We start from the raw sequence: 57,671 nt of genomic DNA, 5'->3' as shown, positions 1-57,671 counted from the left end.
TATTCGACTCCCACGACGTCTTCGTATAGTAATTCATTCAGGAAGCATCAGGAGATGCAAATGCAGCAATAATAAATGTTGACAAAAAAAAGACCGCCTTGCAGCGGTCTTTTTTTTATATGAATTCAACTACAATCAGTTTCTTTCTCTTCTATCTTTTGACCAGCTGCGGCCGGAGCCAGAACCAGAAGATGATTTACGGAATGAGTTTGAGCGACCACCGCCTCCTCCTGATTTTCTGGAAGCACTTTGACGCTGACCACCGCCTTGTTTTGGTGGAGGTAGGCTTACTGTACTGGTTGAATGATAAGGCTGATCAGTGATTACAGGAATTGTTTTTGCAATCAGCTTATGAATGTCACGGAGATATTCTTTCTCTTCTGAATCACAGAAAGAGAATGCTATGCCACTGGCTCCGGCACGGCCGGTACGACCAATTCTGTGAACATATGTTTCCGGAATATTCGGCAGCTCATAGTTGATAACGTGCGACAATGCATCGATATCAATACCACGCGCAGCGATATCCGTTGCCACAAGAACCCTTGTCTGTTTGGTTTTGAAGTTACTCAAGGCTCTTTGACGAGCGTTCTGTGATTTATTTCCGTGAATCGCCTCAGCGGTAACGCCTGCGCGGTTAAGATCTTTTACAACCTTGTCTGCGCCATGCTTGGTACGCGTGAAGACCAACGCAGTCTCAATGCTTTTGTCTTTTAGAAGATGAAGAAGCAATGATCTCTTGTCAGATTTTTCAACATAGTAAAGCTGTTGCTGAATGGTATTTGCTGTAGAAGAAACCGGAGTTACTTCAACACGAACCGGATTGGTAAGAATTGTATTCGCCAGCTTGGAGATCTCAGGCGGCATAGTTGCTGAGAAAAATAAAGTCTGTCTTTTTACCGGCAGCTTTGCAATGATCTTCTTTACATCATGGATAAAACCCATGTCCAGCATGCGATCTGCTTCATCAAGAACGAAGATCTTGAGATTCTGCAGATGGACAAAGCGCTGATCCATCAGGTCGAGCAAACGGCCTGGTGTGGCAATCAGTATATCCACCCCGTTGCGTAAAGCATCGGTCTGAGGTTTTTGTGACACACCACCAAAGATGACAGCATGTTTCAATTTTAGAAACTTTCCATACGTAGCGAAGCTATCGCCGATCTGAATGGCAAGCTCGCGGGTAGGAGTAAGAATAAGAGTTTTAATTCCGGCAGGACCTTTCACAAACAACTCATCCTGGTGGAGTAGTTGTAGAATCGGTGCAGCAAATGCTAATGTTTTTCCAGTTCCTGTTTGCGCACAACCTAATAGGTCTTTGCGTTCTAACAATACTGGAATGGCTTGTTCTTGAATTGGAGTGGGCTGTGTATAGCCTTCTGCTTTCAGGGCCCTTGTAATAGGCTCAATTAAATTTAATTTTTCGAATGACATGATTAATGTTTAGTACTAGCGAGGCTCGCTAAAAAATTTATACAACGCCTCTTGGGTCAACGCATTGGTCCTGGATGCATCAGGAACCGCTTTTTTACGGGAATTTGGAGGAACGCGGTGCAAAGATACTTAAATTAATCTGATGTAAGGTTGATTTGACCTGCTGAGGGTCTGAACCATCAATGGTTCTCCTTACTCCTAAAGATGGCTATCAATAAAAAGAGAACTCCAGATTATGAAGTTCTCTTTCAAAGATGATAGAAACTAAGACTACTTCCCGTCCTTCTTTGCTCTCTTTTCAGCCCTTTTTTCCTTTAAGGTTTTGGTTGCAGGTTTTTTAGTTTCCTTCTTTTTGTCTTGACCTTTTGACATGATGATTAGGATTTAGTTATGCTCAAAATTAAGAAGATTTTTAATAAATGTTAATGCTCGTTATGAAACACATTATTATTAAGCGTTATCATCAGGAACCCCAGGGCTCCGTATGCCACCAATAGCAGGAGGCCATTCACAAAGGTCATTCCGTATCCGATCATGGAAACGTCAATAAACGGATAAGGATAGGTACCCGTAATCAGGCCCTTCAGCAGGATTAGGATGAAATATCCCAGGGGATATAAAAGTATCACCAACACATTAGTCAAGGACTGATGCTCTTTTTGAGCCATGATAATCCAGTACAGGCAATAGACTATTGGAACAATTGTATGAAGTAACAGGTCAACCACGAATTGTAGTCCGGTAGGTGTCCACATCTGCGCCAGCACAATATGATAAGTAGCGCCTACGATAAAGATGTAAACAAAGAGGGCAACCTGAACAATAGGCCGCGCAAAGAACTTACCCATCGGAGAGTCTTTAAAATACAGGAAAGAGGCGAAGCACAGCGCTACAAGAATATTGGTGAGGATCGTCATGTAACTAAAGAACCGGATAGTTTCCCCGAAGTAGGATAATTCTTTTTCGGCCGCTGTTGCCATCATAAGACAAAACTGGATAACCACTGCCAACCCTCCACAAACTAATCCTGTAAATTGAAAAATTTGCTTTACCGTAAAACGATTCATCGAACTCTCTGTTAATTATTTTTTTAAAAATACAATTTTTATTGAGGGAGAGAAAAATTGCTAAGGGGAGTTACCTTCAAAATAGAATTCATGGAAATGCCACCGTATACATGCGGGAATAATTCTCCTGTTCCACCTACTTCGTATAAAAGTTTGACGTCCAGTTTTGATTCATCGATCTCCAGGATCAGCAGATCTGTTTGTCCTGAATAATAACGCTGAAGAACACCTTTGAGCTGATCTGCTTTAGAGCAATGAATAAAACCCTCTCTTTCAAATTCCAGCGGCGCATAATGACTTCTATTCTTTTGCCCTTCCCAGTAGTTTTTTGGTGTAATGTGATAGATCATATTCTCAATCTCAATTCCTAACTCTCATACATTTTGGTAACCTCCCCTTTGTAGTTCTCCTCCAGCAAACGTCTCACCGGCTTCAAGGTCGTGGTCAGTTCTCCTTTTTCAATACTCCAGTCTTCATGGCACAGGGTGAAATTCCGGATGCGCTCTACATTAGGGAGATTGTTATTGAGTGCATCAATCTCTTCCTGGAATCGCGCACGTACCTTTATATTATGAACCATAAACTGAGGTGAAGTCCAGTGAATACTCTCCTGATTACACCACGCCTCCAGTATGGGCATATTGGGTACGATCAGCGCCGTAACAAAGGGTCGCTGAAAGCCGATGATAAGACACCGTTCAATGAATAGCGATCTGGTAAAATGATTCTGAAGAGGAGCGGGGGCAATATACTTCCCTGAAGATGTTTTAAAGATCTCTTTCTTCCGATCGGTGATCTTTAGAAAATGTCCATGAACAAACTTCCCGATATCACCCGTGCGAAACCATCCGTCTTCTGTAAAAGCTTCTTTGGTGATCTCTGGTCTTTTAAAATATCCTTGCGTTACATTCGGACCTTTGACAAGTATCTCACCCTGATGATCTTCATCGGGTTCATCAATTCTTATATCGATTCCCGGAATCGGCAGGCCAACAGTTCCGAACCTATTTAAACCAGGATCAAACCTGTTCATTGTAATGAGAGGTGCGGTCTCTGTCATTCCATAACCTTCAATAACTTTTATTCCTGTTGCCGAGAACAATCTTCCTATCTCAGGACGAAGTGATGCTGCACCCACCACCATATACCGGATCTTTCTTCCGAGCTTTTTGCGCCATTTGTTAAGCACTAATATTCTTGCAAGAAACAACTTGACTGCAAATATTGGCCGAACTCTTGCCGATGAGCCGTATTCCTTACCCACTTCAAGCGCCCAGGTAACAATCTTTCGTTTGATAAAACTCTTATCAAGCATCTGCTCTTCAAGAAAGTCGTACATTTTTTCCAGCACACGCGGCACACTCGTGCAGAAATTAGGTTGAACAGTTCTGAAGTCGTGAACAAAGCTATCCTTGTTTTGACTGAAGTATAGCGATACACCAAAAGCCATGTAGGTGTAGCATGTCATCCGTTCAAAAATGTGACTGAATGGTAAAAAGCTGATCACACGATCTCCGGGCTCAATGGGAAGTAATGTCAGAACGGATTTTATATTATGAATAATGTTGCGATGTGTGAGCATAACTCCTTTCGGGATGCCGCTGCTGCCGGAGGTATACAGGATTGTGAATACATCACTCTCCGAAATACTTGATTTAAGTGCTTCGAGGATGGATGATGATCCGGAAGAAACTTCTTTAAGTCTGAGTGGTTCGAAATAACCCAATTCCTTTGAGTCGATATGAAAGATCTTTATTTTCTGTTCAGCGGAGGTAGTGATCAATGAGATCTTTTGAGCGAGTTCTGGATCGGCAGTAATGCACAGTCTTGCCTCTGTTTCATTCAGGATCATTTCAATCTCCTCAGATCGTGAAGTGGGATGGACAGGTACTGAGATCAATCCCGCCTGCTGACATGCATAGTCGAGGATCATCCATTCCGGCCGTCCGAGAATTGGAACAAAAATTATCTTTTCACCTTTGGTGTATCCATTTTCGATAAGCCAGCCTGAAACTGCGTCAATGTTCTTTCCGATCTCCTGAATGGAATATGATCTCCATGAATTCGATTCAAATGTGTTCAGGGATTTCTGATTAGGATACTTCTGACTTTGATATCGGATAATATCAAAGACGCGGGTAAAGTCTATGGAAGGTCTCTTAATGATTTCCATCGGGGCGATCAGGCTGTTTTTCAACAGCGGGCTTTACATACAATATATTATAGAGTATTTCGAAGAATTCAGGAAACTCAGGCAGGTTATTATGACGTCCGCCTTCAATTTTATGTAGCGTAATTTTCTCAGGAAAAAGCGCTTTTAGCTTTTCGCTTTGGGAGAATGAGATAAGCCTGTCATGTGTGCCATGGATGATATGAACAGGACACTCTGTTGTTTTGAGATATTGATCAGTTCTTATGTCATACTTTAATATCCACTTTAATGGAGTAAAAAAGAGATATCGGTTTACATTGTAATAAAAGCTGAAATAAGGTGAATCAAGAATGAGCTTGCCTACTTTATTCCAGGAAGCAATACGTGCAGCAATGCCGCTGCCCCAGGATCTTCCGTATAGAATAATCTTGTCCTCCGGATAGGATTGAGCCAGCCATTTATAAATATACTGTGCGTCGTTAAAAAGTTTTGACTGACTTCTCTTTCCGCGACTTTTCCCAAAGCCACGATAGTCCATCATAAAGAAATCATAGCCATTGCTGACGAAGTCTTTTGCAAATTTTCCCCAGCCCTTTATGCTTTTGGAATTTCCTTTAAGGTAATAGACTACTCCAAGCGAGTTCGGGACTTTAAAAAAGATGGCGTTGATCTTGCCTCCGTCTTCCATTTCAAAATCCAGCTCTTCGAAAGGAAAAGGATACTTGTATTGAAAAGAAGAGGTAAGTTTTTCTGGCCGAAAGAAAGCGAGATGCTGAAAGAAAAAGAATGAAATGCAGATCAGTGCATAAACTACCGATATGGTGATAATGAAACTGATCATTGTATATAATCTTATTTTAAATTCTCCCTTATTACTTCATGGTACTCCTTAAAGTCACGAAGATTCTTATGACCACCGTCCTTAATGATCACGAATTGATCCTGTTCATTCAATAAAGGCTTTAATTCAAGAGCAGAAGACAGCGGCACCACCCAGTCGTTGGTTCCGTGAATGATTACTTTTTTACACTTGATCAGGGATAGAAATTCCTTGTTGGAAAACTTATAGTTTAATGGAAACAGCCCCAATACTGTTTTCAGCGGAGGATGAACGGCGCCCTTCAGTTCATCAAATGGAGTTTCAAGAATGAGTAACTCAGGATTGGCGGTAGTTGCAAGGTGAGAGGCAACAGCAGATCCCAATGATCTTCCATAAATGATAAGCCTGCTATAGACAAGGTTTTGCCTTGACCAATCCAGTATAGTCTGTGCGTCTTTATATAAGTTGATCTCATCGGGTGTTCCTGTGCTTTTGCCATAGCCACGATAATCCATCATCAGAACGTCGTAGTCGAGAGAAGTAAGATCAACAGCATAATTTCCCCAACGTTGAAGATTGTCGGCATTGCCATGAAAATAAAGAATGAGTCCGCGGGAGGTATTCTTTGATTTAAAAATGATCACATTCAGGGATTGACCATCTTCTGTTTTTATAAAATGTTCCTCAAAAGGTTCAGCAAACTTAAAAGCGTAATCGGAGGCAAGTGATTTCTTTTGAAAGATGAGCGAATCCTGAAACATGTAAATGCTTATTATAATAATGAGAAAAGCTCCTGAAAGTATTCCCAGTACGCTGCCGATGACCTTTGCTGTTTTGATAGTTTTCAGGATTGGTAAAAATAGGATTTTTTTAGTCTGTTTTTTTCGAACTTGTAGCCTGCTTAAAATTCGGAAATGCGGTTTCTCATAGTTTTAATAATCTTCGGAAGTGTAATTCTCCCGACACTGGCACAGGAACTGAAAGTTCGTACCCGCCAGGTTGATTATACCCAATATGATCAGGCGTTAACATCTATTGGCTATGCTGCTGACAAACTAAAGGCCGCTCAAAGATTGTTGGATATTTCCAACTCATTATTTACACCTGTTGATGAAGAGTATTTTAATGCCCGGAAAATGTCTGCCATCTATTTTGAGATGGCCTTTGATCATGCCCGTGCCATCGAACTGACAGAGCAGGCGATCGATGCTTATGAAAAAAATTATCCGTTTTATACAAGGGGATATCAGACGGTTACCAATGAGTATGCACTCTATTCGTACCTGGATCTTTCACGTTATCTCAGGGCTCTCAATCTTTTTGAAAAAGCAATCAAATATCTTGAGAACAAAAGACCTCTGTTAGAAACGAATCCTTCTAACTACGTGCGACAACAATTCTATAGTGAATACTCCCAGGCATTGCTGGGAGCAGAGCGATATGAAGAAGCAATTGCTGTGGCGTTGAAATTAAAAGAGCTCACGGAGTCAGGAGCATTGGCACTCAGTGGACCGTCACCTGATGAAATCTATAAGATCAATCCGAAGGATCTGCCCGAAGTCCAGGAATACATGAAGAAGGCCAAAGAAGATTATATCAAGGCCATGAAGAAAAGTCAGGAGTCTCTTCTGGGAGGACAACGCATCACGTATAACATGGTGCTTGGAAATGCTTATTACCAGCAGTTCAAGTTTACAGAGAGTATTCCTTATCTCAAGGCGACTGCAGATCAGATGAAAGCGATGATGGAAAGCTCAAGGAAAATAATGAGTGAGTCAAAGGCGCAGATGGCGACGTATCAGCTTCCAGATTCCGTAAGGGCGCTGATGGACCAGTCTGCTATTTACCTTGACCGCATTTCAGAGATCGGAGGATCATCGACATTGATCGTGATCGCAGCAACGAAAGCAAATCAGATAGCTCTGGCCAAACAGTATGCCGACGGATATATCAGCAGGGCAGTGTTGAATCAGTTGAATAGCAAGTTTACTGAATCAGAAAAAGAGTATAAAGCTGCTTTTGATGCGATGAAGTCCATGGCGAATTACAAGTTTGCCGGATCGGCTTCTCAAATGCGCAAAGGATTTCTGTCGTTCTATCTGAATATGGAAATTCAGTCAGGCAAGCTTACAGAAGCATATGATGAAAGCAAAACCACTTTGCTGGAAGAAGAAGCGCAACTCAAGAAGAACTTTCAATACTTTACTGAAAGTGAAAAGAAAGAATTCTTCAAAGCTTACAACCAAAAGCTGGAGAGGTTCTATTCTCTGCTTCTTTTGATGACTGAGAAAAATGATAATCGTTCTGCAGAGCTCCTTGATAAAATATTGCAGACAAAAGGTATCATTCTTGATGTAACGCGTGAGCAGGAGAAACTTTTAAAGAAGATAAAGGACAAGCCTACGCTGGAGCAGATTGCCATGATCCGGAAGCTCCGGGATAAGGTTGCTGCATTTTATCAGTTAAGCCTGAAGTCATCCAATCCAGCCATGGCCGACTCGATCAACCGGATATCAATAAGAATTAATGACCTGGAAAGAAAAGTGAATGAGAAGCTTGGAACAGTTACGGATATATTAAAACCTGTAAGCTGGAAGCAGATTCAATCAAAGCTGAAATCAGACGGCATCTATCTTGAGATACTTCGGCTAAAGCGTGATGATTTTGCTTTTGATAAACCTGTAACTCAGTATTGGGGCTTTGTCGTTAAACCGGGTGCTGCAAGTCCTGTCCTGTTCAAGATCAGTGATGGAGAGGCATTCGAAGGTAAGAGTCTTAAAAATTACCAGAACAGAATCCGGAACCAACTGGAAGATGTCGAAAGCTATAAAACATATTGGGCCTCCTTGTCGGAAAAGCTGGAAGGAAGCACAAAGATCATTCTGAGCGGAGATGGAGTTTATCATATGATCAACCCACTGACCCTCAAGAACCCTCAATCGGATAAGTATCTTTTGAATGAGATTTCTCTGGCAAGGGTTTCAACAGGAAGAGATGTATTAAGTATTGTTCCACTGACCGCTGCCAATCAACAAATTGCATTGATCGGAAATCCGGAATTTGCTATGAGCAGAAAAGGATTGACAAATAAGTATCAGGGCAATGAATTTGTAGCTGTTGAAAATGATGGAGTTGTTGTTCGCAGTGGTTTGTCTGAGCTTCCCGGAACGCAGAAGGAAGTTGAGTCGATTCAATCCATGGCTTCTGATAAAGGAATAAAGAGCAATGTGCTTTCCGGAGCACAGGCAACCGAAGCTGGTGTCAAGAATCTAAAGAACCAACAGATACTGCACCTCGCAACGCATGGAGAGTTTGATCAGTTCAGTCGGGCGGACAGTTACCTTAAAGCAAAACTAATCCTTGCAGGTGCAGGTGACGATCAGCCTTTCACGATGACGGACTATTCAAAGTATGAAGACGGATTCCTGACTGCTTATGAAGTGACACAGCTTGAATTATCACAAACTAACCTTGTCGTATTGTCGGCATGCGAAACAGGAACCGGGGACATACAAAGTGGGGAAGGAGTTTGGGGACTTCAGCGTGCTTTCCAACTTGCCGGCGCAAAGACTGTGATGGGTTCTCTTTGGAAGATCAGTGATGAAGCAACCGTTACCTTCATGCAGGAATTCTATGCACGATATTTCAGCGGAGCAGGAATCAATGCTTCCTATAAAGCAGCGATGGAGGTGACAATGAAAGAATATCCGCATCCATATTTCTGGGGAGCATTTACTCTAACCGGAGTGAATTGAATGCGGGTTTTATCTGAGATTAATTCATTGTCATTCTGCGAACGTATCCAACACAGCACACTGTGTTATCTCATGAGCGCATAAGCGAATACTCCAACAACTGGTGTAAACAACAATAATTCCATCCAGGTGATTTGGCTAAGCTTAACAATGAACTGTTTCATGGGGGTGTTTTTAATAGTATGCAGCTGAACGGCCAATCCCCCAGTATGGTTTAGAAAAAGAAAAATAAATATATAAGCCAACCTTTTAGACGCTTTGTCGTAAGGACAAAATCCAATTTGAAAAGTTGAAACGTAAGGGTTAAAGTGAGTTTTATTTTTCAACACCTGCTTCGGCGAGGATCACCAGCAATCCAAACTTTATTCCTTCAGCGCCCTTCTCATTGATCCACCATTCTGCAAGAGAATGTTCATTGTCACTTTTGCCTCCGGCACCAATTGTGATGGCAGGAATTCCTTTCGAGATAGGAATGTTGGCATTGGTTGAAACAACTCCAAGACTCGGTGTCAGGCCAAAGGATTTTGCAGCAGCCACACTACGCTGTACGATTGCTGAAGCTTCTGGTGTGGAACCTGAAGGACGAAATCCAATCCGTTCAATAAGAAGAGTTAATGGAGGACCTTTTACAATAGTCTTATTGTATTCCTCCAGTCCACGGTTCATGGTAGACTTGAAAATCGAATCAATCTTTTTTAGCTGAACGGGACTTTCAGAACGCATGTCAACTTCCGCCCAGGATTCGAAAGGAATTGAATTAACAGAAGTTCCGCCACCGGTTCGTCCTACGTTAAAGCTAGTTGGTTTACCTGTAGCTGTGAATTTTGAAGCCGCATCAGAAAAGTAATTTACACCTTTCGCCATAGCATGATGTGGATTACCAATGCCAAACGCTGCCCAGGAGTGACCCCCGGGTCCTTTGTATGTAACGCGATAACGCACTGCACCTAAGCCACCATTAACAATGTAGGCCGGATCTGTTCCATCAATAGAGATCCATGAATCTGCTTTGATCTTACTTTTTTCAAAAAAGTATTTTATGCCTCGCAAATCTCCAAGTCCTTCTTCTCCAACACTTGCGAGAAAGAGAACATCATTAATAGTTTCGACATTTGCTTTTTCCATGGCGCGAAAGATGGTAAGCATGGCAATGAGGCCACGTGTATCGTCTGAAATGCCAGGTGCAAAAAGTGTGTCGCCTTTGATCTTAACTTTTACGTTGGTTCCTTCCGGGAATACAGTATCAAGATGAGCATCTACAACAACTGTACGAGTGCTCTTTTTTCCTTTACGCAATGCGTACACATTTCCGAGTGAATCAATATATACTCTTGCGCCGGCGAATTCCAGTAATTCCAGATAGCGTTTAGCGCGTACACTTTCTTTAAAGGGAGGGGCAGGAATTTCAGTTAACTCAATATGATCCTTGCGTGTAGTAGCCTCAAGATTATCGATAGCGATAAATGCATCCTTAACGGATTTTTTCTGCATCAGCTCTTTTATCTCTTTGGAGTAGGGATCATTCTTTTTTTGTCCGGAAGCAATGGAAAATGCCGCAAGAAGAATGACAGCCGGGAAGATGAATTTCATAATGAGAGCAGGTTGGACGATAAAGTTATTAAATTTCGGACGTTATTCGATTCAAAGATATGAGGAATAAGATTCTTTTGATGGTTATACTGATATGGATGTCTGTAGCATCCTTTTGTCAGACTGCCAGAGAGAAGTATAATTTCAATTTACTTTCCAATGACATCCTTCAGATTGTAAAAGAAACAAAAGCAGTCGGTGTAAGTGTTGCCCTTATTGATAACTATGAGGTTGTCTGGGCACGTGGATTTGGAATGAATGAAATTGGTACCACAGATAGCGTTAGAATCACAACACTTTTTCAGGCAGCATCAATCACAAAACCAGTAACCGCTATGGCGGTAGTGAAAAAATTTAATCAGGGGGCCATATTGCTCACAGATGATGTCGACAAACAATTAATTTCCTGGCATATCCCTGAAAACTATCTTACTAAAGAAGCACCCGTTACTGTAAAGCAACTTCTGAGTCACACCTCCGGGATCACCAATAAAGAGGTTCCGATGTATCATCCGAATGATAAACTTCCCACCCTTGTGCAGGCGTTGAAAGGTGAAAGTCCTGCTGAGAATGAACCTGTTGTTATGGCGTATTATCCAGGTAAAACCTTCTCTTATTCAGGCTGGGGCTATGGTATCCTTGAACTGTTGTTGATGGATACCGAGAAGAAAAATTTTCCCAAGGTGATTCAGGATGAGGTGTTCGATCCGCTTCAAATGTCCAACAGCACTTTTGCCTACCAGCTGCCCAATGAGAAATTCAAATCCATTGCCTATGGACATGAGCAGAATAAGGTTTTCGAACATAAGTATTATGTCATGGAGCCTTTAAGTCCCGGTGGTCTCTGGACCACGCCCACCGATCTTGCAAAGTTCATTATTGAGATACAGTTGTCTTTGATTGGAAAATCAAACAAGGTATTGACTCAAAACAGCACGAAGCTGATGCTGACGCCGGTGCTCAATGACTATGCATTGGGTTTTACAAAAGAGAGAAGAGGAAACAATGTATTGTTTTTCGGTCATGACGGCCAGAACTATGGATACATATGCAGCATGCTGGGCAGTGTTGAGAATGGTCGCGGAGTAGTGATCATGACCAACTCCGACAATGGCTGGAAGGCCATCAATAAGATCAAGAAGCTGGTGGGAAGAAAGTACTGGGGTTTTTGAAAGCCTAAGGACTTGATTACATAAGACTTGTCAGAAACTGCACTCCGCCCAGCATTGCAATCACGGTTACAAAATATAGAATCGTAAGCAGGATAGATCTTATCCACGTCAAGCGGAATACTTTCTTTGTGAAGAAGATATAATAGATGATAATGGGTACGAGCGAAAGAAAGCTGACCATTGATTTCTTTTCATTGAGAAGAGGTGCGGAGTAAATGATCTGAAGAATCATAAAGCTGCATACGCCCATCAGGAATAATTGCGACGTTTGATAAATAGCAATAACAAGATGTTCGGTTCCATTCTTCTCCTTTTTGAACAATAGAAAATTCCAGACCCAGACTGAAATGCTGAGGAACAGTGCAATCAGATAATCTGTTGATTCTCCATCAGTCGTATAATGGGGCACCAGCTTTAAATAGATAAGATCCAGTAAAAGAGAGATACCTATTACGGTAATGAGATACTTAACCGGATTTGTAAACCGGATGGTACTTCCTCCAAGATATTCTTTTATGATGTAAGCGGGGCGAACCGTCAGCTGCTTCATCGTGTAGAGAAACCCCCTGTCAAAATCCAGGATGCCAATAATTGAATCCTTGATGAACTTAAATGTGTATGGAACCTTCAGGACTTTCTGACCGCAGTGTGAGCAATATGGCCCATCAACTTTTGCATTACAATTACGACAGGCATGAAGTTCCATGTCATAAATCTAATAAAACGACCTGATGTTTATTCCTTTTCTGAAGCCTTCGATACTCTTCTGTACACGAACTCATGATAAATATGTCGTCTAGCGAAGCGATCAGGCGTGTCTGAATTCACCAGCTTATCAAAAGTGTTTTTGGGTAATCCGAAGTACTCGTAGGAACTGCCATCGGCAAAATTGATCTGCAGTGTCTGGGACTTATATTGAAAATCAATCAGGCGGGACGAGGTAATAACCTGGGTATATTGTTCTTTCTGTGATTCGCGTGTTTCCGGAGCGATGCTCACCAATAGATGGTAGGCTTCAATAAACGCTTTGCTTTTTTCTTCTGCTTCCAGTTTTGCCTGTGGATTGTCCTGGATCTTGTCAGGATGCCAGTCCTTCATAAAAGTGCGGTAAATAGTCTTCAGTTCTTTGAGATCTGCGTTCTTATCAACGCCCAACAGCTTTCTGGAATCAATTATTTTTTTCATATCGGCCGCAAAAATAAACTTTTTATATGAATTAAGACCTGTGGGATTCAGAGATTTCCTTCAGGTATGAGGGAAAAACTTTAATTTGGTATTCCTATCTAACCTCATGAGAATATTTTCCCTTCTATCGATTGCAGCTATGTTAATAGGGTCTCCTGTTGTTCTGCTTGCGCAATTCCACAATGGATTCCCTTACGGAAAAATTACCTATGCTGAACTCGATCTCACGGTTTATCCTAACGACACTTCCGCTAATGCTGTTGTTCTTAATGAATTCGGAGAAGCTTATATCGAGAATGGAGGAAACTACAATTTACTTTTCGAGCATCATTTTAAAATCAAGATCTTGAAAAAGGGCGGTCTGGATGAGGGTGACTTTAAGATCTACCTCGGCAAAAATAAAGACATAAAACAGACTGTCCGGTATGTTGAAGGTGTTACTTATAATTTTGAGAACGGGAAAATAAAGGAATCCAAGCTTCAGAAGACCTCTATGTTTGATGAGGTATTCAATGAATATGCAGACTTCAAGAAATTCACCATGCCTGACGTTAAGGTGGGAAGCGTTATTGAAGTACGATACATGGTGGAGTCTCCGTTTATTTTCAATTTCTGGCCCTGGAAATTTCAATCTGACTTACCGAAGAAGTATTCCGAGTTCTGGGCGCGAATCCCAGCGATATATGATTATAATATTTCCCTTCAGGGATTCCTGAAGCTGACAAAGAATGATGTGTCGCTTCAAAGGGAGTGCTTTCAGGCGGGCGCCTTCTATAAATCAGATTGCAGTTTCCATAAGTATGCTATCGAGAATGTTCCCGCTTTTATAAATGAGGATTTTATGACCTCCAGGGAAAATTTTATTTCGGCGATCAATTTTGAGCTCACTCAGGTACACGGCAGTAATGGTGTTACAAAAAAGTACACACAAACCTGGCCTGACGTTGATGCCTCCCTTCGCCTGCATGAGAATTTTGGAAACCAGATAAAAAAAGCGGCCAACATCTTTGAAGATAAGATTGCGGCTTTAACATCCATTGAAAAGGATCCCTTGAAAAAGGCAAAGCTCATCTATTCCTACATACAATCATTTTATGAATGGAATGAAAATTACAGCAAGTACACCGAGGATGGGGTTAAGGTAGCGTCTGAGAAAAGGATTGGAAATTCAAGTGAAATAAACTTATCCCTTGTTGCTGCTTTGCAGTCTGCTGGCCTGAATGCAGACCCCGTCATACTTGCAACCCGTCAGCAGAAACCTCCCAGTGAACTGTATCCTGTTGTTAGCGATTTCAACTATGTGATTGCCCATGTTGAGATCGGGAATCAGAAATTCCTTCTGGATGGCACCAGCAACCTGCTGCCGTTTGGTGTTATTCCTGAGCGATGCTTTAATGGTAGGGGAAGACTGGTGAGTAAAAATAAAGACGAGAGCCGCTGGGTAGATATTCTTCCCATTGAAAAGCAGAAGAAAAAAATAACCTTCCTGATGAAAATGGACAAAGACGGTGGCTTGAAAGGTGAAGCTTCCGTTATCTCTTATGGCTACGAAGCCTATGATAAGCGCAATGCCATATTGAATAAAGGAAAGGATGTCTATATAAAAGAGTTTCAGGACAAGATGAATGAAGCGATCATCTCTGACTACACCATTAAGAATCTGGATTCTATTGAAAGTCCGTTGACTGAAAAATATAAGATCGAAATAAATGCAGAGGTCGCCTCAGCTTCCACCATATTTCTTAACCCTTTCCTGCTGGACCGTTGGAAGACCAATTCACTTAAGTCACCCGACCGGTTGTATCCTGTCGACTTCGGTGCTCCGCTTGAAACGTCCTATTATTTTGTGCTCGATTATCCCGCAGAGTATATGCTGGATGAGTTTCCGAAGAATGCTGCTCTTGCCCTTCCGCAGAATGGAGGAAAATACATCTTCAGCCTGACGAATATGAATAACAAGATCACCATGATCAACAACCTTAACCTGACCAAAGGTGTTTACCTGTCTGATGAATACCCGGCACTCCGTGAGTTATTCAACATGGTAGTTCAGCTCCATCAGACTCAACTCGTTCTGAAGAAAAAGTAATCTCTTATTGATAGATCCTGACGTATTCCACTTCCATTCTCTTCGGCCAGATGTTCTCATCTACACCTTTCATTCCTCCCCAGTTGCCGCCTACGGCAAGATTCATGATCAAATGAAACCTCTGATCGAATGGCCAGCCTTTAAAATCTTCCTTTGGATCTCTGATGACGGTATGATATAATTTTTCATCCACAAAGAATTCCATTTTGTTCTCACTCCAGTTGATCGCATACACATGAAATTCATTCATGCTCCCCGGAACGGTGATCTTGCCTTCCTTCTGTGTTCCTTTGCCATGGTTATAAGTTTCGGTGTGAATGGTTCCATGCACCACTTCAGGATCAACACCAACATGTTCCATGATGTCGATCTCGCCACTTTGCGGCCAGCCACCATATTTCCAATCAGTGGATAACATCCAGATCGCCGGCCACGTCCCTCTTCCTTCCGGCAATTTTGCTTTTACTTCAATCCTCCCGTATAACCAATCTCCCTTAGACTTGCTGACAATACGTGAAGAGGTATAAGGCTTACCGCCTTTGGATTCTTTATGTGCTTCTATGATAAGCCTTCCATTTTCGACACGAACATTTTTCGTATCGTTGGTATAGTACTCAAGCTCGTTATTCCCCCAGCCACACACATTCGGACAGCCATCACCGAGATCGTAGTTCCATTTGCTTACATCGGGTGTCCCCGTTTTGTCAAACTCATCCGACCAGACCAGCTTTTTGAAGGGAGATGAATTCTGTGCGGACGCCATGATCTGTGAGATGACGAAAAGAATAGCAATAATGTATCGCATGGTGTGTCTTGTTATTGTGAATCAAATCTACTCAAAGCAATCGTTTTATTGATCAGGGCTTTTCTCCTGGATCTTCTGAAAATAAAATTCGCGAACTTGGTAACTATCGAAACTACTGCAGGTTAACCCCTCTGAAATCCGGATTTTGGAAGCAATTGCTGATAATGCATTAATGGAGAAGGTTCGCGACGGCGACCTGGACAGGCTGGGACTGTTGTTTGAACGCTATAAAAGGCCGTTGTATGGCTTCTTTTATGGTATGAACAGGGACCAGGAATTGAGCGAGGACCTCGTGCAGAATACCTTTTTGAGAATCCTGAAATACCGTCATCTCTTCCGCGGTGACGGCGACTTCAAAACATGGATGTTTCACATTGCGCGTAATGTGAGTCATGATCACTTCCGGAAGAACAAGATCAAGTTGAAGGAAAGTGTTGAGAAGTGGCAGGAACGTCTCGGTCATGATGAGAATCGCTCTACTGAAATGCAGAGTATGGAAGAACACGACATGCTCTCCCTCGCCATGGACAAACTGCCCTTTGAAAAGAGAGAAGTGCTGCTGCTGAGCAAGTACCAGGAAAAGAAGTATAAGGAGATCGGGGAGATACTTGGATGTTCAGAAGGAACTGTGAAAGTTAAAGTGTTCAGGGCCATGGAAGAGTTGCGGATCGTGTACAAGCAACTGGAGAAGATGATGTAGGTAAGTAGTGAATTATAAGTTTTGAATTATGGAAAAGAACAGAAGAGACGAGCTGGTAGCAAAGTACAACGAAGGACTTGCTGATCCCGCAGAAGTGAAGTTGATCGAGCAGTTGATTGAAGCAGGAGAGATCCAGCTTACGCAACTGACAGAGCTGGCATCATTGGATGAGCAGATGATCCATAGTGAAGACCCTACACCTTCTCTTAAAATGAACGACGATTTCTATTCCATGCTCTCGGCTGAGAAGAAGAAACTGAACAAGGGGTTTTCTTTTCACCTTCCGGAATGGAATATCCTTCTTCCACGAATTGCATTCGGTGCTGCCTTATTACTGGTTGGGTTTGCAATTGGTAATCTTATTCAGCCTTCAGCTGCACCCGGTAATGATGTTTCGGTACTTACAAAGCAGGTAGAGGATCTTAAAGAAATGATGATGCTCTCCCTTCTGGAAAAAGAATCGGCAAGCGAACGTCTCAGAGCCGTAAGTCTCACTGATGAAATGGACCAGGTGAGTGATAAGGTTACGATGGCTCTTTTTAAAACTCTGAACAGTGATGCCAATGTCAACGTAAGGTTGGCGGCGCTTGAAGCTCTTACTCCCTATGTCCGTCAGAGCGATGTGAGAAAAGGACTGATCATGTCGATCGCTCATCAGGATTCACCATTGGTACAGGTTACCCTCGCGGACCTGATGGTTGCTATTCAGGAAAAGAAATCTGTTGTTGAACTGCAAAAGCTGCTCGATAATGATTCCACACCAAAAGATATTAAGTCCAAGATCAAAAGAAGTATTGACGTTTTGATTTAAACAACGAAAACATGAAAGCAAGTTTATTGACAATATTACTTGGGTTGCTGACATTGAGTGTTTCAGCCCAGAGCTTTACCGAGAAGATCACCAAAGAGTTTTCTTTCGACAAGAAAGGACCGCAGAATGCATTGATGGTCTTTAACATCAATGGAAATGTAAAGGTGGAAGGATACAGTGGGGACAAGATCCTGGTGGAGGTTGAAAGAACCATTACCGGGAAAACAACCGAGCGGCTGGAGAGAGGCAAGCAGGAAATTCAACTTGGAGTTTCTCATCAGGCCGATACTATCATGCTCTATGTAAATAGTCCCTGCAATGAGTTCGGAAAGAATGTAAAGAACGACAGAAAGGGTTCAAGAAGCTGGTATAGCAACAGGAACAGGAATGGCTGGGGATATCTGTGGAGCGACAGAAGAGATGATGATGATTGCGGGTCAAGCAAGTACAATTACAAAATGGATTTCGTGATTAAAGTTCCGATGTCTGTGAATGTCATGGCGTCGACAATCAATCATGGTGACCTTGACCTTTCAAATATTAATGCGGCAATTACAGCCGACAACATCAACGGAAGCATCCGACTGAAAAATATTTCTGGCACCACACATGCTTCAACAATCAATGGTAGTGTAGATGTTGATTATTCCGGTAACCCTTCCGGAGATTCGAAGTATTACTCTTTGAATGGAGACATCAATGCGAATTTTAAAAAAGGACTTGCTGCACAGCTCACCTTCAAGAGTTTTAATGGTGATTTTTATTCATCTGTTAACGAGATCACACCGATGGCCGTGACCGTTGAGAAATACCAGAAGGGCGAAGGCATTGCATACAAAGTAAATGGCAATCGCTACAAAGTAAGGCAAGGCGGCCCGCTCCTGGACTTTGAAACCTTTAATGGAGATGTCTACCTGAGAGAAGTGAATTGAGTAAAGAGAAGTTGAATAAATATTTTGAAATCAGAAAATTGAATTAAGATGAAAAACTATAAGATTATTTTAATAGTGATGCTGATGGCCGTAGCCTCTCTGGTGCACGCGCAGAATGCAAATGAATTTACAATTCCATTGAGCGACCCTTCAAAACGCGGAATGCTCAAAGCGTATCTTAAATATGGTTCCATCACCGTAAAGGGAACCGCCAGAAAGGATGTGCTCGTAAAGTACAACACCGCCAAACCTGAAAGGGCCAATCGCGACAATGATGGTGATGATGAAGGCGACGACGAGGATGACGATGACAAGAAGCGTCGTGTCAAATCAATTGTCAAGGTGGATGTTAATGTCAAGGTTGACGGGCAGGGTAAGAAAAGCGGGGAAGATCCATCAAAAGATGGCTTGAAGAAGATCAGCGGCAGCGGACTGCAACTGGATGCCAGCGAAAATGGAAACCTCGTCAAGGTGGGATCTGATTCCTGGAATGCAAGGACCAATCTTGAGATCGAAGTTCCTTCCGGAATGGATGTTAAAATAAGTGCCTACAATGACGGAGATATTATCTTAAGTAATGTTCAGGGTGAAGTGGAGCTGACAAACTATAACGGTCCGATCACTGCACTCAATATTACCGGATCGGTGATCGCCACCACGTACAACGGCACGATCAAAGTCACCTTTGATAAGGTAGATGGTGAGAAACCTATGTCTTATTCAACATACAATGGTGATATTGATCTTACTTTTCCTGCAGCAACGAAAGCTATATTCAAAATGAAGACCGAACGCGGAGATATCTACACCGGCTTCGAAATGAATATCACCAGCAGCGGACCAGTCAAACAGCAGGACAAGTCAGGCGGCTACAAGATGAAGATCGATGAATGGAAGAGGGGAGATATTAACGGAGGAGGTCCTGAATTCACTCTCAAGAATTACAACGGAGATATTTACATCCGCAAGAAATAGTAAAAGGTTAGTCAGGCGAAAAGAAAGTCGGGTGAAAGCCTGGCTTTTTTTATTTAAAACGGCTCCTGAAAATTGTATCTTCAGAGCATGAAAAAATCGATCAGGATCATTCTGCTGCTCATCCTCGTGCTCGGCATCTTTGCTTTTAAAAGCGTGTATCAATCGGGAGCCTTTAAAACCATCGTGAATAGTTTTTCCGGAACGACCCGCCAGGTGGACGGCATTGTGGGAGCGGAAGATATCACCATTGATCAGTCCACAGGGATTGCATTCATCTCTTCCGATGATCGCTGGGCTACCAAGATCTACAAGAAGCCTGTCAAGGGCGCTATCTATAGCCTCAACCTGAATGACTCCACCAGCAAACCTGTTAATCTCACACTTGATCTGGATCAGCAGGATTTTCATCCACATGGGATTTCTCTTTACCAGACTCCTCAAGGCAAGAAGATCCTGTTCGTTGTCAATCACCGGAACGATGGAAATGTTATTGAAAGATTTGAATACAGGAATGATTCATTAATCCTTATTGAATCCATACCAGACGACCTCATCATCAGTCCAAATGATATTATCGGAGTAGGAGAGCGGTCATTCTATATTACCAATGATCACAATGAGAAATTAAGCACATGGAGATATGTTAAGGACCTGCTCGCGATCGGCAATGGAAATGTCTGCTACTTTGACGGAGAGAAAATGACGATCACTTCCATTGAAGGAATGAAGTATGCCAATGGCATTGCCGTAAGTCTTGATGGGAAGAAGCTCTACCTGACTTCCACTACCGGCAAGTGTCTCTATATTTATGACCGAGACATTCCTTCCGGGAAACTCGTGGAGGTCGCAAGGATGGACAATGGAACCGGAGTGGATAATATCGAGATGGATACAAAGGGAGATCTGTGGATTGGCTGTCATCCCCAGATGCTGAAGTTTATTACTCACTCCAAGAACGAGGATGCCTGCTCGCCTTCCGAGATCATTAAGCTTACTAATCTCGGGAATGATAAGTTCCGGCAGGAAACCATTTATATGAATAACGGAAAAGAGATTTCTGCTTCCTCTGTTGGAGCTGTGTATAAAGATCTGCTTGTGATCGGGCCGGTATTTCAACGTCATATTACCATTGGTAAAATGAAATGATTGGCTGTTTAATCTATTAATTTGATAGATTAATAATATCTTGCGCCCCGAATAGAAATATCCCCTTATGATCTTAGAGAAAGGCAGATTCTCAGCCCTGCTTCCGCTGCTCGTCTTCTTGCTGGTGTATCTCACAAGCTCTATTGTGCTCGGCGACTTTTATAAAATGCCGGTGCTGGTGGCGTTCCTGATTTCAGCAGTGGTAGGATTTGTTCAATATCCACGATTACCATTTGGTCCAAAGGTGGATGTCTTCTCGCAGGGAATGGGCGACGCGAACATCATGCTCATGTGCTTTATCTTTTTGCTGGCGGGTGCTTTCGCCCAGATCAGCAAAAGCATCGGCGCCGTTGACTCCACCGTAAATTTTGCACTGGCATATCTATCACCAAGTCTTATCGTAGCAGGACTCTTCATGATTGCCTGCTTTATATCACTTTCACTCGGAACTTCCGTTGGAACAGTAGTGGCACTTGCACCCATTGCCGTCGGGTTGAATGAATCCATACCCGGAGTGCTGGCTGTATCATTGGCAGCAGTAGTGGGTGGAGCAATGTTCGGAGATAATCTATCAATGATCTCCGATACTACCATTGCGGCAACGCGCACACAGGGAGTGGGGATGAAAGAAAAATTTAAGGTCAACTTCTTTATTGCCCTGCCGCCGGCGATCATCACATTTCTGATCTACACTTTTTCCGGAGTGGTTTCCAATGAAACGGTGATCGTTCATTCTACCGATTACTCCATCATCAAGATCGTTCCTTATATTTTTGTACTGGCAACGGCGCTGATGGGATTGAATGTGATCTGGGTTCTGATCAGCGGTATCTTATTAACAGCGGTTGTCGGATTCTCCACCGGTTCCATTGATGGGTGGCAGGCGATCTCAGCGACGAATGCGGGAATGGCATCCATGTTTGAGTTGAGTCTGACATGTATGATCATCGGTGGAATTGTCGGACTGATCCGCTACCAGGGAGGTATTGATTATATTCTCTATCATGTTTCACGGTTGATCAAAACAAAAAGAGGAGGAGAGCTTGGGATTGCAAGTCTTACAGGACTTGTAAACTTTGCCATCGCGAATAATACCATTACTATTCTTATTGCCGGTCCCCTGGCTAAAACCATTGCCGATAGAAATGGTATTGATGGACGGCGCAGTGCCAGTATTCTTGATACCATTTCATGTTTTGTTCAGGGCATCATTCCTTATGGAGCGCAGATGCTGGCAGCGGTAGCCATTGCAAAGCAGCAGGTTTCACCGATCGACATCCTTGGAAATCTCTACTATCCTTTCCTGTTGGGATTGGCCACCATCGTGTTTATTTTTATCGGAAAGAAGTGATTTCGAAACGCCTCTTTGTTGAAATAAGCATAGAAAAGTAAGATGATGACCGACATTGCGGGTATTTACAAAGAGAGAGTTAAGGGATATTCTGAAAGACTGACGGAGATCGACCGCAGGATCCGCCAGATCGCTCTTCAAAGATTAATGAGCATACTCTTTACAGGAGTGTGTCTCTACCTCGGGTTCAGGATGAACCCATTATCATTTTTCCCTGCGGTTGGATTCTTCAGCCTGTTCCTGTTTCTGGTAAAGAAGCACACACTCACCTTCCGGAAAAGGGTCATCCTTGCAGAGCTTCTTTCCCTTAATAAAAAGGAAGCTGCTTTTAAAGAGGGTGACAAATCAGTTTTCGATGCGGGAATAGATTTCGATACGTCGCATCATCTATATGCTTTGGATCTCGATATCTATGGTACGGGATCACTGTTTCAGTCAGTCAATCGTTCTGCCACTACTTCCGGCAGAGAGTTGTTAAGTCAGAATCTTCTCAATCCTTTAACGAACAAGGAAGAGATTATTAAAAGGGCGGACTCCATTCATGATCTTGCAAAAGAGATTGACTGGCGACAGGAGTTCACTGCTATCGGTAGTCAGCTGGTGGAAAAACCAAAAGATTATGTTGAGTTGAAAGAGTGGCTTGCCATTCCTGATTTTTTTATTGGTCGCGGCCATTGGAGACCCATTATGTGGATCATGCCTGCGATTTCAGCAGGAGGGATCCTCTATTGCATTTTCACCTCTCAGTTTATTGCCTTGCTGGTATTCGGACCGTTTGCCATCAATACATTCCTTCTTTCCCTTCTTCTCAAACCTTTGAAAGAATATTTCCTTCGCTTCGGAGGTAAGACGAAGCAGTTCAAAAAGTATGCAGATCTGTTTGCGCACATCCGTGAAGGGAAGTTCAAGACACCACAGAACAAAGCACTTCAGGAACAATGTACCGATGCGTCGGAAGCTTTCGCGAAACTGTTTAAGTTGTCTAATGCTGCCGATCAACGACTGGGAGCAGGCGGTCCGATCATGAATGGATTATTCCTGATGGACCTCTGGAATGTTCTTGGAATTGAACAATGGAAGGACCGTCATAAAGATTCTTTCCCGCAATGGATCGATTCGCTGGTGACGATCGATATGCTCAGCAGCTTTTCAAACTTCACATTCAATCATCCTGATTTTGTTAATGCAACGATCTCAGAAGGTAAGGAGTTTATCTCGGCGAAGGAGATGGGACATCCTTTGATGGACACACAGGTGTCGATAAAGAATGATTACGACATTGGGGTTCAAAGCAAGGTGCATGTGATCACGGGATCCAACATGGCGGGCAAGAGCACATTCATCCGTGCATTGGGAGTGAATCTTGTACTTGCGTGCAATGGAGTTCCGGTATGTGCAAAGGAATTTAAATGCTCTATTCTGGGATTGATCACCAGCATTCGTATCACTGACTCATTGGAAGAGAATGCATCCTACTTCAAGGCGGAACTCATTCGTCTGGAAAGAGTTCTCGATCAACTGAAGACCGGTAAGCCATACCTGGTGCTGCTGGATGAAATACTACGCGGTACCAATTCCGACGATAAGAGACTGGGAACACAGTCCTTTCTGTTGAAGCTGAAGCAGTATAATTGTCTTGTGTTGCTGGCTACTCACGACCTCAGTATTGGCAAGCTTGAAAAAGAGTTTCCGGGCGAGGTAGAGAACTACTGTTTTGAAAGTCAGTTTTCAGAGGATGGTCTTTCGTTTGATTATAAGTTGAGAAAAGGAGTTTCTTCGTCTACCAATGCGACATTCCTGATGAAGAGAATGGGATTGATTGATTAGTAGTTACTGATTTTTTGCCTTCAGGATTTCTTTTTGCGCCGAAACCACCACCATCCTCCGACGATAATCATGATCATGAACGGCCAAAGCATGGCAAGACCGATTATAAAAGTCAGGAGATTGTTCCATCCATAGCCAAGTGAATCAACGAATCTTGAGGCAAATCCGAAATCCGTACCAATTGTTTTGTAATAGGTAACGTTGAGTGTGCTGAAAGAGACCTGACTTTTTAAATAGTTGAGTCTTCCTTCTGCCGATTCAATTTCTGTTCTCACGGCACCGATCTGTGCTTCAATGGCAAGAATGTCAGCAACAGTTTTGGCTTCTTTCAGGATCTCGCGATACCTCGCTTCCAGTTCTTTTTTTGTTTTTACCCGCGCTTCTGTGTCAATAAATTCTTCGGTTACATCCTGACTTGAAATATTCCTTGACTCTACTTCTTCAGCGATCGCCTCTATCTTCTGAATAAGTTCTTCGAATCGTGCCGAGGGCACGCGAATGATCTGACTGTATTGAAGTCTGTCTCCATAATTATTCTGACTTTCTGTTGAGATATATCCGTTGAATTCTTTGACGATTTTTTCTATTTCAGCTTTGGTCTTTTTCGTGTCATCTGTTTTGAAACTCAGATCTCCGTTTTTAATGAGCTTGCGTTCCACTGAAACGTTAGGAGCGGAGGAGAGCGCTTCATTCATACTACTCTGTTGCTCGCCGGATGGCGCCAACTCAAGACGGGACTTGTCTTTACTGCAGGAAAAGATGAATAGAGTTGCAAAGAGCAGCAGATGGATCTTCATGTTTGAAATTTTGATTAATAATGCAACGATATTCGGTTCGTCACAAAACTGTTGAATTAAAGTTTGTACTCCAGCAACGTCAGGGCCAGGTTTCTGTTATGAACCGGCAATTCCTCAGTGTCCGGTGTGGTGTATGTTTCTATAAATGAGAAACCGAATCCTTTATAGTATTCAATGATATTGGGATTGGCTGCCCAGGTATCCATACGGATGCTCTTGAGAGATCTTTGCTGAGAGTGTTCGATAGCCCATTCCATAATTCTTCCAAAAAGCTTCTGACCTTTGAACTCGGGGTTTACCACAATCCTGTGGAGGTAAATAGAATCTCCGTGGTCCATCGTGCGCCAGATCACTTTGTCGGTATAGCAGACGCTGAAGATGATGGCAACTTTTGAGTCGACGAGAACTTTGTACTGATTTTTATTTTCGATGTCGCGAACGATGGCATTATGGTCGTAGTTCCTCCAGACGGGATAACCGTGTTTTTCCTGATAGCTGATGGACTGTTCAAACAACCCATAGATCATATCAAGATCGGCCGGATTGGTATGGACTACATTCACTTTCATTTTGTATCCTTGATTTTATACCACCATCCGTCAAACTCACAATCGTTGTCAAAGCCGGTCTTGCACATGAGGTCGGTCCATTGTGTGACTGCAGTGCTGTTTATTTGAATGAGTGTTGACCAACCGCTCACTTCCCAAAGCACCTGATCTTCGTCAGATTTGTTGTACGTGTCTACGGTATAGTTGAGTTTCCTTAAACCGGCAACGAGATTGTTTGCTTTGTCCTGGTCGTCGGTATAGAAGCGAAGCTCTGCCTTTAGTAATGAATCCTCTTTGATTCCGTTTTCATGCAGAAGGGCGAGGACCCTTCCATTCAGTTCTTTTTGTTTGATGATATTGTTTTGAAAGCTTTCATCGCTGACGTAACGACGAGTGTTGCTCCTGAAGATCAGTATCCCTGCGGTTATGATGAAGCCGATGGTGATGATGAGAATGATCTTGTTTTTCATTGGAGCTGAATATCTCTTCCCACGGTATTAAAATTCTGACTATGGGATTGAAGATAAAGGGATTCTGTGAATGCCACAAAGGGTCACCTTTGATGTCTTTACTACGAAAAGAAAAATCCTGAACAATTTGTAACATCAGAAGGGTTTGATCGTATTTTTTGGTGTCATTCTCAACTGTCATTTGATCTTCAAACCTGGATTTTAAGAGGTTGATGGTGCAATTGGCAGTAAGTCGGAATTTCGGGTGAATAGCACACTTTTTCACCTCCGACGCTAGGTTTTACCTAGGTTCGAGCTAGGTTCTGCCTAGGTTCAGGCTAGGTTCTACCTAGGTTCAGGCTAGGTTCTACCTAGGTTCAGGCTAGGTTCTAGCTAGGTTCTGCCTAGGTTCAAGCTATGTTTCCACTACCCATTTCATAGGCTACTATCGGTTTAGTATCGGATAATGTCCCAATGAGTGACCTATCCGGGCCTATTTAGGACTATGTATTGCGTCCGATTGAGATCGGAGAAAAGTAAAAGCAATTTTATCTGTGTTCATAATATTGTTGCGTACCTACGGCACGCTGGCCCAACTAAATCATACGATTTCTACAAAGATTAGGTCCCTCCGGGACCAGCATCTACTTAAATGTCACATTGAGTTATTTGATAACGATCCTGAAGCTCTCACCTCTTGCATCTCGCATTAGGGTTGGTTAACGGTCCCGGAGGGTAGTTCAGAGTTGCACCGGCGTGCCGTAGGTACGCAACATTCCTTACAATGAATTTCATTTCCATCGTCACCCTACCAAGAGCAGTTTTTTACGGCTTGGCTCTCCACTACTCATACCTCAAAGCATTCACCGGATTTTCACGCGCTGATCGTATCGTATGATAACTTATAGTCAGCAGCGCGATGATAATCGTGATCAACCCTCCGGACAAAAATAACCACGGACTCATCGTGATCCGGTAACTGAAACTCTCCAGCCATTTGAACAATAAATAGTACGTTACCGGGCAGATCATTACAAACGATATTAGTATCAGCTTTGTGAAACTTGAGGATAGCATCGAACTGATCTGAAAATTAGTTGCTCCGAGCACCTTACGGATTCCAATCTCTTTTATTTTTTTGTTCATGGTAATCGCCACCAGTCCAAACAAACCCATACACGAAATGAAGATCGCAAAGATCGCGGTGATGGATATCACAGAACTCATCTGCTGATCAGACTTGTATAGATTATCAACATGCTCGTCGAGGAAAGAATAGGTGAAAGGGTAGGTCGTGATGTTCTTATCCCATACCTCTTTAAGTGCAGGAATTATTTCTTTTGCATGAGCGCCATCAATTTTAATGGAGATCTCATCATATCCCCACTCAGGCTTACAGACGATGGCAAGCATTCCGATCTTCGAATACAATGAATTATAATTGAAATCTTTCGCCACTCCGATAATGGCACCCAGTGAATCATTTTCATACCACGATTGTCCGGCAGGGATGCCAACAGGCTGTTTCATGTTCAGCTCACGCGCCATCGTCTCATTGATGATGAACGCCTTTCCATTATCCGTAAGAAATTCGCGTGAAAAGTCCCTGCCATCATTCAACGTGATCCCATACACTTTCAAATAGTCGAAATCAACATTCAGATTGGACGGTACAAAATTATAGATCCCTGTGTCGGTCTTTACTTTAAAGCCCCATCCGTTCAGGTTGGTGCCAAGTCGTTGACTGGAGGCTGTCACCCCCGACACAGACTGGTTACGCAGCCATTCTGTTCTTAGGACTTCAAGCTTTTTGTTGACTTCCCCATTCATTCCCACCAGTATGATCTGATCTTTGGTGAAGCCGATGTCAGTATTCTTCATGAAGGAAAGCTGGCGTGTGACGACCAGTGTGCCGATGATCAATCCGATGGCCAATCCGAATTGCAGAACGACCAAAGAGTTCTGGAAGATGGATCTCCCCTGAGTTTTAATTCCACCCTTTAATACGGAAGTAACATTGAATGAAGTCATGTAGAATGAAGGATAGATTCCCGTTAACAAACCGAGGAGTATGGTTACTGCTACCAGCAATCCGGCCTGTATGGGATGAGCAAACAATGATGAAAGCAGAAGTTGTCGTCCGGTAAGTTGATTTACGAATGGAATCAGGAACAGGTCAAGGAGCATGGCTAATACCAACGCCAGCAGTGCCATTACCGTTGATTCAAAAATAAATTGCCCGAAGAGTTGCGTTTTCTTTGCTCCAATAGATTTTCGAATGCCAACTTCTTTCCAACGGTAGGACGCCCGAGCCGTGGTAAGGTTCATAAAATTCACGCAAGCGATCAATAATATGAAGATGCCTGTGATCCCAAAGACTTTCAGATAAGTACCATTAAACTTTCGATAGTTGTTGTAGTCGTGATCCATATCCGTGGATTGCAAATGAACATCTGATAGTGGCTGCAATTGTAATGTTGTTCCCTTGTCAGGATCTTTTATGCCCGTGTGCCGGATCCAGAAGTCGGAGAGCTTTGATTCAAGCTCTTTGTTGTCTGCACCATCGTGAAGCAGGAGGTAGGTGTTTAAGAAACTTCCTTCCCAGGTGGAGCTGAACATTTTATTTTTCCCAAAAGTTGAAATGGAAAGAAGAGCATCGAACCTCAGGTGAGAGTTTTCTGGAGTGTCTTTGAGGATCCCGGTAATTTTATATTCAGTGTCCTGAATGGTGATCGCTCGCCCGAGAGACTCATCGGTATTTTTGAAAAGTTTTAATGCTGTTGATTCCGTAAGGATCACAGAATTGGGTTCGGCGAGGGCAGTGGCGCGATTGCCGGATTGCAGATTGAAGTCAAAGATGTTGAGGAAAGTGCTGTCAACGGCGGCAACACTGTTAATCAAAAGGTGATCATCGCCATTTGTGAATGTCATTTTTCCCTGAGTCCAGTAGCGCGTGAAGCTTGCAACCTGTGGGAAGTCTTCGGCAATGGATGGGCCAGTCCATGCATTCGTCAATGCAATCTTTTGGGTGCCGTTTCCGGAATAATGAGGCACTCCATAGATGCGATAGACAGAAGATCTGTTTGAATGGAGAGAGTCAAAGCTGAGCTCATCGGAAATGAAGAGATAGATGACCAGGCATGAGGACAGTCCGATGGTAAGACTGAACATGTTGATAAAGGAGTAGAGCGGACTGAGCCTGATGTTTCTGAGGGAGAGTTTAAAGTAGTTGAGTAACATCATGATATTGATTAGTTGAAATGAAAACTTGTTTCGCATAATAATTTCCGGCCGCAAATAGCGGATGGCATTCAGGGTTAATCTTAACCTTGCTTTTCGTTGTCCAAACTTTCTATGGTCTTTATAGAAATTCTGCAGGAGGTCGCCTTCGATCTCTTCGATCAGGTGGTCAGGGCAGACGGCTCTTAAGAATTTTAATGGCCATTGAGGTATCTGGTCATTCATATCCCGGACATCTTTAGTTGTGGGATCAATCTCCATAATTCGAGTCTTCCGTCTTTCATTCTTCGGAGCATGACGAATCCTGCATTGGTTACGGTGTAGATTCGTTTTCGTCGACCACCTCGTTCATTGGTAGAGCCGCCGAAAGCGGATTTGATCAGACCTTTGTCTTCAAGGCGGTAGAGAGTAACATGCAGCGCACTGATGTTGATGTTTCGGTCTTGCCGTTTTTCAATTTCTTCGGCGATGGCGGCACCGTACGCCTCTTTTTGAAGCACACCCACCATAGTCAGTACCAGTTCTTCAAATTCTCCAAGGTATTCCTTGCCCATTTCCTTATGTTTTGTCAAGCAAATAAGGAATTAAATTAAATATTTACAATGCAGAGGGAGGGTCAGGATGGGGGATTTGGAGGGAGGGAATCACAGACATTGAGGCTTTTACTTAAGAATAAAATGCAGGATCATTGTATAGTACCAAGACTATATGCGTGGCGGATTAGTGGATAAGAAACTTTTGCTCCGAAAATGGATTTACACAGATGCAGCTAAAGCTGCGGAAGGATATGAACAGCGTTTGCTTTAGAGATCAACTCATGCTTTCAAAATGTAAGTGTTTATAATATTGTTGCGTACCTACGGTACCCCGCAATGGATATTATGTATGAGATTAATGCGCGCGTAAAAAATCTCGCCCACTTTGGGGCTTATGCAATTTTGCTTTGGAAACCCTGGCCTGCAGCCAGGGCTAAAAAATCTCGACCCTTCGGGCCTTGGGTTAAAGATCATCTATAGCCTTAGCTTTTATTATTCCACTGTTAATTTATCAGGGCGGCCCCAAATAATTTTGGAGGGAGATAAGCAGGCTATCTCTTACCCAACTTCTTCAGGACTTTTTTTCTATCCTGATCGGTAAATAATTTCGCGGGTGTAAGGATAAAGGCATCGTAACCACCTGATTCTTCTTTTTCTGCCGGAGTGAGTATTGTGAGTGAGTAGGGTTTCTTCTTGTTCGTCCCGAGTCTCGGTCTAACAAAAGTGTTGAAATACTCTTTCTTTGTCAGGATGTAATTCCCGCGTATTCCCCCCAGAAATGCAATTCTCTTTCCTTTAAAATCAAATTCAATTTTACTGTCGCTGAAGTCCGAGTTCAGGAAAGAATATTCTTGCCTGTTGAGTATCAGGTTGTCACCAACTCCCAGACTGTCGGGTTGCTGGGCCAAAAGACTTGATGTCAATAAGATCAAAGAAACTAATGGAATGATTTTCATCAATTAAACTTAATCAAAATTATTATTGCTTATAATTCTTTGAGATACTCTATCCATTATTCAAAACCTAAGTTACGACAATTGCAATTTTTCAGCTAAATGATCTCGTAAAGCATCAATTATTTTACGGGTAGGATATCGGTCAATTTGTATTCGTCTTTTGTCAGTAATTAAATAGAGTATGAAGTATTTCTGGTTGTCCTGTTCAATTAAAACGTCTTTTATCTCAGTGTGTTTGAATGATTGATGCTTCAATCTCAAGTTCCCAAGCCTGAAATATAAATCTAGAACTTCGGGATTCTGTGAAGATATCTCCCACTGCATTCGTTTTGCCAAGAATAAGATGAGACCTGTCAGTAGGATGCCGAGAACTGCGAAAGGTATGAGTAAATTTCTTTGGTTATAGATCAATGCTACTCCAGTAATTTGATAAACAACAATTATTCCACCGAAAATTAGTGCCTTGTTTTTTGCTTGCTTTAAACTATTTAGAGGAATGGTGTTTTTCATTGATCAGATAAATATCAAGATTAAATGATCTCCAGGTTGTAAGCGATGTTCCCTTTCAGGCCGAATAGAAAATAGTCCTGGGGTATAGGTCCGTTGGACAAACTCCAGATCAGATAACCTTTTTGTTCATCCTCTTTCACAATTCTTAATTGTCCGCCGGTTTTTTCTTTTAAATAGTTGGCATCCCACTCATAGAATTTCCTGACAAAGTTTTGGGGTGTGACTTCAGGATTGTTGTGAGAGAACTCATACCGATCCCATGGCTGAAGTGCAATGGCAATCCCAACGGAGTCTGGTCCATCGAAAAAGTATTGCCCGCTCACGTGATTTTCCTTTACCTTCTTCCATTGACCCTGGACTTTCACCGTGCCAAATGGTAAGATCATGACCGAAGTCTGGTCTTTCGTTTCATCATAGGAGTCAGAGTATAATATTGATATTGACCTGGTGGAAGAACATGATAGCAAAATTGCTCCAAGAAAAATTATCAGAAGATTTTTTACTGATCTCATGATTGATTGTTACTTAGGTAGAAGTCCGATCTGCTGCATGATGGCTAAGCTATCCATTAAGTTCCACGTTTCAATGATCAAACCATCTTCGTCGAAGTGGTGCAGGTCCCAGAATGTGGCTGTAATCTTTTTGTTGGTGGGCGGAACGCCTAACACCACCTGTGAATGGGTTGCTGTTGCAACGCTTCTGCCCATTACCCAATTGTCTTCCGCAACAGCGTGTTCAACGGTGATCTGAATGTCCGGCCAGGTTTGATGGAGACCTTCCAGAAACTTTTGGATCCCGGCCCGCCCTTTCTCACTTTGCTTTGATTTGACTTCGTGATGGAGAGCATAGAAGAGAATGCACTCATCCACTTTTTTATGGTTGAATGCTTCTTTGGCTTTCAGGTAGTTCTGCTTATTTCTGGCAGATGATTCAATTTTGGTGAGGTTTTTCATTTTGAGGGATGCTTATTTGTCTTCACTCTTGTGGTTCATATTTACTCAACCTTCTTCCATTCATAACGACCGCCCTGATTCACGACAAATTTTGTTACCTTACCCTTATCATCTTTTATAAACTCCAGCGTTGCGGCACTGAGACACTACCCTACAGCTTCGGCGCGAGCCACAGAAACCCGCTTGCCATCAGAAATATCAGGTAAAACCACAGCATGGATATCTCACGGTATTGATAGGTCTTTGCAGATGCCGTCAAAGTTGCTGTCGATGTTGCGAATTTATTTTTAGTGATCTGATCGTTCACTCTTAAAGAATTCCATTCGCCTTTTCCGGATACATAATAATTGAACCGCGTAGAGTCTTCTTTAATGAATAACTGATGCCAGCCTTTCTTTCCTGCCCACAACCTGCCGCTCCACACATCGTCCAGTAAGACATCTTCCGCTAAGGGAATGGATATTCCATCTGCATAGACGATCGGCCGTGTACCGGATGTGATGATCTCAAATTGAAGCGACTCATTCTCATAGTAAGGAAATGAATTCTTCATTCTCATCCTGAACATCTGATTTTTGATTCTCGAAGTCTGTTCAATCAATGGCGCCCATAGCGACGCATAGTCGTCTTCATTTCCTTCCAGTGTCATGCGATAGGTCTCTTTCAAAAGCTGAAACCCTACCTTGCCGGCACCCATATACTGATACCCTGACATCATTCTTTCATGATGATTTGTGATCGCATTAATCGATGCATCGTTGGCAACAGTCAACGGCTGTGCCGGTAAAGTATAATTTCTATCATCCAACTGCAGATGTACAGTATCAGTAGCGATCACTTTTGATTCAACAGAAAGGAATTGCTTCAGGCTGTTTCCTTTTTCCGGAAGGTCCAGTATGATCATTCCCAGTCCCGACTGAATAGCTTTTTTAAGAACACTCTTTTCCAGATCCGATAACTCCGACAGGACAGAGCTATCAATGAACACAAGATCTGTAGCGGCAGCAATCTCCGGTGTGACGCGACTGATCTTTCCCGGCATCGTGTTGGCGTATTCGTATTTGAAATTTGTCTTTGAAGTCTGGTACCGGATCGAGAGTGAATGACCTTTCGCTGACAGGTAATTTTTCAGATACCGGATCTCTGCACTTGGGAATTTCAAAAGCACAAGAATGTTGAGCTTCTCATCCGGCAGCACCTCCAATGGCAATGGATCGCTGGTCTTCGTATTGTTAGTTTGTGTGGTTAACTGATAAACGAAAAGCCCTGCCTGCTTCGGACGAATGTCAAGCGTAAAATTCTTTCTGCCCCCTTTCAACAGAACTGAATCTTCAGCTCCCGCCGGTCCGGTAATTTTTATCCTGATGTCTTGCTCTGTATTGACTGTTCCCCTGATGGTGTTTTTGCGATTCGCATGAATAGCTTCCGGCATGATCCATTGGATAATTCCTGTGGAGGGCTTCCCGGGGATGAATTGAAAGCTTTTGCTATCCAACATTTCAAGGGAGTCGGAGGATAAACCATTGCCAAGAATGAAGCGTATGTCCTTGTTGAAAATATCAGGTGATCCTTGCTGTATGGTTTCAATCGAAGGATAGACCTTCCTAAGACTGTCAAGTGTAGAAGACTGATAACCTTTTGTAAGTAATATGGATTGTGATCCTGTTCCTTCTTCTTTCAATGCCGGACGAAGAGTGATTCCCAGCAATGCAAAAATGACCAGCACGATTGCAATGATCCTTGCGATCAGGAGATTTTGCCTTCGTGAATATTCTTTCCAGATAAAGAATATCAGTGCAGCAGCAGAAACCAGTGCGATGCTCCAGAGAGGAAATACAGGATGAAAAGTGATAAAGAAATTATTCATTCTTTATGGTTTCTAAGCTTTTCAGAAATTTCTCATCCAGCATATGCATCGGATTTTGAATTCCTGCCGGGGATGCCGATGATGCAGGAATAGCTCTCCACAATGTTTTTCTTACTTGGAGAAGCGTCTTGCTCATGTTCTCCGCTTTCACCTTGTCATCCACCAAAGATTTCAATAATGTCAGCGTGCCAAGATAGGATGGTTGTTCAATCGCTTCCATGGCAAGCTCCTGACCCGCAGCCATAAACCTGTTCTTTTGTTCTTCCGACAGTATGGTTGCATTTCCCTGAAGCAGCTTTTCGGTCATGATCAATGCCTGGCGGATAGCGGGATATTTTATTTTCACGTCGCTGGCGTAACGATTGGTATTGGTCCTGACTTCCGTCAGATCTGCCGTCAGTCTTTTTTCTTCTTTCAATGGGGGAGGATCAAATCCGGAGCGATGCACATACACGCGTGAATCATTGCTGATCTCTTTCAGAAGATTAAGTGCCTTGTATTGATACGGAAGTGATTTAGCCGGATCAAATAGCCGGAGGTGAAGTTCGGCATCCCACATGATGGCCAGCGCTGCCTTTAATTTTGCCTTGACTGATTGAAAGAGGAAGGTAGCTTCTTCACTGTTGTCGTGCTGATGCATGAATGCTTTCATGGGATCTTCTTTCTTGGGCTCGACAAGATTGTGCTCGTTCTCGGTATCATGCTGATGACCGTATTGCTTCATGACATCTTTATCTTTTTCTTCTCCTTCATGCTCACTTTCTTCGACAGCTTCCGCCGCTGCTTCGGTTCCGATGCCGGAATCCGCTTCTTCACCCATGAATTGTCCATAACGAAGTCGCAGGGCTTTCTGATCATACCCAAGCTCGTTGCTGGTGGAATTGAATTCCTGCTTTGAAATTTTCTTACGGTCTTTTAATAGTTTCTCGGTATCAATGATGATCTGCCGTTGACTGCGGAAATATTCAGGCAGCAGGTCAACGCCCAGTCCGTCGTCCATCATGGCGATCTCCTGGGTAGTGTCTTGCAGGGCAATGAAGAATGTTTCAGTACGATGATGATTTGCTTCCGGAACTTTATTGTCGAATGCCTGAACATAGAAATACAGTTCATCACCCGGTTCGAGTCCGAGTTTTAAAAGATCCAGTGTAAGAGATGCCTGCACATTCTTTCCATTGATCCTTTGTGGATTTGTAAACAGCAGCTTTTCTTCCCTGAACTTAACAGACTCACCACTTCCTTTGCTCACCGTGGCGATGATGTGGCCATCGGTTAAGCCGTAGTCGTCACTGAGGGATGAATTGACACCTACTTTTAAATTATCCGTAAAGCGAAGTTTTGTGAATTGCTCAAGGTTGGTGATAGAAACTTTAGGAGGTTCATCTTTGATAACTTCTATTCTGAAATAATCGGAGCGGTGTGTCTTGTTTTTGTAACGCCATTGCAGCTGATAGAAGCCGGACTCGGTCATAGATCTGGAAATGCTGTATCGGTCTGATGTCTTTACGAGATCAGTTGAATCATTACCGGAGAAAATGATACTGGCGGCGGTAACGTCATTGGTGAAGATGGCCTGCCACGTCACCTTGCTTCCTTCCGGAAAGGAGATGTTGCTACCGTGTGCGACAAATGATTTTACCTGTGTGTAGGAAGGAGGAGTGATGCTGATGGATAACGATCTTAAATCAGCCGTGGTGGTATCATTTACTATGGATTCTTTCTCAGCTTCGATTGTTTTTTCTTTTACCAGAACTTTCTCACCGGGTGCTGCTGCAAACGAAGAGAGAAGAATATAGATGACCCCGCATGCGGCGAAAATCCCGAAGGCCTGCGCAATGTGATTCGGTAATTTTATTTCAGGATAAAGCTGATGGAACTGTTGCTGGGTCTGGACTTTCTGAAGACGCTGAAGCCCGGTCAATTCACTGTCATTACTCAAAAGCAGATCTGCGCTTTCTTTTAGCTGAGGATAGTTTTTATTCAGATAGCTGATGAAGAATCCGGTGTTGAGGCTGAACAGATGATAATGAACACCTCGTATTATTCCCACCACAATACCTGCCAGGATAGAGATCGCATAGAGATAGATTGACTCCTGTACCACCAATCCCGCTACCGCTTTTGTGAGCAATATAGTAGCCATCGTCAATAACAGGATCTCCACACTGCGTAGTAACACGTAGCGGGTCTTAAGCCTTCCCAAATTAAATCCTGGTTCTGAGCTCATTGATTTTTATGGTATGCCACCATCCGTTCTGTTAATAAGATCAACAACAAAAATACAATCAGGTAAGGATCTGCTTTTTCGGTTATGGGATTTGTGATTATAGCCGACAAAGGATTGGATGCTGATGCCCACACCACTGAATCAGGCATGACCCTTCTGTCGTTGGCGGCGACAATCCCTTCCAGTGAATCTCTTTCCGGAAGAAGAACAGAGGCGATCTCCAATGTCAGATTCTCTCTCAGGGCAGTCTCTTCATTCAAGCGTCTGGTAATGATCCATTGATCTGGTTGTGAATGAATGATGAGACGTTCTGAATTCTGCGGTGCCAGTATAATTGATTTTGAAGAAGCTTTAGAGTTATTGGACAGTAGGGAAATAGAGATATCGACTGGTGCTGATGTATCAACTGATCCTGATTCTTTAATGACCAGATCAACAGGATAGCTATTCTGAATTGTTTTCAGCACAGCCATCATGATCTTTCTATCGTACGTGTGCCCGGGGTCGCTTGCGAGCAAGACGGAAATAGTTTTAGCTGGCTTTGCTTCAATACCCTTATTGGAAATTTCATTGATGAACGATGTTCCATCACTTCCTGTGATTCCCTTACGGACAATGATGCTGTCATTGCTTTTCTTAATGGCCGCAAGAATATATTCTTTATCAGGAAGTCCGACACTGATCCACCGGATATGATCAGGAACAAATGATCGCGTGCCGCTAAAGCCGGAAACTTTATTCTGTGCAAAGACCAGTACTTCCGATGTCTGTGTGAGTAGAATATCATTAACAATTCTTCTGTAATTACTCAGGGGCTTCCATTCAGCGCTATCTTTCAATAAAGGAAAATCTTTTGCCAGCCAACGGCTTTCATAGCCCTGATCTTTAAGACTGTCAAGAATAGAGGTCACCTGCTTCTGGTTCTCTAATCCTTTTTCGATCAGCACCCACTTCTTGTTGTTGGTGGATTTCCAATGCGGACCACTTAACAATAAGCTGAAAAGAATAATGAGCAGACATCGCAAGGCGAGGAGCAGTAGTTCATTCAGTCTTAAGCTTTTGAATTGCTTTGTGCTGGTCTCCTGCACGTGACGGATACTTCCCAGTCTTATAACTTTTCCTTCTTTCCTGCTGAGCAAATGGATTGCAACTGGAATTGCGAGTCCGGCCAATGCCCAAAGGAATATCGGTTGAGAGAGTTGCATTACCGGATGAGGCTTTTACGAATGGTAAGGAAATTCCGCAGAGCAGTCTCTACGGGTTCATCCAGCATTTGAAGATTATAGGTGATCTGTTTTTCCAGCATCCATCCCCTGGAGATCTGAAGCCATTCTTTTACCCTTCCGGAATATTCCTTTTGCTGCTGAACGGTATCTGCTTTGGTACGGACTCCGGTCTCAAGATCCTCGAATGTAAATGAGCCATTAAAGTCAAACTCTGTTTCGTGTTTTCCCATCAGGTGGAAAACGATGACCTCATTGCGGGGTGTCTTGAGTCTGGAAATAAATTTCTGTAGATCTTCACTGTCATCATAAAGATCGGTCATGAAGATGATCATCTCTTTTCCGTGATGATCAAACAATTGTTCGACGCCGCCATTCCTGTTCCAGGTTCCTTCACTTTTAAGGTGAACCAGTTCATTTAAAAAACGAATGAACTGCTGTTGTTCGAAACGCGGCTGTACAACTTTTATATTCTTATCATTGACGGCATACAATCCGAATGTATCGCTTTGCTTACGTGCGAGATAGGCGAGGGCGGCCGTCATCACTTTGGCATATTGCAATTTAGTGATGCCATCTTCTCCATACGACATGGAGTGACTGGCATCGATCATAAACTTTACAGTGATATTGGTTTCAATCTCGGCCTGCTTGATGTAATATCGTTCTGACCGTCCAAACATTTTCCAGTCGAGCTGGCGCAGATCATCTCCGGGCTGATAGCTTCTGTATTGACTGAACTCCTGACCCGATCCGACCGACTGACTTTTATTACTTCCGCTCATGAATCCTTCCACAATAACACGCGCTACCAGCTCAAGACCGCTGACGGTGTTGAGGGTTTCGGGTTTGAGAAGTTGCCTGATGCGCGGATCCAAAGTGTCAGAGAGTTTTTCTAAGCGTGATCGTGGTGAGCAGATGCTTTGTTACGTCGTGCGGTGTGACACCTTCCGCTTCTGCTTTGAAGTTCATGAGAATGCGGTGGCGTAATACGGGATACGCAACGTGATGAATGTCCTCTTGCGTAACGGCAAAGTTTCCATGCAACAATGCCCTGGCCTTTGCGGTGAGGATCATTGCTTGTCCTGCGCGCGGACCGGCACCCCAGCGTACCCATTCGTTTACATACTTTGATTCACTTTGATCAGCGCGGGTAGCACGTACGATGCGACTTACGAGATCAATGAGGTCATTGTTGATATGCACATCGCGAACAAGCTTTTGAGCTTCCAGAATTTTGCTGCCTTCGATTATTTTTTTGATCTGACTGCCTTTGCGTCCGGTTGTATTTTCAAGGATCGATCTTTCTTCTTCTGCGGTGGGGTATCCTACTTTGATATAGAGAAGGAAACGATCCAGTTGTGCTTCCGGTAATGGGAATGTTCCGGATTGTTCAATAGGATTCTGAGTGGCAAGGATGAAGAAAGGTCTTTCCAGCGGATAGGTTGTTCCGGCATACGTAACCTCAAATTCCTGCATGGCTTCCAGCAATGCCGATTGTGTTTTGGGGGAAGTACGGTTGATCTCATCGGCAAGAATGATGTTGGCGAAGATGGGACCTTTGTTGAATTTGAAGATCCGTTTTCCGGTGGTATGATCTTCTTCCAGGATCTCTGTTCCGATAATGTCGGAAGGCATGAGATCAGGAGTGAACTGAATTCTGCGGAAGCGAAGGTCGATCGCTTCTGATAAAGAGCGTATCATTAAAGTCTTCGCGAGACCTGGAACGCCCTCCAGTAAGGCATGACCGCCAGCGAGGAAAGTGATGAGGAGTTGATCGATGATCTCTTCCTGACCAACAATGACTTTACTGATCTCTTTCTTCAGCTCTTTCAGTTTTTCGATGAGATCTTTTACGGATGCTTCCGTTGCTTGTAAATTTTCGTTCATATTATTTTATAGTTGCCAGCACGCTGTTTCTTTATCACCACGATTATGAAGTAAGAGCATACATGATAATGTTCACACTAAACCTTGTATTGTCTATTCTGTAAAATCTTTTGTTTCTGAAATCGTAATCCCATTCACATCCATAATCTTTATTGCTATACAAGACACCGATCTTGTCGTTGATCTCTACAGCCTTGAGGTAATTATGAACGATGTCATCTCCCCAGCCATTGAGTTCCTGTCCGGTGGTAGGAGGGCCGTCGAACTTGAAGAAGGATGAATAGATCGCATGGCTGTTGGGTATTTTGTTCAGCGACTTAGGTCCAAAGATCTGCGTCATCTGAGCTTCAAATGATTTGGCAAAGAGCCCGTCGATATCATGATTGCAATCATCCACAAATACAAACCCACCGTTGCGAACATACTTTTCAAAATTCTCCCGCTCCCGGGAGGTGAACTCCACCAGCTTGTGCCCGCTCAGGTAGCAGAACGGACATCGGAAGACCTCATCACTACTCAACGGCACAACGTTCTCCTGAGTTTCGATCTGAAGGGTAGTATATTCTATGAGGGAGTTCAGGACATTTGCAGGCATACGCTGATCCACATCCCAGTCGCCGGATTCGTATTGCAAGCGTGTAAAAAAGAACTTATTCGGGATCTCCATTCGGACTAAAGTTCCTATATAAAATTGACTCTGAAATTGAAATTTATATGGGTGGAAGCGTAATCGTTTGCTGATCCTTTTGCCTTGATCGGCGATCAGAAAATCAACGGCCGGTCAATAAAAAGGCAGCCCCTTTTACGGGACTGCCCATTTATAAAAATCAGATCAGACTATACTGCGTCCGAGAGACTCGTGAAAGTGAAGTCACGAATTTTCAAAGGAGGCAGCAGGTAATTCAGATTGGATTCAACGCTGACGGTACGCTCAACCTTTCCGAGTTCTTCCAGGTTGTTCAGCATGATCACCGGACTTTCGTTGAAACGGAAGTTCTTGATCGGATGCTTGATCTCACCGTTCTCAATGTAGAAAGTGCCATCGCGTGTAAGTCCTGTCAGCAAGAGTGATTGAGGATCGACGGAACGTATGTACCACAAACGTGTTACAAGAATTCCCTTCTTGGTTCCTTTGATCAGTTCCTGAACAGATTTGGTTCCGCCATCCATGATAATTGCATCAGGACCGGGTACTGACTTAACACCTTTCTTCTCCGCCCAATAGCGTGAGTAGGTAAGGTTCTTGACAACACCTTTTTCAATCCATGTGATTTTTTCCTGAGGACGACCATCACCATTCCAGGTGCTGGTAGGTAATTCAGGATTCAATGGATCAGAGTAGATATTTACTCTTTCATCCATCAGCTTTTCATTGAGGCGGGTTTTTCCGCCGGGTAAGCTCAGGAAGCTTCTGCCTTCATCGGCCTGTCTTGCATCCAATGCAAAGAAGATGTTCTCCAGCAAAACAGCGGCGGCGGCAGGTTCAAGGATAACGGTATACTTTCCCGGCTCAATCGCTTTTGCAGTGGCTGACTTGATCGCCTTATCAGTAGCAATCTCAGTCGCTGCTTTGGTGTCGAGCTTGGTGATATCGTTATAACCTCTTGTTGCATATCCGGAACCTTTTCCATCTTCCGTGCGGACGGTGATTGAAAAGTTGGTGAATGTATTTGTGTTGTAAGCAAACAATCCGTGCGAATTCGCCATTGCAGAAAATCCATTACTGTCTTCCAGAAATCCTGCGGCAACAGCCTTGTTGCTTTTTGCTACTTCCAGACTCTTCGCAACATTGTCGGCACGAAGCTTCGGTGTGATAGCAGCAGTAGCAGGAACATAAGTAACAGGCTCGGCATATTTCTGCGGACCCAGAAAGGGAACGTACTCCGGATTTTCAGGTGCAAGCTGAGCAAGCTCTTCCGAACGTCGCACGACTTTCTCCAATGATGCATCATCGAGCTCATTGATCGTTGCTGTTCCCAGCTTCTTTCCATACGCTGAGGATACAACAATGTTCAACTGATTGATCACGCCACTGGTTGAAACCGAATTTCTTGCATAGCGAACATTACCGCCGATGCTTCCGTTCAGATTAATCTCGCACTCATCGGCTTTTGAATAAGCCAGCATTTTTTTTAACAAAGCCTGAGCTTCGTCTTTTGTTAGTATTGCCATGGTTTATCCTATTTTTCTTGCTGTGTTGATAACATTCACTCCATTAAAGCGGGTGGTAGAAGAACCGTGTGACACGGAATTGCTTTGTGGTGGCTGTCCTTTACCATCACCAAATGCTCCCCACAGACGATAGTCGCTTTCGTCTGCCATACCGCCGCAAGAGTTCCAGAATTCCTGAGAGTTGCTTTGATAGGCAACATCTTTCAACATGCTTCCCAGCTTACCATTCTTGATCTCATAGAAAAGCTGACCTCCGAATTGGAAGTTATATCGTTGCTGATCAATTGAGAAAGATCCATCACCTATGATGTAAATGCCTTTTTCAACACCTTTGATAAGATCATCAACACTCTTCTTTTCTTTTCCTGGCTGCAATGAAATGTTCGGCATGCGCTGGAACTGAACGCTGCTCCAGTTGTCAGCATAGCAACAACCCTGAGATGCATCCAGCTTAAGAATATGTGCCTGATCGCGGATCGTCTGGTAGTTAACAAGAATACCATCCTTGATAATGTCCCACTGACCGCACTTGACACCTTCATCATCATATCCAACGGCACCCAGTGATCCTACCTGTGCTTTGTCAGCGACGATGTTCACCAGCTTATTGCCGAAGTTGAATTTTTTGGATTCCCATTTATCCAGTGTGAGAAAGCTTGTCCCTGCAAAGTTGGCTTCATAGCCCAGCACACGATCCAGTTCGGTAGGGTGACCTACAGATTCATGGATGGTTAATCCGAGGTGAGAAGGATCGAGTACAAGATCGTACTTGCCCGGTTCTACTGATTTTGCTGATAGTTTTTCCTTTGCCTGAATTCCACCGGCTCTGGCATCTTCAAACATATCATAGCGTCCTTTGTATCGGGTAGTGACCCCGGCTATTTTATCCTGTGGTCGTACATCGAGATACTCATAGCCCATTCCCATCGGAGCGCTGAGTGTATTTCGTGTTTCAAATTTTCCTGTGGTCTTGTCGATGGCAGTAATAAAGAATGCTGGCCAGATGCGGTGAATGTCCTGATCGATATATGATCCGTCGGAAGACGCGAAGTATTTCTGCTCATTGATAAGTCCGAGCAGGGATGTGATGTAATCGGCTCCGCCTTTCATGGCAACCGCATTCACACTTAAAAGAAGGTCAACCTTTTCCTTTATAGGAACTTCAAATGCATTTTTTTCGATTGGTGCTTTCCAGTTCACCTCGCCGTATCCTTTTTGAGGAGCGAGTCTTACGGGCTCCATCAACAGTCTTGAATTTTCTTTCGCAATGGCGACGGCCAGTTCAGCTGCTCTCGCGATGCTGTCATTGTCCATTTTGTCTGTTGCTGCAAATCCCCATCCACCGTTGGCGATGACGCGAATACCGGCACCATATGATTCGGTGTTCACGATGTTCTGAACTTTGTCTTCTCTGGTGACGATGAACTGATTCAGGTATCGACCAATCCTGATATCGGTATAGGTTGCGCCTTTTGCACGTGCGGCATTGAGGGCCACATCGGCAAGGCGCTTCTTTAAAGCGGGATCAATCGCTTCAAGTGCGCGTTCCGGCGAAATGGTCTGACCCATCCCGGGAATGCCTGAAAGCATAGCGGCAGCACCGGCTGCTCCCATGCCCGACAATTGAATAAAATCTCTGCGTTTCAAAATGATTGGGTTTTTTGGTGGTTATAACTCGTTAGACGTCTCCACTATCAAAAAGTTTTACCGTCGATATAATGATAGGCATTTTAATTTATAGAGTCCAACCAATTGTTCGAAAACGAACTCATAAAAAAAGCCCTGAAACCAGGGCTTTTTTCTACTGTAATGATCGACGATTCTCTATACAGCGTCTGACAAGCTGCTGAAAGTAAAGTCGCGGATTTTCATATTCGGGATATACAATCCTAACTGTCCTTCTGATGTAACGGCCCTTTCAGGCTTACCCAGTGTTTCAAGGTTGTTGAGCATGATGATCGGGCTCTCATTGAAACGGAAGTTTTTGATAGGATGCTTGATCTTTCCGTTCTCGATGTAGAAAGTGCCATCGCGAGTCAGTCCTGTAAAGAGCAATGTTTGAGGATCCACGGGACGTATGTACCAGAACCTGGTAACGAGTACGCCTTTCGCTGTATCCTTGATCATGTCTTCAAGAGATGCTGTACCGCCTTCCATAATTGCATTGGATGGGAAAGGGATCGGAGCAACATTTTTCTGTGATGCCCAATAGCGATCATAGAAAAGACTTGACACAACACCATTCTTAATGATGTCCATCTTCCTGCGTGCCTGTCCATCGCCCTGCCAAGGAGAAGAAGGAACTTCATCATTCCATGGGTCAGTATAAATATTAACGCGTTCGTCAACTAGTTTTTCTCCAACCTTGGTGCCGCCGCCTTTCTTTGACATAAAGCTTCTGCCTTCATCTGCCTGGCGTGCATTCATGTTCAGCATAAGGCGAACAAGATCTGCTGCTGCAGAAGATTCAAGGATCACGGTATATTTTCCCGGCTCCATAGCTTTTGCATTTCGTGACATCAAAGCCTTGTCAATGGCAATCTTTGAAGTCATCGCTGCGTTCAGCTTGCTTACGTCATTCAGACTGCGTGCTGCCCAACCGGAACCTGTTCCATCATTGGTACGCATGGTGACGGTGAAGTCAACACCCGTGTCTTTATTGTATGCAAACAACCCTTTGTTGTTCATGATCGCGTTGAATCCACGGCTGTCTTCAAGATATCCTGCAGACGTTACGTCTTTTGCTGCGGCAGGATTGATGCTATCGGCTGCTGCCTGTGCACGATACTCAGGAGTTATTTTAGCCGTTGCTTCTGACCATGTTTTTGATTCGCCACCGTAGGTCTGCTGTCCCAGTGCTTCCATGTACTCCGGATTTTCCGGAGCCAGTTGAGCAAGTTCTTCTGAACGTCTTACTGCTTTTTCCAGTGAGGCGTCATCAAACTCATTGATGGATGCTGATCCTAATTTCTTGCCGAAATTGGATTGAACACCCAATGAAAGATTGGAGTTTTCTCCGGCAGTGGATACGCTGTTTCGGGCATAGCGGATATTGCCTCGCTCAGAGCCGTTGAGACTTAATGAAACACCATCGGCTTTTGAAAAGCCGAGAGCTTTCTCAAGTATCTTTTTAGCTTCTTCTTTTGAAAGTATTGCCATTTTATTTCTTGATTTATTGATTGAGGATCTGTTGATTAAATGGTTCTTGCCGTATTGATCACATTCACGCCATTGAAGCGGGCAGTTGCTGATCCATGCGATACAGCATTGCTTTGACCAGGTTGTCCCTTGCCATCATTGAAGGCACCGGGAACGCGGTAGTCACGTGCATCGCAAACCTGCGCACATGAATTCCAGAACTCCTGTGAGTTTGCCTGATATGCTACATCTTTCAACATGCCTTCGATCTTTCCGTTTTTAATTTCATAGAAAAGAACTCCGCCAAACTGGAAGTTGTATCGTTGCTGATCAATAGAGAATGATGAATCTTTAACAATGTAAACACCCTTTTCAACACCGGCGATCATCTGCTCAGGAGTAACGAGCTCTTTGCCTGGTTGTAAGGAAACATTGGCCATGCGCTGGAACTGAACATCCGCCCAGCTTTGTGAGTAGCAGCAGCCATGAGATTCTTTTTGTCCGATGATGTTGACCTGATCGCGGATCGCCTGATAGTTAACCAGGATACCATCCTTGATAAGATCCCATGATTTGCATTTCACACCTTCGTCATCATATCCTACTGCACCGAGTGATCCAACCTGAGTCTTGTCAGCAACAAAGTTTACATTCTTGCTTCCGAAGTTGAATTTCTTGGTTTCCCATTTATCCAAAGTGAGGAAGCTGGTACCAGCGTAGTTTGCTTCATAACCGAGTACACGATCAAGTTCTGTAGGGTGACCAACAGATTCATGAATGGTGAGCCACAGATGTGAAGGCTCGAGCACCAGGTCATATTTTCCTGGCTCTACTGATTTTGCAGCGACCATCATCTTCGCTTGTTCGGCAGCATATCCGGCATCTTCAATCATATCGTATGATTTATTATAGCCGATTGCTCCGCCCGGAAGATTGATCTTGTCTTCTGCTTTTCCGTCAAGGTATTCATAACCCATTCCCATAGGAGCGGAGAAAGCAGGGCGACTCTTGAACTGGCCTGAAGCGCGATCGATCATCGTCACGTTAAAGCCAGGTTGTATTCTGTAGATATCCTGATCGATGTAAGATCCTTCAGAAGAAGCAAAGTACTTCTGCTCGTTGATCAGGAACATCTGACTGTTGATAAAGCTTGCGCCTTTTTCCATTGCTCTTGCATTGGCTGCCAGGAGAAGATCAACTTTATCTTTAACAGGAATTTCAAATCCGTTTTTAGCAATCGGTGTTTTCCAGCTTACCTCTCCATAAGAAGGAGTAGCGGCAAGCTTCACCGGAACTTTCTGGAACTTGGAGTTAGCCTTTGCGATGGCAACCGCACGCTCAGCAGTTTTTTTCATTCCGTCGGGCGTAACGTTGTTGCTGGCAGCAAAACCCCATGTGCCATTTGCAATCACCCTGATTCCCACACCGAACGATTCTGTGTTCACGATGTTCTGGACTTTCTTTTCACGGGTGATGACAAACTGATTCAGGTAACGACCGATGCGCACATCAGTGTAGGTAGCACCTAACGACTTGGTCGTATTCAACGCGATGTCCGCCAGCACTTTTTTCTGGGAGGTATCCATCAAAGGATCAAGCATGCGTGAAGGATCCACTGACTGGGAAAATCCATCCAGCGGAAGCATCATCGCACCGGCTCCCATGCCGGCTAATTGTATGAAATCTCTTCTTTTCATTTATGAATCGGGGTTAAATTGTTCTTCCTGTATTAATGACATTCACTCCATTAAATCTTGCTGTAGAGCTTCCATGAGATACGGCGCTCACCTGTGAAGGCTGACCTTTTCCATCAAAGAAAGATCCGAATAAACGATAATCATTCTGATCGCAAACCTTCACACAGTTGTTCCAGAATTCCTGGGTGTTGGATTGATACGCTACATCGTTGAGCATGCCTGCAATCTCACCATTTTTGATCTCATAGAAGGCAGTACCTCCGAACTGGAAGTTGTAACGCTGCTGATCAATTGAGTAAGAGCCTCTGCCAGCGATATAAATTCCTTTTTCAACATCCTTGATCATCTGCTGGCTGCTGTACGTTTCTTTGCCAGGAGCAAGAGAAACATTCGGCATGCGTTGGAACTGTACATCATTCCAGCTTTGTGCATAGCAGCATCCATGAGATTCTGTTTGTCCGATCATGTGTGCCTGATCACGCGTCGCCTGGAGATTTACCAGCACGCCGTCTTTAATAAGGTCCCATTTCTTTGTGGTAACGCCTTCATCATCGTAGCCTACTGCTCCTAATGATCCGGCCTGTGTTTTATCTGCAATGATGGTAACCTGCTTGCTTCCGTAATTGAAATTGCCTGACTTAAGTTTGTCAAGCGATACAAAGCTGGTTCCTGCATAGTTGGCCTCATATCCGAGGATACGATCCAGCTCAAGCGGGTGACCCACTGATTCGTGAATGGTAAGGCCAAGGTGATTAGGCTCCAGCACGAGGTCATATTTTCCTGGTTCAACGGACTTTGCAGTGATCATGCCTTTTGCCTGACGCGCTGCTGTTGTTGCATCTTCAATAATGTCGTAACTGTTTTTATATAAGAACATGCCATCGGGTCCGGCAAGCTTGTCTTCATTTTTAGGGATCAGGTATTCGTATCCCATTCCTACCGGAGCGCTCATGGCATCACGGGTTTTGAATTTTCCGGAAGCACGGTCGATGACAGATACGGTAAACGTTGGCCAGAGACGGTGAATGTCCTGATCGATATAAGATCCCTCAGAAGAGGCGAAATATTTTTGTTCGTTTACCTGAAAGAGATTGGAGTTTGCAAAGCTGGCACCGGCTTTTTGTGCTGCGGCATTTGCTGATAATAATAAAGCTGCTTTTTCAGAAACAGGAACTTCCAATGCGTTTTTCTGGATAGGAGTTTTCCAGGTTACTTCTCCAACACCTTTAAGTGCTGCAAGTTTTACAGGCTCTTTTTGAAACTTTGAATTTGCTTTTGCAATGGCAACAGCGCGTTCCGTGGCTTTTTTGATTCCATCAGCAGACACGTCGTTGGTGGAGGCAAAACCCCATGTGCCTTTTACGATTACCCTGATTCCGACACCGAAAGATTCAGTGCTGACGATGTTTTGAACCTTATTTTCACGGGTGCTGATAAACTGGTTTAAATACCGGCCGATTCTGACATCAGCGTATGTTCCGCCATTGCTGCGGGCAGTGTTCAGCGCCACGTCTGCCAGTTGCTTTTTTTGAGCGGTATCCAGTGGTGAGTCAAGAAGGGTCTCATGGGGCACTTCATTGCCTAGTAAATTCAGTGGGAGCATCAATCCGCCAATCCCTAAACCGGCAATCTGTACAAAATCTCTTCTTTTCAAGGGTGTGGTAAGTTATGTTAGAATGAAAGTATCAATACAAAATTTAAGATAGCAGTTAAACGGAATTTAATTTCCGACTTCTTAAATAATTATTTGAATGGTTGACTCACAAACTGTAATCGCATGTGTACGATTTTGGGACAGAATGGAGATGCTCTGATGATTTGAAAATCTGGAGGTCGAGGGCTAAAAAATAGCGCTTAACAGGGGAGGACTACTGGGCATTCGATTCGTTGATGGGGGCCACCAACGGGGGTGAATCAAATGGTTTAAGAGAGAATTATAAAAGGATAAAGCAAGGGATGGTTATTAATTCACGGAAGCAACACCCATTGGTTGATCGGTCTCAGCCATTGGTTTGTACTTAGGCTTGCGGGTACGAGCAGAGGCGATGGTTGAACGTTTCTGTGAACTGCCGCTTGTTCTTTTCTTGTATAGTAAATAGCAGGCTTTGTTTGAATTGCTTTTAGAAGAGATCCTGATAGTCTTGCTGCTCTTTGATTTGCGACCTGCTCTTTGAGCTTCTGCTGGTTGTGAAAGCATGATGCCGACGATGATCACAATAGCCATGATTGCAACTTGCGTGAATCTTGCGCGAATGCTTGTGTTAGGTAGTGTGTGTTTCATTTGCTTGTTGTTTAGTAGATCAAAGGTGCGCGGGCGCATGAAAAGAAAACTGCTAAAAACAAGTCAAACACTACACTGGTGGATTAACCATTTGAAAGCCGAATGTTGGGGGTGCACCCCTACGACTAGGGGATTACCCCGACACCAAAAAGCGTGATAAAAGGCTTTAAAACGTTGTTTTTTGTTGCGATTCCCGAAAAGGGGGAAGAAATGGCTCTGTTTATTTTCAGAGAATTCTGGACAACACAGTAAAACCTTACCTGATCAAATGGAAGACTTTTACAGCTCGTCGAATAATGTTTGACAAACACCGGATTAGAAAAGGTGTTTGTGAAGCCAAGGCAGAATTGGTTTATCAATTCCGAATCGCTTCCAGTCTCTTTAAAAGCGGAGGATGAGAGTAATGAAAGAACACATACCACGGATGTGGATATAGATTGCTCAGACTATCAACTGACAATTTCTTAAGAGCATTTGCCAACGCTGTTCCGCTAAATGTTTCCCGCGCGTAGGCGTCCGCTTCAAATTCGTTCTTTCGACTGTACATGCTCATGAGTAATCCGGTAATGCCGCTGATGGGGGCAAACAGAATTCCAAAAGTCAGCAAGTTGAGATGAATCGCCCATTGTTGTCCACCGAGCGCAAAGGACAAGTCTTCCATGAAAACCATCCTTGAAAGAATGAAAAGGATGAAGAATACCTGGACAATAGAGAATACATAGCTCCAGACAATGTGTTTTTTCTTGAAGTGGCCGACTTCATGGGCAAGGACTGCCACCAGCTCTTTGGTTGAGTGATTTTTTATCAGCGTGTCAAAGAGGACGATCTTCTTTTTCTTTCCGATTCCTGAAAAGAATGCATTCGCCTTGGCGGAACGTTTGGATCCGTCCATGACAAAAATGTTATCCAGGGGAAAGTCTATTTTTGAAGCGAATGAATTGATTGCATTTTTCAACTCTCCATCGGGAAGGGGGGTGAGTTTGTTGAACAGGGGAAGGATAAGAGACGTATAAAAGAGATTGATGAAAAGCAGGAATGCTGCCGCCAGCAGACCAAACCAGATCCAGAAATCTGAGCCGATCGAACCAATCAGATAGATCAGGACGGAAAGCAGCGCCCCACCCACGATTCCACCGAGAACGTAGCCTTTTAATTTATCTGTTATGAATGTTTTAACGGTTGTCTTGTTGAACCCAAATTTCTCTTCAATAACAAAAGTAGAATACCACTGAAAAGGCAAGGTGATGATCTCAGTAATGAAGATCAGAATTCCGAAGAAGACCAGGGCCAGGAGAATTTCATTACCGGGAAAGTAGGGTCGCAATAAGGCATCGAGTTTTCCGAAGCCTCCGAAGATCAGCATGGAGATAGAAACTGCGAAGCTGAAGCCGCTGGTGATGAATCCAAACTTTGTTTGTTCGCGATGATACTCAAGGGATCTAAGATATTTTTCGCGATCATAAAAATCAGCAATGTCATCAGGAATATCCTTGCGCTGCGCCCTCATATTCAGATAATCCAATATCTGATCGAAAATATAGCTAAAGGCTGAAATTCCTATAATGAGGACTGTAAATGGATTCATAGGGGAGGAGAGAGACGAAGCCTGGATTATTTCAGCTTAATAGTTGTTTCAGAGCCTGTTCAGTTTTAGTAAAGGCAAAGGAGTTCATCTGCTGATCCATCATTCTGACAATGTTATCGGTAGATAGATTTCCAATGCTTCCTTCATGAGTGTGCTTGACTTCTGTTGAATAAGTAAACTTACCCTGCTCAATTTCCTGCCCCACTTTTTTATAAGCATCACGGAAAGGAATTCCCTTCAGCACAAGCTTATTCACTTCCTCTACACTGAAAAGAAATTTATACTTTTCGTCTGCGAGAATGTTTTGCTTCACCTCAAGATTCGACAACATCAATTGAGTCATCTTAAGGCAATCTTTAAGTGTTTTAATCGCCGGGAACAATTTCTCTTTTAACAACTGGAGATCGCGATGATATCCGGAAGGTAAGTTGGAGGTAAGGAGAATCAGATCGTTTGGTAATGCCTGCAGAAGATTGCACTTCGCGCGGATCAATTCAAATACATCTGGATTTTTCTTGTGCGGCATGATGCTGGATCCTGTCGTCAGTTCTTCAGGGAAGCTAATGAATCCAAAATTCTGATTGAGATAGAGGCATGCATCCATTGAGAGCTTTGCAAGAGTGGCTGCGACATTGCCCATTGCGGAGGCAACAATGCGTTCGCTTTTTCCGCGTCCCATTTGTGCGTAGACTACATTGTAATTAAGATCATTGAATCCCAGCAGATTTGTCGTCATCTTTCTGTTGAGAGGAAATGAAGATCCATAACCTGCTCCTGACCCCAACGGATTTTTATTCACGATCTGGTATGCCGACTGTAGTGTGATCACATCGTCCACCAGACTTTCTGCGTAAGCGCCAAGCCAAAGCCCGAAAGAAGAAGGCATGGCCAGTTGCAGATGGGTATAGCCTGGAAGAAGCACATTCTTATGTTCTTCACTTTTGGCAATCAACAGGTCAAATAGATTTTTTATTTCTTCAACGAGCAATTGGATCTCGTGACGGAGGAACAATTTGGAGTCAACGAGCACCTGATCATTGCGGGATCTGCCACTGTGTATTTTCTTACCGACATCCCCCAGTTTTTTGGTAAGAAGAAGCTCAACCTGTGAGTGGATATCTTCAACGCCATCTTCTATGGTAAACTTTCCGCTTTCAATAGTCTTGTAGATGCTTTTTAATTCTGAAGAGAGTGTCTTCAACTCGTCCTTGGTCAGAAGTCCAATGGACTCCAGCATGGTGATATGGGCAAGAGATCCCAGCACATCGAAGCTTGCCAGATAAAGATCCAGCTCGCGGTCACTACCGGTTGTGAATTCAGTTACCTCTTTTAGAGAATCTTTATCTTTTTGCCACAATTTCATAAAGCAAAGTTAGAAGTATAATGCAGAAAGAAGTGAAGATTTATAGGGAAGAAATCAGGCTTTTGCGCTTTCCTCAATGAGCGAAATGTAGGAATCAATTCCTTCGGATATTTCATTCACGTAGATAAACTCATCCGCGCTGTGTGACCTTGCAGAATCTCCCGGCCCCATCTTGATCGAATCAACAGGAATCAATGCCTGATCGGAGGTAGTGGGTGATCCATAAAGTTTCTTGCCAAGTTTTTTCGCAGCGACTACCAGCGAATGATCGTCTGCTATTCCGGAAGGACGGAGACGAAGAGATCGTGGAGTAATGGTGCACCTCACATTTTCTTTGATGATCGCCAGCACTTCCTCCAATGTGTAAGCATCCGTCACGCGAATGTCAACTGTGAATTTACATTCCGGTGGTACCTGGTTATGAGCTTGTCCGGCGTTGATGACCGTTACAGACATCTTTACTTTTCCCAATGACTTTGAAATCTTTGGAAATGCGTAAGTTCTGAACCATTCAATATCTTTCAATGCATTGTATATCGCATTGTCACCTTCTTCACGTGCAGCATGACCCGCCTTACCGTGGCTGACGCAATCAATTACCATCAGTCCCTTTTCCGCCACAGCGATATCTGTGAGGGTTGGCTCTCCGACAATTGCAAAATCAATTTTGGGAAGCGACGACCAGATGCTTTCGATTCCCTGATGACCGGAAATCTCCTCTTCAGCGGAAGCTGCGAAAATGACGTTGTATTTTAAATCCTTTTGATCATTGAAATAAAGAAACGTTGCGATCAGAGAAACCAACGGTCCGCCTGCATCATTGCTTCCCAAACCAAAAAGTTTTCCGTCTTCGATGGTTGCAGCAAAAGGTTCGCGTGTATAACCAGGATTTGGCTTTACTGTATCGTGATGGGAATTTAAGAGTAGCGTTGGCTTATCGACCGAATAAAATTCATTCAGCACCCAGACATTGTTTCCTTTTCTGAGCGGTTCGATCGAATGCTTGCGAAAGAAATCTTCCAGGAGGTCAGCTGTTTTATTTTCTTCCCGGCTAAAAGACGGAATGGCGATCAGTTGTTGAAGAAGATCAAGTGCAGTGCGATATAGTTGGTCTTTGTTCAAAACTAGTGCTTGATCAGTGTTCCTTCAGTTTCTTCCTTGGTATTCTTCAATAGATCTTCTGCCTGTCCTATCAGAACTTCTTTTACTCCTGATTGAATAGCGGAGAATGAATTTTCAAGCTTGGGAAGAATTCCATCGGCGAAAGCTCCTTCTGCCAGTAATTGTTTATACGTATCTGTATTCAATAGACGAATGACGGAATTCTCATCTTTGATATTTTTCAGAACACCTTTCTTCTCGAAGCAGAATATCAAGCGGACATCAAAATGTTTGCTGAGTGAAACCGCAAGGACGGAAGCGATGGTATCTGCGTTGGTATTCAGGATCACTCCTTCAGCGTGTGTTAATGGAGCAAAGATCGGGATTACATTTTGTTTTAACAGAAAATAGAGCAATGTTGAATTAACACTGTCGGGAGTGATGTCTCCGACAAAACCATAGTCAGTTTCTTTTACAGGTCGTTTGACGGCTTTGATCATGTTGCCATCAGCACCGGTAACACCCATAGCATTGCATCCAAGCTTCTGCAGCTGAGCTACCATTTGCTTGTTGATCAATCCGCCATACACCATGGTTACAAGATCGAGGGTAGGAGCATCGGTGATTCTCCTTCCATTGATGTAGTTGGATTTTATCCCAAGCTGATCGCCGATTTTTGTTGCTATCGTCCCGCCACCATGAATAAGAATTTTCGGAGCCTGGATGGAAGCAAAGTCGCTCAGGAACTTTGACAATGATTTCTCATTGTCGAGTACATTTCCTCCGATCTTGATGATGTATAGTTTATTCATACTGAGTAATGCAATTTCTATTTTTTCAACAGCTCTGCCAACACTGCCTGAGCGGCCCACACCCGGTTGGACGCCTGTTGTGTCACAATACTGTTGGGCCCATCGAGTATCTCATCACTTAATTCAACATTTCTTCTCACCGGAAGACAATGCATCACTTTTGCGCTGTTGGTAAGTTTCAGTTTCTCATTGGTAAGCATCCATTCCGGATCGTTGCAATAGATCTTTCCGTAATCGGCATAGGTGCTCCAGTTTTTCACATAAACAAAATCGGCATTCCTTAACGCTTCATCCTGGTTATGTTGAATGGTAGCTCCAGCAGTGAATTTTTTATCCAGGTCATAATCTTCCGGATGAGTGATGACAAAATCTGCTTCGCCCCAGGCGTTCACCCATTGTGAAAAGCTGTTGGCAACGCATTGAGGTAATGCCTTTACGTGAGGTGCCCAGGTGAGAACGATCTTTGGCTTTCTTTTTTCTTTATAGCACTCTTTAATGGTAATGATGTCCGTAAGACTTTGAAGTGGGTGCACTGTTGCACTTTCAAGACTTACTACCGGAATACCAGAGTACTTAATAAATTGTTTTATATAAAGTTCATTGTAATCATCTTCCTTGTTCTTCAGTGATGGAAAAGTGCGAATACCAAGAATGTCGAAGTAATTGCCGAGAACTGGTGCGGCGTCTTTCACGTGTTCAACGGTGGTACCGCTCATGATCGCTTCGTCTTCAAACTCCAGTGACCATCCTTCCTGACCAACATTAAATACGATGGCTTCCATTCCGAGATTGGCAGCAGCCACCTGAGTGCTCAGACGTGTCCGCATGCTTGGATTGAGGAACAATAATCCAATTCGTTTGTTGCTTCCAAGATGTTGATCCTTTCGCGGATCTGCTTTGTAGGCAAGGGCTTTTTGAGCAAGAGCGTTAATGTCTGATACGTCGTTAACCGAAATAAAATTTGTCATGCGAGTTCTTCTTTCAATGCTTTAAGGAAAATATCGGCTTCTTCTTTCGTCAATCCCAATGACGGCAGAAGACGAATGGTATTAGGTTTTGCTTCGCCTGTAAAAATAGCATGCTTGAATAACAGATTGGTTCTTACATCTTTTTTATCATCAGGAAGATCAAATCCGATCATCAATCCCTGTCCTCGAACTTCTTTTATTGTCGGGAATTTACGAAGTTCAGAAAGCCAGTAGTTGCCTAGTGTGGCTGCGTTTTCGATTAGCTTTTCATTTTCCATTACTTCGATTACCGCCAGGCCTGCGACGCTTGCGAGATAATTGCCGCCAAAGGTTGTTCCCAGCATGCCACTCCAGGGTTTTATGCCTGGATTGATGAATACACCTCCGATGGGGAAACCGTTGCCCATTCCCTTTGCCGTAGTAATAATATCAGGACGTATTCCTGCATGCTGATGTGCAAAGAACTTTCCGGTGCGACCGTATCCGCTTTGAATTTCATCGAGGATCAGAATGGCCCCATGCGCTTTGCATTGCTTCTCAAGGAATTTTAAAAATGATTCTTCGGGAACCTGAATTCCACCCACACCCTGAATTCCTTCAATGATGATTGCGGCAATGGAATTATCCATCACAGCATTCAATGCAGACTCATCATTCATTGGAACAAATGTGATGTCATGACCAGCATTGAATGGAGCAACAATTTTTGGATTATCAGTTGCTGCTACTGCGCCTGAGGTACGACCGTGAAATGCTTTCTTAAATGCGATGACTTTTTTTCTGCCCGTAACAAATGATGCAAGTTTCAATGCATTTTCATTTGCTTCCGCTCCGGAATTGCAGAGAAAAAGCTGGTAATCAGGGTATCCTGATATCTGTCCTAATTTTTCAGCGAGCTTTTCCTGAATGGGGTTTTGTACGCTGTTGGAATAGAACGATATCTTATTGATCTGATCCGTTAATGACTTAATGTAATGAGGATGAGAATGTCCGATAGAAATAACAGCATGACCTCCGTATAAATCAAGATACTTTTTTCCCTTCTCATCCCAGAGATATGATCCCTGAGCTTTGGTGGGTGTTATGGGAAAGAGAGGATAGACGTCGAAGAGGGTCATGAAATAAATGAAATGAGAATGAGTAATACTACTTTTTAATATTGTTGATCTTCTCGTATGAGCTGATAATACCTTTGATGAGAGCGCTGCTTAAACCCTGATGCTCCATCTCATTCAATCCGGCGATGGTGCAACCTTCAGGAGTTGTTACTTTGTCAATTTCAATTTCAGGATGAGAGTCCTGGGTTAAGAGGAGTGAAGCCGCACCCTTTGCGGTTTGCGCTGCAATAAGCTGAGCTTCCTCGGCATCAAAACCCAGTTGAATTCCACCTTGGGTGGCAGCGCGGATATAACGCAGGAAGAATGCAATACCGCTTGCTGCCAAAACGGTGGCTGCCTTCATTAGGCGTTCTTCAATGACGAGCGTTACTCCAAGTGCATTGAATAGTTTTTGAATGTCATTCAATTGTTTTTCACTGGCGTCTTTTGCACAGAGGCAGGTCATGGATGTTCCAATGGCGATTGCGGTGTTGGGCATCGCCCGGACGATAGGAATTTTCTTCTGGAGATGGGACGCTATTTCTTCTGTTGTGATCCCGGTAATAGTTGAAACCAGAATATGTTTTTTAGGATCAAGTGAGGAGGCAATTTCTGCCAGTAATCCAGCAAGCTGCTTTGGTTGAACGCATAGTATAATAAGCGTTGCTCCTTTGACGGATGCAATATTATCTGTTGAAAGCTTGAAGCCGTCTTTCTTTAACGCTTCTATCTTGGAGAGATTTCTTCTTGTAAGGGTAATGTTCGATGCGTTGGAAAGTTTGGCTTTCACAACTCCCTTTGCAAGCGCTGACCCTAAGTTGCCGGTTCCGAGAATTGCTATTTTATTCTGTGCCATGATCAGAATGCTGTTGATTTCAAATGAAGACCTGCCGTCTCATCTATGCCAAACATAAGATTCATATTTTGAATTGCTTGTCCGCTGGCACCTTTCAGTAAATTATCAGTCACGGAGTGAACGGCAAGCTTCTTTCCAACTTTTTCAAGATGGATCAATGCCTTATTGGTATTCACCACTTGCTTGATGTCGATCATTGTGGGAGAGACATTCGTAAAGAAGTGACCCTCATAATATTTTTTATAAAGATTATTTGCTTCTTCGATTGACAACGAGCATTCCACAACGGATGTCACAAAAATCCCACGGGTGAAATCTCCACGCCATGGCACAAAGTTTACATCACCTCCAAAGCCTGGCTGCAATGCCTTTAATGTCTGATTGATCTCGCCAAGATGCTGATGTGATAATGTCTTGTAAGCTGAAATGTTATTAGCTCTCCATGTAAAATGAGTGGACTCCTGAAGTTTTTGGCCGGCGCCGGTTGAGCCAGTGATGCCGGTAGTGTGTACTTCTTTTAACAATCCGGCTTTTGCCAAAGGCAACAATCCAAGTTGAATTGTCGTGGCAAAGCATCCCGGATTGGCAATGTTGTTTGCTTTTACAATGGCTTCGCGTTGAAATTCAGGAAGACCATAAACAAACTCACGACCTGAAACTTTATCCCCCAGACGAAAATCATTTCCGAGATCAATGATACGGGTAGATGATGTGAAAGTATTTTCAGTCAGAAACTTTTTGCTTTCTCCATGACTGAGGCAAAGGAAAATAACATCCACTGCCACTTCATGAGCAGGAGTAAATTTCAGATTTGTTTCACCCGCGAGATCTCCATGAACTTCAGATAAATATTTTCCTGCCTGACTGCGGCTTTGAACAAATACAAGCTCTGCTTCAGGGTGATTCAACAGCAGACGAACTGTTTCTCCGCCTGTGTATCCTGCTCCGCCGATGATGCCTGCTTTTATCATATTCTTTATTTTTCTGCTTCCGCTTTTACCTGATGATAGATCCCTACCTGGTTTCCGAAAATCTTTGTAAATCCTTTTACGTCATCTCCGCTCCAGCCAAGATTCATCTCACCATACTTTCCGAATTTCGCAGACATTAGATCATATGCTGACTGAATCCCATTGATAACGAAACGATAAGGGTACAATGTAATTGAAACCTCCCCGGTAACGTGTTGTTGAGCACTTGTCAGGAATGCTTCCATGTCGCGCATGATTGGATCAAGATACTGTCCTTCGTGAAGCCAGTTTCCATAGAATTGTGCAAGCTGATCCTTCCATGTCAATTGCCATTTTGTTAGCACATGTTTTTCAAGAGCATGATGCGCCTTGATGATTACAACGGGAGCTGCAGCTTCAAACCCCACTCTTCCTTTAATGCCAATGATGGTGTCGCCAACGTGAATATCTCTGCCAAGACCAAAAGGTCCGGCAATGGTTTGTAAATGTTGAATCGCTTCGGACGGATGAGAGAATTTTTTTCCATTGATGGCAAACAATTCACCCTTCTCAAATCCAAGTGTTACGGTTTCACTTTCTTTTTTTGTCATTTGAGTTGGCCATGCCTCTTCGGGAAGCATTCC

At 43.4% G+C, this 57,671-nt stretch carries 51 protein-coding genes (2 of these 51 running past the window's edge); 11 read left to right on the top strand and 40 right to left on the bottom strand.

Annotated elements, in window-relative coordinates; translation table 11 throughout:
- Positions 1 to 72, top strand: partial view of a transglutaminase family protein gene (locus HOP08_03520; GenBank protein NOT73972.1) — the 3' end only. 879 nt of this gene lie to the left of the window's left edge; only the last 72 of its 951 coding nucleotides appear in the window; its start codon lies off the left edge, out of view; the stop codon is at positions 70 to 72.
- A 63-nt stretch (positions 73 to 135) separates the two neighbouring features.
- Here the strand turns inward: HOP08_03520 and HOP08_03515 are convergent, their stop codons facing one another.
- The 6 genes from HOP08_03515 to HOP08_03490 all read right to left on the bottom strand — a co-directional run bounded on the left by HOP08_03515 (position 136) and on the right by HOP08_03490 (position 6,234).
- The gene (locus tag HOP08_03515) at positions 136 to 1,434 is read right to left on the bottom strand and encodes a DEAD/DEAH box helicase (protein ID NOT73971.1); all 1,299 of its coding nucleotides are present in this window, start codon (positions 1,432 to 1,434) and stop codon (positions 136 to 138) included.
- A gap of 422 nt (positions 1,435 to 1,856) precedes the next feature.
- A complete protein-coding gene (locus HOP08_03510; GenBank protein NOT73970.1) occupies positions 1,857 to 2,501 on the bottom strand; it encodes a Pr6Pr family membrane protein in 645 nt (214 codons plus the stop codon).
- Positions 2,502 to 2,539: 38 nt separating this feature from the next.
- Positions 2,540 to 2,851: a DUF952 domain-containing protein gene (locus HOP08_03505; protein ID NOT73969.1), complete on the bottom strand. Its 312-nt coding sequence runs from the start codon at positions 2,849 to 2,851 to the stop codon at positions 2,540 to 2,542.
- A gap of 17 nt (positions 2,852 to 2,868) precedes the next feature.
- Positions 2,869 to 4,674, bottom strand: a complete 1,806-nt coding sequence (locus tag HOP08_03500; protein NOT73968.1) for a long-chain fatty acid--CoA ligase — start codon at positions 4,672 to 4,674, stop codon at positions 2,869 to 2,871.
- Positions 4,661 to 5,494 carry an alpha/beta fold hydrolase gene (locus HOP08_03495; GenBank protein NOT73967.1) on the bottom strand — a complete coding sequence of 278 codons (834 nt, stop codon included), beginning with the start codon at positions 5,492 to 5,494 and terminating at the stop codon, positions 4,661 to 4,663. Before HOP08_03495 ends, HOP08_03500 begins: the two co-directional genes overlap by 14 nt.
- Before the next feature lie 11 nt (positions 5,495 to 5,505).
- A complete protein-coding gene (locus tag HOP08_03490; GenBank protein ID NOT73966.1) occupies positions 5,506 to 6,234 on the bottom strand; it encodes an alpha/beta hydrolase in 729 nt (242 codons plus the stop codon).
- Positions 6,235 to 6,387: 153 nt separating this feature from the next.
- On the opposite strand from HOP08_03490, the gene HOP08_03485 reads away from it, so the two are divergent.
- Positions 6,388 to 9,228: a CHAT domain-containing protein gene (locus tag HOP08_03485; protein NOT73965.1), complete on the top strand. Its 2,841-nt coding sequence runs from the start codon at positions 6,388 to 6,390 to the stop codon at positions 9,226 to 9,228.
- Positions 9,229 to 9,543: 315 nt separating this feature from the next.
- On the opposite strand, the gene HOP08_03480 is transcribed toward HOP08_03485, so the two are convergent.
- Positions 9,544 to 10,818: a M20/M25/M40 family metallo-hydrolase gene (locus HOP08_03480; GenBank protein NOT73964.1), complete on the bottom strand. Its 1,275-nt coding sequence runs from the start codon at positions 10,816 to 10,818 to the stop codon at positions 9,544 to 9,546.
- Between the two features lie 59 nt (positions 10,819 to 10,877).
- On the opposite strand from HOP08_03480, the gene HOP08_03475 reads away from it, so the two are divergent.
- Positions 10,878 to 11,990 (top strand): beta-lactamase family protein, encoded by a 1,113-nt coding sequence (locus HOP08_03475; protein ID NOT73963.1) that lies wholly within the window; start codon positions 10,878 to 10,880, stop codon positions 11,988 to 11,990.
- Positions 11,991 to 12,006: 16 nt separating this feature from the next.
- On the opposite strand, the gene HOP08_03470 is transcribed toward HOP08_03475, so the two are convergent.
- Both HOP08_03470 and HOP08_03465 read right to left on the bottom strand, forming a co-directional pair.
- On the bottom strand, positions 12,007 to 12,696 hold the full coding sequence (locus HOP08_03470) for a DUF3667 domain-containing protein (protein NOT73962.1): 690 nt from the start codon (positions 12,694 to 12,696) through the stop codon (positions 12,007 to 12,009).
- Positions 12,697 to 12,725: 29 nt separating this feature from the next.
- Positions 12,726 to 13,175 carry a KTSC domain-containing protein gene (locus tag HOP08_03465; protein ID NOT73961.1) on the bottom strand — a complete coding sequence of 150 codons (450 nt, stop codon included), beginning with the start codon at positions 13,173 to 13,175 and terminating at the stop codon, positions 12,726 to 12,728.
- 106 nt (positions 13,176 to 13,281) lie between these two features.
- Between HOP08_03465 and HOP08_03460 the strand changes: the two genes are divergently transcribed.
- Positions 13,282 to 15,264, top strand: coding sequence for a DUF3857 domain-containing protein (locus HOP08_03460; protein NOT73960.1), 1,983 nt, complete (start codon positions 13,282 to 13,284; stop codon positions 15,262 to 15,264).
- A 4-nt stretch (positions 15,265 to 15,268) separates the two neighbouring features.
- Here the strand turns inward: HOP08_03460 and HOP08_03455 are convergent, their stop codons facing one another.
- Entirely contained in the window at positions 15,269 to 16,069 is an 801-nt protein-coding gene (locus tag HOP08_03455; protein ID NOT73959.1) for a glycoside hydrolase family 16 protein, read from the bottom strand.
- A gap of 145 nt (positions 16,070 to 16,214) precedes the next feature.
- Between HOP08_03455 and HOP08_03450 the strand changes: the two genes are divergently transcribed.
- The 7 genes from HOP08_03450 (at position 16,215) to HOP08_03420 (ending at position 23,811) form a co-directional block, all read left to right on the top strand.
- Positions 16,215 to 16,769 (top strand): RNA polymerase sigma factor, encoded by a 555-nt coding sequence (locus HOP08_03450; protein NOT73958.1) that lies wholly within the window; start codon positions 16,215 to 16,217, stop codon positions 16,767 to 16,769.
- A 28-nt stretch (positions 16,770 to 16,797) separates the two neighbouring features.
- Entirely contained in the window at positions 16,798 to 17,580 is a 783-nt protein-coding gene (locus tag HOP08_03445; protein NOT73957.1) for a HEAT repeat domain-containing protein, read from the top strand.
- A gap of 11 nt (positions 17,581 to 17,591) precedes the next feature.
- On the top strand, positions 17,592 to 18,512 hold the full coding sequence (locus tag HOP08_03440; protein NOT73956.1) for a hypothetical protein: 921 nt from the start codon (positions 17,592 to 17,594) through the stop codon (positions 18,510 to 18,512).
- A 48-nt stretch (positions 18,513 to 18,560) separates the two neighbouring features.
- On the top strand, positions 18,561 to 19,487 hold the full coding sequence (locus HOP08_03435) for a DUF4097 family beta strand repeat protein (GenBank protein NOT73955.1): 927 nt from the start codon (positions 18,561 to 18,563) through the stop codon (positions 19,485 to 19,487).
- A gap of 87 nt (positions 19,488 to 19,574) precedes the next feature.
- Positions 19,575 to 20,633 carry a hypothetical protein gene (locus HOP08_03430; protein ID NOT73954.1) on the top strand — a complete coding sequence of 353 codons (1,059 nt, stop codon included), beginning with the start codon at positions 19,575 to 19,577 and terminating at the stop codon, positions 20,631 to 20,633.
- Positions 20,634 to 20,700: 67 nt separating this feature from the next.
- Positions 20,701 to 21,984 carry a Na+/H+ antiporter NhaC family protein gene (locus HOP08_03425; protein NOT73953.1) on the top strand — a complete coding sequence of 428 codons (1,284 nt, stop codon included), beginning with the start codon at positions 20,701 to 20,703 and terminating at the stop codon, positions 21,982 to 21,984.
- Between the two features lie 42 nt (positions 21,985 to 22,026).
- Positions 22,027 to 23,811, top strand: coding sequence for a hypothetical protein (locus HOP08_03420; protein ID NOT73952.1), 1,785 nt, complete (start codon positions 22,027 to 22,029; stop codon positions 23,809 to 23,811).
- Positions 23,812 to 23,831: 20 nt separating this feature from the next.
- On the opposite strand, the gene HOP08_03415 is transcribed toward HOP08_03420, so the two are convergent.
- From HOP08_03415 to argG, 30 genes are all read right to left on the bottom strand, one after another.
- A complete protein-coding gene (locus HOP08_03415; GenBank protein ID NOT73951.1) occupies positions 23,832 to 24,608 on the bottom strand; it encodes a DUF4349 domain-containing protein in 777 nt (258 codons plus the stop codon).
- Between the two features lie 56 nt (positions 24,609 to 24,664).
- Entirely contained in the window at positions 24,665 to 25,177 is a 513-nt protein-coding gene (locus tag HOP08_03410) for a GNAT family N-acetyltransferase (protein ID NOT73950.1), read from the bottom strand.
- The gene (locus HOP08_03405; protein ID NOT73949.1) at positions 25,174 to 25,626 is read right to left on the bottom strand and encodes a hypothetical protein; all 453 of its coding nucleotides are present in this window, start codon (positions 25,624 to 25,626) and stop codon (positions 25,174 to 25,176) included. Before HOP08_03405 ends, HOP08_03410 begins: the two co-directional genes overlap by 4 nt.
- An 822-nt stretch (positions 25,627 to 26,448) precedes the next feature.
- Positions 26,449 to 29,106, bottom strand: coding sequence for an FtsX-like permease family protein (locus tag HOP08_03400; protein ID NOT73948.1), 2,658 nt, complete (start codon positions 29,104 to 29,106; stop codon positions 26,449 to 26,451).
- On the bottom strand, positions 29,067 to 29,399 hold the full coding sequence (locus HOP08_03395) for a PadR family transcriptional regulator (GenBank protein ID NOT73947.1): 333 nt from the start codon (positions 29,397 to 29,399) through the stop codon (positions 29,067 to 29,069). Before HOP08_03395 ends, HOP08_03400 begins: the two co-directional genes overlap by 40 nt.
- 533 nt (positions 29,400 to 29,932) lie before the next feature.
- A complete protein-coding gene (locus HOP08_03390; GenBank protein NOT73946.1) occupies positions 29,933 to 30,337 on the bottom strand; it encodes a hypothetical protein in 405 nt (134 codons plus the stop codon).
- Positions 30,338 to 30,409: 72 nt separating this feature from the next.
- Positions 30,410 to 30,847, bottom strand: a complete 438-nt coding sequence (locus HOP08_03385; protein ID NOT73945.1) for a hypothetical protein — start codon at positions 30,845 to 30,847, stop codon at positions 30,410 to 30,412.
- A 20-nt stretch (positions 30,848 to 30,867) separates the two neighbouring features.
- Positions 30,868 to 31,359, bottom strand: a complete 492-nt coding sequence (locus HOP08_03380) for a hypothetical protein (GenBank protein ID NOT73944.1) — start codon at positions 31,357 to 31,359, stop codon at positions 30,868 to 30,870.
- A gap of 9 nt (positions 31,360 to 31,368) precedes the next feature.
- Positions 31,369 to 31,800 (bottom strand): SnoaL-like domain-containing protein, encoded by a 432-nt coding sequence (locus HOP08_03375; protein ID NOT73943.1) that lies wholly within the window; start codon positions 31,798 to 31,800, stop codon positions 31,369 to 31,371.
- A 151-nt stretch (positions 31,801 to 31,951) separates the two neighbouring features.
- On the bottom strand, positions 31,952 to 33,667 hold the full coding sequence (locus tag HOP08_03370) for a hypothetical protein (GenBank protein ID NOT73942.1): 1,716 nt from the start codon (positions 33,665 to 33,667) through the stop codon (positions 31,952 to 31,954).
- On the bottom strand, positions 33,660 to 35,894 hold the full coding sequence (locus HOP08_03365; protein ID NOT73941.1) for a hypothetical protein: 2,235 nt from the start codon (positions 35,892 to 35,894) through the stop codon (positions 33,660 to 33,662). Before HOP08_03365 ends, HOP08_03370 begins: the two co-directional genes overlap by 8 nt.
- Positions 35,891 to 37,099: a hypothetical protein gene (locus tag HOP08_03360; GenBank protein ID NOT73940.1), complete on the bottom strand. Its 1,209-nt coding sequence runs from the start codon at positions 37,097 to 37,099 to the stop codon at positions 35,891 to 35,893. Before HOP08_03360 ends, HOP08_03365 begins: the two co-directional genes overlap by 4 nt.
- Complete coding sequence (locus HOP08_03355; GenBank protein NOT73939.1) at positions 37,099 to 37,902, bottom strand: DUF58 domain-containing protein; 804 nt, start codon at positions 37,900 to 37,902, stop codon at positions 37,099 to 37,101. The genes HOP08_03360 and HOP08_03355 overlap by 1 nt, the downstream gene beginning before the upstream one ends.
- Before the next feature lie 97 nt (positions 37,903 to 37,999).
- Positions 38,000 to 39,007: a MoxR family ATPase gene (locus HOP08_03350; GenBank protein ID NOT73938.1), complete on the bottom strand. Its 1,008-nt coding sequence runs from the start codon at positions 39,005 to 39,007 to the stop codon at positions 38,000 to 38,002.
- A gap of 43 nt (positions 39,008 to 39,050) precedes the next feature.
- Positions 39,051 to 39,668, bottom strand: coding sequence for a DUF4159 domain-containing protein (locus HOP08_03345; protein ID NOT73937.1), 618 nt, complete (start codon positions 39,666 to 39,668; stop codon positions 39,051 to 39,053).
- A gap of 176 nt (positions 39,669 to 39,844) precedes the next feature.
- The gene (locus HOP08_03340) at positions 39,845 to 41,179 is read right to left on the bottom strand and encodes a TldD/PmbA family protein (GenBank protein NOT73936.1); all 1,335 of its coding nucleotides are present in this window, start codon (positions 41,177 to 41,179) and stop codon (positions 39,845 to 39,847) included.
- Positions 41,180 to 41,182: 3 nt separating this feature from the next.
- Complete coding sequence (locus HOP08_03335; GenBank protein ID NOT73935.1) at positions 41,183 to 42,826, bottom strand: TldD/PmbA family protein; 1,644 nt, start codon at positions 42,824 to 42,826, stop codon at positions 41,183 to 41,185.
- Between the two features lie 177 nt (positions 42,827 to 43,003).
- Complete coding sequence (locus tag HOP08_03330; protein ID NOT73934.1) at positions 43,004 to 44,338, bottom strand: TldD/PmbA family protein; 1,335 nt, start codon at positions 44,336 to 44,338, stop codon at positions 43,004 to 43,006.
- 35 nt (positions 44,339 to 44,373) lie between these two features.
- Entirely contained in the window at positions 44,374 to 46,014 is a 1,641-nt protein-coding gene (locus tag HOP08_03325; protein ID NOT73933.1) for a TldD/PmbA family protein, read from the bottom strand.
- Positions 46,015 to 46,027: 13 nt separating this feature from the next.
- Positions 46,028 to 47,668 (bottom strand): TldD/PmbA family protein, encoded by a 1,641-nt coding sequence (locus tag HOP08_03320; GenBank protein ID NOT73932.1) that lies wholly within the window; start codon positions 47,666 to 47,668, stop codon positions 46,028 to 46,030.
- A 309-nt stretch (positions 47,669 to 47,977) separates the two neighbouring features.
- Entirely contained in the window at positions 47,978 to 48,295 is a 318-nt protein-coding gene (locus HOP08_03315) for a hypothetical protein (GenBank protein NOT73931.1), read from the bottom strand.
- Between the two features lie 355 nt (positions 48,296 to 48,650).
- Positions 48,651 to 49,880 carry a M48 family metallopeptidase gene (locus HOP08_03310; protein NOT73930.1) on the bottom strand — a complete coding sequence of 410 codons (1,230 nt, stop codon included), beginning with the start codon at positions 49,878 to 49,880 and terminating at the stop codon, positions 48,651 to 48,653.
- Between the two features lie 31 nt (positions 49,881 to 49,911).
- The gene (gene argH / locus HOP08_03305; protein NOT73929.1) at positions 49,912 to 51,243 is read right to left on the bottom strand and encodes an argininosuccinate lyase; all 1,332 of its coding nucleotides are present in this window, start codon (positions 51,241 to 51,243) and stop codon (positions 49,912 to 49,914) included.
- Between the two features lie 54 nt (positions 51,244 to 51,297).
- Entirely contained in the window at positions 51,298 to 52,365 is a 1,068-nt protein-coding gene (locus HOP08_03300) for a M20 family metallo-hydrolase (protein ID NOT73928.1), read from the bottom strand.
- Between the two features lie 2 nt (positions 52,366 to 52,367).
- Positions 52,368 to 53,156: an acetylglutamate kinase gene (gene argB / locus HOP08_03295; GenBank protein ID NOT73927.1), complete on the bottom strand. Its 789-nt coding sequence runs from the start codon at positions 53,154 to 53,156 to the stop codon at positions 52,368 to 52,370.
- A 17-nt stretch (positions 53,157 to 53,173) separates the two neighbouring features.
- A complete protein-coding gene (locus tag HOP08_03290) occupies positions 53,174 to 54,124 on the bottom strand; it encodes an acetylornithine carbamoyltransferase (GenBank protein ID NOT73926.1) in 951 nt (316 codons plus the stop codon).
- Entirely contained in the window at positions 54,121 to 55,242 is a 1,122-nt protein-coding gene (locus HOP08_03285) for an aminotransferase class III-fold pyridoxal phosphate-dependent enzyme (protein NOT73925.1), read from the bottom strand. Before HOP08_03285 ends, HOP08_03290 begins: the two co-directional genes overlap by 4 nt.
- A gap of 28 nt (positions 55,243 to 55,270) precedes the next feature.
- Complete coding sequence (gene proC / locus HOP08_03280; GenBank protein NOT73924.1) at positions 55,271 to 56,077, bottom strand: pyrroline-5-carboxylate reductase; 807 nt, start codon at positions 56,075 to 56,077, stop codon at positions 55,271 to 55,273.
- Positions 56,078 to 56,079: 2 nt separating this feature from the next.
- On the bottom strand, positions 56,080 to 57,048 hold the full coding sequence (locus HOP08_03275; GenBank protein NOT73923.1) for an N-acetyl-gamma-glutamyl-phosphate reductase: 969 nt from the start codon (positions 57,046 to 57,048) through the stop codon (positions 56,080 to 56,082).
- Between the two features lie 5 nt (positions 57,049 to 57,053).
- Positions 57,054 to 57,671, bottom strand: partial view of an argininosuccinate synthase gene (argG, locus tag HOP08_03270; protein ID NOT73922.1) — the 3' portion only. Its footprint extends 582 nt past the window's final position; the window shows 618 of its 1,200 coding nt (coding positions 583-1,200); its start codon lies off the right edge, out of view; the stop codon is at positions 57,054 to 57,056.

This window comes from Cyclobacteriaceae bacterium (assembly GCA_013141055.1).
Taxonomy (GTDB): domain Bacteria; phylum Bacteroidota; class Bacteroidia; order Cytophagales; family Cyclobacteriaceae; genus ELB16-189.
Note: the sequence above shows the minus strand (reverse complement) of the source record. Positions and strands in the feature narration are given on the sequence as shown.

Bases quoted from the DNA above. Each gene is read 5' to 3' on its own strand.
- HOP08_03375 (NOT73943.1), bottom strand. From the start codon at position 31,800: ATGAAAAACCTCACCAAAATTGAATCATCTGCCAGAAATAAGCAGAAC.
- HOP08_03395 (NOT73947.1), bottom strand. From the start codon at position 29,399: ATGGGCAAGGAATACCTTGGAGAATTTGAAGAACTGGTACTGACTATG.
- HOP08_03390 (NOT73946.1), bottom strand. From the start codon at position 30,337: ATGAAAATCATTCCATTAGTTTCTTTGATCTTATTGACATCAAGTCTT.
- HOP08_03455 (NOT73959.1), bottom strand. From the start codon at position 16,069: ATGCGATACATTATTGCTATTCTTTTCGTCATCTCACAGATCATGGCG.
- HOP08_03360 (NOT73940.1), bottom strand. From the start codon at position 37,099: ATGCAACTCTCTCAACCGATATTCCTTTGGGCATTGGCCGGACTCGCA.
- HOP08_03510 (NOT73970.1), bottom strand. From the start codon at position 2,501: ATGAATCGTTTTACGGTAAAGCAAATTTTTCAATTTACAGGATTAGTT.
- HOP08_03425 (NOT73953.1), top strand. From the start codon at position 20,701: ATGATCTTAGAGAAAGGCAGATTCTCAGCCCTGCTTCCGCTGCTCGTC.
- HOP08_03475 (NOT73963.1), top strand. From the start codon at position 10,878: ATGAGGAATAAGATTCTTTTGATGGTTATACTGATATGGATGTCTGTA.
- HOP08_03350 (NOT73938.1), bottom strand. From the start codon at position 39,007: ATGAACGAAAATTTACAAGCAACGGAAGCATCCGTAAAAGATCTCATC.
- HOP08_03380 (NOT73944.1), bottom strand. From the start codon at position 31,359: ATGAGATCAGTAAAAAATCTTCTGATAATTTTTCTTGGAGCAATTTTG.
- HOP08_03410 (NOT73950.1), bottom strand. From the start codon at position 25,177: ATGAAAGTGAATGTAGTCCATACCAATCCGGCCGATCTTGATATGATC.
- proC (NOT73924.1), bottom strand. From the start codon at position 56,077: ATGGCACAGAATAAAATAGCAATTCTCGGAACCGGCAACTTAGGGTCA.
- HOP08_03460 (NOT73960.1), top strand. From the start codon at position 13,282: ATGAGAATATTTTCCCTTCTATCGATTGCAGCTATGTTAATAGGGTCT.
- HOP08_03420 (NOT73952.1), top strand. From the start codon at position 22,027: ATGATGACCGACATTGCGGGTATTTACAAAGAGAGAGTTAAGGGATAT.
- HOP08_03275 (NOT73923.1), bottom strand. From the start codon at position 57,048: ATGATAAAAGCAGGCATCATCGGCGGAGCAGGATACACAGGCGGAGAA.
- HOP08_03500 (NOT73968.1), bottom strand. From the start codon at position 4,674: ATGGAAATCATTAAGAGACCTTCCATAGACTTTACCCGCGTCTTTGAT.
- HOP08_03290 (NOT73926.1), bottom strand. From the start codon at position 54,124: ATGACAAATTTTATTTCGGTTAACGACGTATCAGACATTAACGCTCTT.
- HOP08_03385 (NOT73945.1), bottom strand. From the start codon at position 30,847: ATGAAAAACACCATTCCTCTAAATAGTTTAAAGCAAGCAAAAAACAAG.
- HOP08_03405 (NOT73949.1), bottom strand. From the start codon at position 25,626: ATGAAAAACAAGATCATTCTCATCATCACCATCGGCTTCATCATAACC.
- argH (NOT73929.1), bottom strand. From the start codon at position 51,243: ATGAAATTGTGGCAAAAAGATAAAGATTCTCTAAAAGAGGTAACTGAA.
- HOP08_03370 (NOT73942.1), bottom strand. From the start codon at position 33,667: ATGAATAATTTCTTTATCACTTTTCATCCTGTATTTCCTCTCTGGAGC.
- HOP08_03365 (NOT73941.1), bottom strand. From the start codon at position 35,894: ATGAGCTCAGAACCAGGATTTAATTTGGGAAGGCTTAAGACCCGCTAC.
- HOP08_03400 (NOT73948.1), bottom strand. From the start codon at position 29,106: ATGGAGATTGATCCCACAACTAAAGATGTCCGGGATATGAATGACCAG.
- HOP08_03445 (NOT73957.1), top strand. From the start codon at position 16,798: ATGGAAAAGAACAGAAGAGACGAGCTGGTAGCAAAGTACAACGAAGGA.
- HOP08_03330 (NOT73934.1), bottom strand. From the start codon at position 44,338: ATGGCAATACTTTCAAAAGAAGAAGCTAAAAAGATACTTGAGAAAGCT.
- HOP08_03465 (NOT73961.1), bottom strand. From the start codon at position 13,175: ATGAAAAAAATAATTGATTCCAGAAAGCTGTTGGGCGTTGATAAGAAC.
- HOP08_03340 (NOT73936.1), bottom strand. From the start codon at position 41,179: ATGGCAATACTAACAAAAGACGAAGCTCAGGCTTTGTTAAAAAAAATG.
- argB (NOT73927.1), bottom strand. From the start codon at position 53,156: ATGAATAAACTATACATCATCAAGATCGGAGGAAATGTACTCGACAAT.
- HOP08_03430 (NOT73954.1), top strand. From the start codon at position 19,575: ATGAAAAAATCGATCAGGATCATTCTGCTGCTCATCCTCGTGCTCGGC.
- HOP08_03315 (NOT73931.1), bottom strand. From the start codon at position 48,295: ATGAAACACACACTACCTAACACAAGCATTCGCGCAAGATTCACGCAA.
- HOP08_03495 (NOT73967.1), bottom strand. From the start codon at position 5,494: ATGATCAGTTTCATTATCACCATATCGGTAGTTTATGCACTGATCTGC.
- HOP08_03505 (NOT73969.1), bottom strand. From the start codon at position 2,851: ATGATCTATCACATTACACCAAAAAACTACTGGGAAGGGCAAAAGAAT.
- HOP08_03355 (NOT73939.1), bottom strand. From the start codon at position 37,902: ATGAGCGGAAGTAATAAAAGTCAGTCGGTCGGATCGGGTCAGGAGTTC.
- HOP08_03415 (NOT73951.1), bottom strand. From the start codon at position 24,608: ATGAAGATCCATCTGCTGCTCTTTGCAACTCTATTCATCTTTTCCTGC.
- HOP08_03515 (NOT73971.1), bottom strand. From the start codon at position 1,434: ATGTCATTCGAAAAATTAAATTTAATTGAGCCTATTACAAGGGCCCTG.
- HOP08_03285 (NOT73925.1), bottom strand. From the start codon at position 55,242: ATGACCCTCTTCGACGTCTATCCTCTCTTTCCCATAACACCCACCAAA.
- HOP08_03490 (NOT73966.1), bottom strand. From the start codon at position 6,234: ATGTTTCAGGATTCGCTCATCTTTCAAAAGAAATCACTTGCCTCCGAT.
- HOP08_03310 (NOT73930.1), bottom strand. From the start codon at position 49,880: ATGAATCCATTTACAGTCCTCATTATAGGAATTTCAGCCTTTAGCTAT.
- HOP08_03485 (NOT73965.1), top strand. From the start codon at position 6,388: ATGCGGTTTCTCATAGTTTTAATAATCTTCGGAAGTGTAATTCTCCCG.
- HOP08_03480 (NOT73964.1), bottom strand. From the start codon at position 10,818: ATGAAATTCATCTTCCCGGCTGTCATTCTTCTTGCGGCATTTTCCATT.
- HOP08_03325 (NOT73933.1), bottom strand. From the start codon at position 46,014: ATGAAAAGAAGAGATTTCATACAATTAGCCGGCATGGGAGCCGGTGCG.
- HOP08_03470 (NOT73962.1), bottom strand. From the start codon at position 12,696: ATGGAACTTCATGCCTGTCGTAATTGTAATGCAAAAGTTGATGGGCCA.
- HOP08_03440 (NOT73956.1), top strand. From the start codon at position 17,592: ATGAAAGCAAGTTTATTGACAATATTACTTGGGTTGCTGACATTGAGT.
- HOP08_03435 (NOT73955.1), top strand. From the start codon at position 18,561: ATGAAAAACTATAAGATTATTTTAATAGTGATGCTGATGGCCGTAGCC.